Annotated in this window: 56 protein-coding genes and 1 tRNA gene (2 of these 57 cut by a window edge); 20 read left to right on the top strand and 37 right to left on the bottom strand. The window is 70.6% G+C overall.

Features of this window, described 5'->3' with window-relative positions; translation table 11 throughout:
* Positions 1–334 carry the end of a helix-turn-helix transcriptional regulator gene (locus HNR73_RS30720; protein ID WP_184791183.1) on the top strand. 482 nt of this gene lie to the left of the window's left edge, so only the last 334 of its 816 coding nucleotides appear in the window; its start codon lies off the left edge, out of view; it ends in the stop codon at positions 332–334.
* A 229-nt stretch (positions 335–563) separates the two neighbouring features.
* Here the strand turns inward: HNR73_RS30720 and HNR73_RS30725 are convergent, their stop codons facing one another.
* Together HNR73_RS30725 and HNR73_RS30730 are read right to left on the bottom strand one after the other, a co-directional pair.
* Positions 564–1,112, bottom strand: a complete 549-nt coding sequence (locus tag HNR73_RS30725) for a TetR/AcrR family transcriptional regulator (protein WP_184791184.1) — start codon at positions 1,110–1,112, stop codon at positions 564–566.
* A 140-nt stretch (positions 1,113–1,252) separates the two neighbouring features.
* A complete protein-coding gene (locus tag HNR73_RS30730) occupies positions 1,253–2,320 on the bottom strand; it encodes a serine hydrolase domain-containing protein (protein WP_184791185.1) in 1,068 nt (355 codons plus the stop codon).
* 109 nt (positions 2,321–2,429) lie between these two features.
* Here HNR73_RS30730 and HNR73_RS30735 point away from each other — a divergent pair, with 109 nt between their 5' ends.
* From HNR73_RS30735 to HNR73_RS30745, 3 genes are all read left to right on the top strand, one after another.
* A complete protein-coding gene (locus HNR73_RS30735; RefSeq protein ID WP_184791186.1) occupies positions 2,430–2,825 on the top strand; it encodes a helix-turn-helix domain-containing protein in 396 nt (131 codons plus the stop codon).
* A 60-nt stretch (positions 2,826–2,885) separates the two neighbouring features.
* Positions 2,886–3,296: a VOC family protein gene (locus HNR73_RS30740; protein WP_184791187.1), complete on the top strand. Its 411-nt coding sequence runs from the start codon at positions 2,886–2,888 to the stop codon at positions 3,294–3,296.
* Positions 3,297–3,390: 94 nt separating this feature from the next.
* Positions 3,391–3,972 (top strand): HEAT repeat domain-containing protein, encoded by a 582-nt coding sequence (locus HNR73_RS30745; RefSeq protein WP_184791188.1) that lies wholly within the window; start codon positions 3,391–3,393, stop codon positions 3,970–3,972.
* Between the two features lie 155 nt (positions 3,973–4,127).
* Here the strand turns inward: HNR73_RS30745 and HNR73_RS30750 are convergent, their stop codons facing one another.
* The 4 genes from HNR73_RS30750 to HNR73_RS30765 form a co-directional block, all read right to left on the bottom strand.
* Positions 4,128–5,276 (bottom strand): acyl-CoA dehydrogenase family protein, encoded by a 1,149-nt coding sequence (locus tag HNR73_RS30750; protein WP_184791189.1) that lies wholly within the window; start codon positions 5,274–5,276, stop codon positions 4,128–4,130.
* 14 nt (positions 5,277–5,290) lie between these two features.
* Positions 5,291–6,835 (bottom strand): acyl-CoA carboxylase subunit beta, encoded by a 1,545-nt coding sequence (locus HNR73_RS30755; RefSeq protein WP_184791190.1) that lies wholly within the window; start codon positions 6,833–6,835, stop codon positions 5,291–5,293.
* A gap of 140 nt (positions 6,836–6,975) precedes the next feature.
* The gene (locus HNR73_RS30760; protein ID WP_184791191.1) at positions 6,976–7,410 is read right to left on the bottom strand and encodes a chaplin family protein; all 435 of its coding nucleotides are present in this window, start codon (positions 7,408–7,410) and stop codon (positions 6,976–6,978) included.
* Between the two features lie 311 nt (positions 7,411–7,721).
* Entirely contained in the window at positions 7,722–8,510 is a 789-nt protein-coding gene (locus HNR73_RS30765) for a hypothetical protein (RefSeq protein ID WP_184791192.1), read from the bottom strand.
* A gap of 71 nt (positions 8,511–8,581) precedes the next feature.
* On the opposite strand from HNR73_RS30765, the gene HNR73_RS30770 reads away from it, so the two are divergent.
* Together HNR73_RS30770 and HNR73_RS30775 are read left to right on the top strand one after the other, a co-directional pair.
* Entirely contained in the window at positions 8,582–9,412 is an 831-nt protein-coding gene (locus HNR73_RS30770; RefSeq protein WP_239121942.1) for a helix-turn-helix transcriptional regulator, read from the top strand.
* Positions 9,413–9,470: 58 nt separating this feature from the next.
* Complete coding sequence (locus tag HNR73_RS30775; protein WP_184791193.1) at positions 9,471–10,220, top strand: SDR family NAD(P)-dependent oxidoreductase; 750 nt, start codon at positions 9,471–9,473, stop codon at positions 10,218–10,220.
* Between the two features lie 68 nt (positions 10,221–10,288).
* On the opposite strand, the gene HNR73_RS30780 is transcribed toward HNR73_RS30775, so the two are convergent.
* The 7 genes from HNR73_RS30780 to HNR73_RS30810 form a co-directional block, all read right to left on the bottom strand.
* Positions 10,289–11,326, bottom strand: a complete 1,038-nt coding sequence (locus HNR73_RS30780; protein ID WP_184791194.1) for a chaplin family protein — start codon at positions 11,324–11,326, stop codon at positions 10,289–10,291.
* 126 nt (positions 11,327–11,452) lie between these two features.
* Positions 11,453–12,325, bottom strand: coding sequence for a chaplin family protein (locus HNR73_RS30785; protein ID WP_184791195.1), 873 nt, complete (start codon positions 12,323–12,325; stop codon positions 11,453–11,455).
* A 278-nt stretch (positions 12,326–12,603) separates the two neighbouring features.
* The gene (locus HNR73_RS30790) at positions 12,604–13,824 is read right to left on the bottom strand and encodes a hypothetical protein (protein WP_184791196.1); all 1,221 of its coding nucleotides are present in this window, start codon (positions 13,822–13,824) and stop codon (positions 12,604–12,606) included.
* Between the two features lie 137 nt (positions 13,825–13,961).
* Positions 13,962–14,873 (bottom strand): hydroxymethylglutaryl-CoA lyase, encoded by a 912-nt coding sequence (locus HNR73_RS30795; protein ID WP_184791197.1) that lies wholly within the window; start codon positions 14,871–14,873, stop codon positions 13,962–13,964.
* On the bottom strand, positions 14,870–16,201 hold the full coding sequence (locus HNR73_RS30800) for an acetyl-CoA carboxylase biotin carboxylase subunit (RefSeq protein ID WP_184791198.1): 1,332 nt from the start codon (positions 16,199–16,201) through the stop codon (positions 14,870–14,872). Before HNR73_RS30800 ends, HNR73_RS30795 begins: the two co-directional genes overlap by 4 nt.
* Positions 16,202–16,220: 19 nt before the next feature.
* Positions 16,221–16,832, bottom strand: coding sequence for a TetR/AcrR family transcriptional regulator (locus HNR73_RS30805; protein WP_184791199.1), 612 nt, complete (start codon positions 16,830–16,832; stop codon positions 16,221–16,223).
* Positions 16,833–16,923: 91 nt separating this feature from the next.
* Positions 16,924–19,062, bottom strand: coding sequence for an MMPL family transporter (locus HNR73_RS30810; RefSeq protein ID WP_184791200.1), 2,139 nt, complete (start codon positions 19,060–19,062; stop codon positions 16,924–16,926).
* A gap of 146 nt (positions 19,063–19,208) precedes the next feature.
* Between HNR73_RS30810 and HNR73_RS30815 the strand changes: the two genes are divergently transcribed.
* Positions 19,209–19,634, top strand: coding sequence for a nuclear transport factor 2 family protein (locus HNR73_RS30815; protein WP_184791201.1), 426 nt, complete (start codon positions 19,209–19,211; stop codon positions 19,632–19,634).
* 44 nt (positions 19,635–19,678) lie between these two features.
* Positions 19,679–20,308 carry a TetR/AcrR family transcriptional regulator gene (locus HNR73_RS30820; RefSeq protein ID WP_184791202.1) on the top strand — a complete coding sequence of 210 codons (630 nt, stop codon included), beginning with the start codon at positions 19,679–19,681 and terminating at the stop codon, positions 20,306–20,308.
* Positions 20,309–21,429: 1,121 nt separating this feature from the next.
* On the opposite strand, the gene HNR73_RS30825 is transcribed toward HNR73_RS30820, so the two are convergent.
* The 3 genes from HNR73_RS30825 to HNR73_RS30835 all read right to left on the bottom strand — a co-directional run bounded on the left by HNR73_RS30825 (position 21,430) and on the right by HNR73_RS30835 (position 24,270).
* Positions 21,430–21,699, bottom strand: coding sequence for a hypothetical protein (locus tag HNR73_RS30825; protein ID WP_184791203.1), 270 nt, complete (start codon positions 21,697–21,699; stop codon positions 21,430–21,432).
* A gap of 502 nt (positions 21,700–22,201) precedes the next feature.
* On the bottom strand, positions 22,202–23,365 hold the full coding sequence (locus HNR73_RS30830) for a serine hydrolase domain-containing protein (RefSeq protein WP_184791204.1): 1,164 nt from the start codon (positions 23,363–23,365) through the stop codon (positions 22,202–22,204).
* 92 nt (positions 23,366–23,457) lie between these two features.
* Complete coding sequence (locus tag HNR73_RS30835) at positions 23,458–24,270, bottom strand: helix-turn-helix domain-containing protein (protein ID WP_184791205.1); 813 nt, start codon at positions 24,268–24,270, stop codon at positions 23,458–23,460.
* A gap of 64 nt (positions 24,271–24,334) precedes the next feature.
* Between HNR73_RS30835 and HNR73_RS30840 the strand changes: the two genes are divergently transcribed.
* Positions 24,335–24,913 (top strand): TIGR03086 family metal-binding protein, encoded by a 579-nt coding sequence (locus HNR73_RS30840; RefSeq protein WP_184791206.1) that lies wholly within the window; start codon positions 24,335–24,337, stop codon positions 24,911–24,913.
* A 176-nt stretch (positions 24,914–25,089) separates the two neighbouring features.
* Here the strand turns inward: HNR73_RS30840 and HNR73_RS30845 are convergent, their stop codons facing one another.
* Both HNR73_RS30845 and HNR73_RS30850 read right to left on the bottom strand, forming a co-directional pair.
* Positions 25,090–25,548 (bottom strand): carboxymuconolactone decarboxylase family protein, encoded by a 459-nt coding sequence (locus HNR73_RS30845; RefSeq protein WP_239121944.1) that lies wholly within the window; start codon positions 25,546–25,548, stop codon positions 25,090–25,092.
* A 170-nt stretch (positions 25,549–25,718) separates the two neighbouring features.
* Entirely contained in the window at positions 25,719–26,597 is an 879-nt protein-coding gene (locus HNR73_RS30850) for a universal stress protein (RefSeq protein ID WP_184791207.1), read from the bottom strand.
* A gap of 133 nt (positions 26,598–26,730) precedes the next feature.
* Here HNR73_RS30850 and HNR73_RS30855 point away from each other — a divergent pair, with 133 nt between their 5' ends.
* Positions 26,731–28,773, top strand: coding sequence for a Kae1-like domain-containing protein (locus HNR73_RS30855; RefSeq protein ID WP_184791208.1), 2,043 nt, complete (start codon positions 26,731–26,733; stop codon positions 28,771–28,773).
* 394 nt (positions 28,774–29,167) lie between these two features.
* Here HNR73_RS30855 and HNR73_RS30860 read toward each other — a convergent pair whose 3' ends face one another.
* Positions 29,168–29,788, bottom strand: coding sequence for a hypothetical protein (locus HNR73_RS30860; RefSeq protein ID WP_184791209.1), 621 nt, complete (start codon positions 29,786–29,788; stop codon positions 29,168–29,170).
* A gap of 222 nt (positions 29,789–30,010) precedes the next feature.
* On the opposite strand from HNR73_RS30860, the gene HNR73_RS30865 reads away from it, so the two are divergent.
* Both HNR73_RS30865 and HNR73_RS30870 read left to right on the top strand, forming a co-directional pair.
* Positions 30,011–30,736: an SGNH/GDSL hydrolase family protein gene (locus HNR73_RS30865; protein ID WP_239121949.1), complete on the top strand. Its 726-nt coding sequence runs from the start codon at positions 30,011–30,013 to the stop codon at positions 30,734–30,736.
* 80 nt (positions 30,737–30,816) lie between these two features.
* Positions 30,817–31,503 (top strand): maleylpyruvate isomerase family mycothiol-dependent enzyme, encoded by a 687-nt coding sequence (locus tag HNR73_RS30870; protein WP_184791210.1) that lies wholly within the window; start codon positions 30,817–30,819, stop codon positions 31,501–31,503.
* Between the two features lie 4 nt (positions 31,504–31,507).
* Here the strand turns inward: HNR73_RS30870 and HNR73_RS30875 are convergent, their stop codons facing one another.
* From HNR73_RS30875 to HNR73_RS30885, 3 genes are all read right to left on the bottom strand, one after another.
* Positions 31,508–32,632: a serine hydrolase domain-containing protein gene (locus tag HNR73_RS30875; RefSeq protein ID WP_184791211.1), complete on the bottom strand. Its 1,125-nt coding sequence runs from the start codon at positions 32,630–32,632 to the stop codon at positions 31,508–31,510.
* A gap of 71 nt (positions 32,633–32,703) precedes the next feature.
* A complete protein-coding gene (locus tag HNR73_RS30880) occupies positions 32,704–33,729 on the bottom strand; it encodes a hypothetical protein (protein ID WP_184791212.1) in 1,026 nt (341 codons plus the stop codon).
* Positions 33,726–34,139: a MarR family winged helix-turn-helix transcriptional regulator gene (locus HNR73_RS30885; protein WP_184791213.1), complete on the bottom strand. Its 414-nt coding sequence runs from the start codon at positions 34,137–34,139 to the stop codon at positions 33,726–33,728. The genes HNR73_RS30880 and HNR73_RS30885 overlap by 4 nt, the downstream gene beginning before the upstream one ends.
* Positions 34,140–34,261: 122 nt before the next feature.
* Between HNR73_RS30885 and HNR73_RS30890 the strand changes: the two genes are divergently transcribed.
* A complete protein-coding gene (locus HNR73_RS30890) occupies positions 34,262–34,606 on the top strand; it encodes a DMT family transporter (RefSeq protein WP_184791214.1) in 345 nt (114 codons plus the stop codon).
* Positions 34,607–34,623: 17 nt separating this feature from the next.
* On the top strand, positions 34,624–34,938 hold the full coding sequence (locus tag HNR73_RS30895; RefSeq protein ID WP_184791215.1) for a DMT family transporter: 315 nt from the start codon (positions 34,624–34,626) through the stop codon (positions 34,936–34,938).
* 36 nt (positions 34,939–34,974) lie between these two features.
* On the opposite strand, the gene HNR73_RS30900 is transcribed toward HNR73_RS30895, so the two are convergent.
* Together HNR73_RS30900 and HNR73_RS30905 are read right to left on the bottom strand one after the other, a co-directional pair.
* Positions 34,975–36,693, bottom strand: coding sequence for a sensor histidine kinase (locus HNR73_RS30900; RefSeq protein WP_184791216.1), 1,719 nt, complete (start codon positions 36,691–36,693; stop codon positions 34,975–34,977).
* A 327-nt stretch (positions 36,694–37,020) separates the two neighbouring features.
* The gene (locus HNR73_RS30905) at positions 37,021–39,411 is read right to left on the bottom strand and encodes a phosphoketolase family protein (RefSeq protein ID WP_184791217.1); all 2,391 of its coding nucleotides are present in this window, start codon (positions 39,409–39,411) and stop codon (positions 37,021–37,023) included.
* Between the two features lie 154 nt (positions 39,412–39,565).
* On the opposite strand from HNR73_RS30905, the gene HNR73_RS40275 reads away from it, so the two are divergent.
* The gene (locus tag HNR73_RS40275) at positions 39,566–39,700 is read left to right on the top strand and encodes a hypothetical protein (RefSeq protein WP_260337526.1); all 135 of its coding nucleotides are present in this window, start codon (positions 39,566–39,568) and stop codon (positions 39,698–39,700) included.
* Here HNR73_RS40275 and HNR73_RS30910 read toward each other — a convergent pair.
* Positions 39,697–40,050, bottom strand: coding sequence for a VOC family protein (locus HNR73_RS30910; protein WP_184791218.1), 354 nt, complete (start codon positions 40,048–40,050; stop codon positions 39,697–39,699). The genes HNR73_RS40275 and HNR73_RS30910 overlap by 4 nt on opposite strands.
* Positions 40,051–40,163: 113 nt before the next feature.
* Here HNR73_RS30910 and HNR73_RS40985 point away from each other — a divergent pair, with 113 nt between their 5' ends.
* Positions 40,164–41,450 (top strand): DUF4253 domain-containing protein, encoded by a 1,287-nt coding sequence (locus HNR73_RS40985; RefSeq protein WP_184791219.1) that lies wholly within the window; start codon positions 40,164–40,166, stop codon positions 41,448–41,450.
* A 277-nt stretch (positions 41,451–41,727) separates the two neighbouring features.
* On the opposite strand, the gene HNR73_RS30920 is transcribed toward HNR73_RS40985, so the two are convergent.
* The gene (locus HNR73_RS30920; protein ID WP_184791220.1) at positions 41,728–42,786 is read right to left on the bottom strand and encodes a hypothetical protein; all 1,059 of its coding nucleotides are present in this window, start codon (positions 42,784–42,786) and stop codon (positions 41,728–41,730) included.
* A gap of 271 nt (positions 42,787–43,057) precedes the next feature.
* Between HNR73_RS30920 and HNR73_RS30925 the strand changes: the two genes are divergently transcribed.
* On the top strand, positions 43,058–44,368 hold the full coding sequence (locus HNR73_RS30925; protein WP_184791221.1) for a hypothetical protein: 1,311 nt from the start codon (positions 43,058–43,060) through the stop codon (positions 44,366–44,368).
* A gap of 806 nt (positions 44,369–45,174) precedes the next feature.
* Here the strand turns inward: HNR73_RS30925 and HNR73_RS30930 are convergent.
* The 8 genes from HNR73_RS30930 to HNR73_RS30965 form a co-directional block, all read right to left on the bottom strand.
* Positions 45,175–46,113 carry a glycoside hydrolase family 113 protein gene (locus tag HNR73_RS30930; RefSeq protein WP_184791222.1) on the bottom strand — a complete coding sequence of 313 codons (939 nt, stop codon included), beginning with the start codon at positions 46,111–46,113 and terminating at the stop codon, positions 45,175–45,177.
* Between the two features lie 22 nt (positions 46,114–46,135).
* Positions 46,136–46,999: a universal stress protein gene (locus tag HNR73_RS30935; protein WP_239121950.1), complete on the bottom strand. Its 864-nt coding sequence runs from the start codon at positions 46,997–46,999 to the stop codon at positions 46,136–46,138.
* A 76-nt stretch (positions 47,000–47,075) separates the two neighbouring features.
* Positions 47,076–47,720, bottom strand: coding sequence for a response regulator (locus tag HNR73_RS30940; RefSeq protein WP_184791223.1), 645 nt, complete (start codon positions 47,718–47,720; stop codon positions 47,076–47,078).
* Between the two features lie 7 nt (positions 47,721–47,727).
* The gene (locus HNR73_RS30945; protein ID WP_184791224.1) at positions 47,728–48,456 is read right to left on the bottom strand and encodes a hypothetical protein; all 729 of its coding nucleotides are present in this window, start codon (positions 48,454–48,456) and stop codon (positions 47,728–47,730) included.
* The gene (locus tag HNR73_RS30950) at positions 48,453–49,049 is read right to left on the bottom strand and encodes an RNA polymerase sigma factor (RefSeq protein ID WP_184791225.1); all 597 of its coding nucleotides are present in this window, start codon (positions 49,047–49,049) and stop codon (positions 48,453–48,455) included. Before HNR73_RS30950 ends, HNR73_RS30945 begins: the two co-directional genes overlap by 4 nt.
* A gap of 409 nt (positions 49,050–49,458) precedes the next feature.
* Complete coding sequence (locus HNR73_RS30955; protein WP_184791226.1) at positions 49,459–49,704, bottom strand: hypothetical protein; 246 nt, start codon at positions 49,702–49,704, stop codon at positions 49,459–49,461.
* 72 nt (positions 49,705–49,776) lie between these two features.
* The gene (locus tag HNR73_RS30960; RefSeq protein WP_184791227.1) at positions 49,777–50,997 is read right to left on the bottom strand and encodes a cytochrome P450; all 1,221 of its coding nucleotides are present in this window, start codon (positions 50,995–50,997) and stop codon (positions 49,777–49,779) included.
* A gap of 98 nt (positions 50,998–51,095) precedes the next feature.
* On the bottom strand, positions 51,096–51,962 hold the full coding sequence (locus HNR73_RS30965) for a LysR family transcriptional regulator (protein ID WP_184791228.1): 867 nt from the start codon (positions 51,960–51,962) through the stop codon (positions 51,096–51,098).
* A gap of 111 nt (positions 51,963–52,073) precedes the next feature.
* Here HNR73_RS30965 and HNR73_RS30970 point away from each other — a divergent pair, with 111 nt between their 5' ends.
* Entirely contained in the window at positions 52,074–52,709 is a 636-nt protein-coding gene (locus tag HNR73_RS30970; RefSeq protein WP_184791229.1) for a dihydrofolate reductase family protein, read from the top strand.
* Between the two features lie 49 nt (positions 52,710–52,758).
* On the opposite strand, the gene HNR73_RS30975 is transcribed toward HNR73_RS30970, so the two are convergent.
* Positions 52,759–53,160, bottom strand: coding sequence for a RidA family protein (locus HNR73_RS30975; protein ID WP_239121945.1), 402 nt, complete (start codon positions 53,158–53,160; stop codon positions 52,759–52,761).
* Positions 53,161–53,266: 106 nt separating this feature from the next.
* On the opposite strand from HNR73_RS30975, the gene HNR73_RS30980 reads away from it, so the two are divergent.
* Positions 53,267–54,295, top strand: coding sequence for a helix-turn-helix transcriptional regulator (locus HNR73_RS30980; protein WP_184791230.1), 1,029 nt, complete (start codon positions 53,267–53,269; stop codon positions 54,293–54,295).
* On the opposite strand, the gene HNR73_RS30985 is transcribed toward HNR73_RS30980, so the two are convergent.
* Together HNR73_RS30985 and HNR73_RS30990 are read right to left on the bottom strand one after the other, a co-directional pair.
* Positions 54,286–54,358, bottom strand: a tRNA-Ala gene (locus HNR73_RS30985). The genes HNR73_RS30980 and HNR73_RS30985 overlap by 10 nt on opposite strands.
* Before the next feature lie 16 nt (positions 54,359–54,374).
* Positions 54,375–54,506: a DLW-39 family protein gene (locus HNR73_RS30990; RefSeq protein ID WP_221331224.1), complete on the bottom strand. Its 132-nt coding sequence runs from the start codon at positions 54,504–54,506 to the stop codon at positions 54,375–54,377.
* A gap of 160 nt (positions 54,507–54,666) precedes the next feature.
* On the opposite strand from HNR73_RS30990, the gene HNR73_RS30995 reads away from it, so the two are divergent.
* Positions 54,667–54,692, top strand: the beginning of a protein-coding gene (locus HNR73_RS30995; protein ID WP_184791231.1) for a hypothetical protein. It continues 229 nt past the right edge of the window; 26 of the gene's 255 nt are visible here — the first part of the coding sequence; the start codon lies at positions 54,667–54,669; its stop codon lies off the right edge, out of view.

Raw genomic sequence — 54,692 nt, forward strand, 5'->3', positions numbered from 1 at the left:
CCGCGAACGTCTCGGCGACTGGGCGGCCTCCTGCGCCGACAACGTCGCGCACCTACGCTCCGTCGCCACCACCGACCCCGGCGCCGCCGACCTCGCCGAACTGGTCGGCGAGCTCACGGCGGCCTCGCCCGAGTTCACCGCGCTCTGGGCGCGTTACGACGTGCGCAAGTGGACGGGGAGGGCGAAGGTCTTCCACCACCCGGGGGCCGGGGAACTGTCGCTCACTTCGGAGACCCTGACGCTGCCCGAAGGCGGACGGCGGCTCGTGGTCTACCAGGCCGAGCCGGGATCACCTTCGGCCGCGGCGTTGGCGCGGCTGGCCGACGTGGGCTGACGGCGACACGGCTCAGCGTCGCGAGGGTTCGGGTCAAGTCGCGGTGCGGTCACTCAGGGCCGAGGCCCGGCGCTCCCCCAAGGTGAACGTCGACTCACCTTGTCGCGTGAGCTGACGCCCGTACTCGTCCCGGCGGCCGTGGGCGACGCGAGCGCCGTCGGGGCCGATCTCCAGCGGTGGGTCCGAGCGCACTTGGTGACGGGCGACGACCGCGAGGTCGTCGGCGGGGTCAGCCCGACGCGAGTGCGCGCAGGCCCGCGCTGATCCGTTCGGGTGTCGGCGCGCCGTCCGGGTCGATCATCCATTGCACGAGCAGTCCCGACAGCATCGTCATCACGACGGCTCCGAGCGACGCCCTGTCCTCGGCGTCGAGGCCCGTACCGAGTGCGCCGCCGAGTTCCGTCCTGGCGATCTGTTGGTCTTCGGCGATGCGGGCGCGCAGTTCGGGTGAGTGCAGGGCGGCGGCGAGCGCCTCGATGTTGGCGGCCCAGAGCTCGCGTTCGGTGACGAAGGATCCCGTCAGCCTCGACCACAGGAAGTCCAGGCGCGGTTCGAGGTCGTCGCCGACGGCGATGCTGCGCACGATCTCGTCGACGGCGTCGGCGACCGACTCGACCATCGCCTGGTGGAGGAGGGCCTCGCGGGTGCGGAAGTGGTAGTTGATCGCCGCGAGGTTCGTCCCGGAGACGGCCACGATGTGGCGCACGGTCGTCTTGGCGTAGCCGCGTTCGGCCAGGCATTTCTTGGCCGCGACGAGAAGATCATCTCGGGTTCCCATCGGTCGAGGCTAGCGCATGGTGAACGCTTGTTCGTGACGAGCGACTGTGACGACCGTTCCATACACGCGTTTGAGAACGTCCGGACGCAGCACACGCACGTGCCACTAGGCCTGCCCGTCGGCCGACTCCCCGGCCCGTGTCAGGCGGCCAGCGCCCGGTCCATGAGCAGGTAGAGCGCGCCCGAGACGTCACGGCCGCCGGTGCTCGCGTAGGCCGAGACCTGCCGCCGTCCGTCGACGCTGCTGAAGGTCACGCCCTGGAATCCCGGCCCGCCGCCGCCGTGCCCGATCACGCGCCCGTAGGGCAGGTCGGCGATCTCGATGCCCAGCCCGTAGCCGGTTCCCCGCGCGTCGAACATCCGCGTCGTGTCCACGAGCCGTCCGGCGACCAGCGCCCCCATGAAGGTGTTGAGGTCGGCGGTAGTCGAGATGAGTTCGCCGGCGGCGCCCTGCATCGTCGGGTTCATCTCGGTGACGTCGACGGGCGTGCCGTCGGCGGCGAGCGCGTAGACGTGCGCGTGCGGGCCGGGCACCCGGGTCGCCGTCCCCGGAAGGAAGGTGTCGCGCAGCCCGAGGGGGCGCAGGATCCGGCGCTCGATCTCACGGGCGTGGCCACGCCGGGCGGCACGCTCGATGATCATGCCGAGGAGGATGTAGCCGGTGTTGGAGTAGGCCTGACCTTCACCGGGCGGGAACGTCGGCGGCCGCGTGACGCCGAGGACGACCAGTTCGCGGGGCGTGTAGGTCCGGAACCTGTTACGCAGGAAGGTCTCGGTGTCCGGGAGGACGACGGCGGTGTAGTCGGCGAGGCCGCCGGTGTGGCGCAGCAGGTGCTCGACGGTGATGTCGCGGCCGCCGGGGACCAGGCCGGGCAGCCACTTCTCGACGGTGTCGTCGAGGCGGAGCCGTCCCTCGTCGGCGAGTTGCAGGACGACGACGGCCACGAAGGGCTTGATGACGCTCCCGGCGCGGAAGCGTCCGTGCGCGGGCGCGGGACGGTGCCCGTCGATGGTGACCGTGCCCGCCGCGGCACGTCGCGCGGCGGCGCCCGAGCGCGTCTCGGCCAGCGCGGAGACCGCGCCCGCCGCGACGACGGCGGCGAGGTCCCGGTCGAGCACCGGCGGTGCCGCCTTCGCGTCCTTCCCGGTCGCCAGAAGCGTGGTGGCTCCGGCGATCCCGCCGAGCAGTGCCCTGCGTGCGACGCCCATGCGTGTACCCCTTCGGTGCGGTGTCAAGGAAATGGTCGCCGCCGACGGGACCGGTCGCATCGGACCGCGGGAGTAGGGGAAGCCCGGAGGAATCCCCTAAGGTCGGGGGGTGAGCCGCACCGAGGAGGACGTCAACCGCCGCATGCTGCGCGCACGCGACGCGATGGACCGTGCCTACGCCGAAGCTCTCGACGTCCCCGCGCTCGCGCGCATCGCGCACGTGTCGGAGGCGCATTTCAACCGGACCTTCCGCGCGACCTTCGGCGAGACCCCGCACCGCTACCTCCAGCGCCGCCGGGTCGAGCGGGCGATGTTCCTGTTGCGGCAGACCGAGAAGAGCGTCACCGACATCTGCTTCGAGGTCGGCTTCGCCAGTCTCGGCACCTTCAGCCGCACCTTCACCGCGATCGTCGGCCGCTCCCCGCGCGCCTACCGCAACCACATCCCACCGACCGTCTACGTCCCGACCTGCTTCACCAAGGCCTGGGGACGGCCGAGCGCCTGACCGGCGAAGACAGCGGTTTTGGATAAGTTTCGCGGGCCCGGTCTCGGTAACGTCGTCAGCATGTTCAACAACATCACGCACTCGCAGATCTTCGTCCTCGACCAGCAAGAGGCCCTCGACTTCTACGTCGGCAAGCTCGGCCTCGAAGTCACCGCCGACGTCGACATGGGCTTCATGCGCTGGCTCACCGTCGGCATCCCCGGCGACACCGACCGCCAGATCCTGCTGGAGACGCCCGGCCCGCCGCGGATGTCGGAGGAGACCGCCGAGCAGGTCCGCTCGCTGATCACCAAGGGCGCCATGGGCGGCAGCCTCATCTTCACCACCGACGACTGCCGCAAGACCTACGAGACGCTCAAGGAGAAGGGCGTCGAGTTCACCGACGAGCCCACCGAGCAGCCCTACGGCATCGACTGTGGCCTGCGGGATCCGTTCGGCAACAGCATCCGCTTCACGCAGCTGAGGAAGTAGCCGTGATCGCCCGGGCGCCACGGCGCCCGGGCGGCGTTCGATCGTGACGATAGCCTTCGCGGGAACCCTTGCCAGGTAAAGGAAGGAACGCGAAGTGACCGCAGGACCGGCGAGCCGCCGGCTGGTGCTCAAAACCCACACCGGTGTCATCGAACTCCAGCGCAGCGCCGAGGAACTGGGCTTCGACTCACTGGGCATGCTCGACCGGGACCCGGTACGCCGCACCTACACCGAACTGGCCTGGGAAGCCCGCGACGGCGTCACCGTCCACTACGTCGAGGACGAGTTCGCCGACGAGCGCTTCGTCGTGGCGCGCGGTGGGACGTCCGACGCACGCGAGGACGTTCTCGACCGCTTCGCCGAGGTCGTCGACGTGTGGTCCCTCGACGACCTGATGTACGAGGTCTCGGCCGCGCGCTACGCCTCAGGCCGTGCCCGCGCGGTGATGCGCCTCGGCGTGGGATCGCCGCTGACGGCCGTCGACAGTGTCGTCGTCCGGATCACCCACGCGGCAACGGATCCCGATCCACGCGTGCGCAAGGCCGCCGTGTGGGCGATGGCCTACGCCGACTGGCCCGAGTACGGCGACGCGCTCGTCTACGCCGCCGCCGACCACGACCTGGGCATCGCCCGCGCGGCCACGACGGTCCTGGACCGGCTGGGCGAGGCGGCGTAGACGGTCCACTGTGGCCGGAGCGCTTGGGCGGTCCCGGTGATGCGGCGTAGCGCGAGGCGACCCGAAAGCGGTGCTCGTCCAGGATCGAACCCACCGCCTTGCACCGGCGACGAAGCGGCCCCGCACCTTGAAGTGCGGGGCCGCTTCCGTTGCGTCTAGAACCCCAGATCCCGCGCGATGATCATCCGCTGGACCTCGCTCGTACCCTCGCCGATCTCCAGGATCTTCGAGTCGCGCCACATGCGCGCCACCGGGTACTCGTTCATGAACCCGTAGCCGCCGTGGATCTGCGTGGCCGCGCGGGCGTTGTCGACCGCGCCCTCCGAGGCGTGCAGTTTCGCGATCGCGGCCTGCCGCTTGAAGGGCTCACCGGCCAGCATCCGCGCGGCGGCGTCGTAGTAGGCCAGCCGCGAGGTGTGCGCCCGGGTCTCCATGTCGGCGATCATGAACTGGATCGCCTGGTTGTCACCGATCGGGCGGCCGAAGGCCTCACGCTGGTGGGCGTACTTGATCGACTCGTCGACGCAGCCCTGCGCCAGACCGACCGACAGCGCGGCGATCGCGATGCGCCCCTCGTCGAGGATCCGCAGGAACTGCGCGTACCCGCGCCCGCGCTCACCGACCAGATTGGACAGTGGGACACGCACGTCGTCGAAGAACAGCTCGCGGGTGTCCGAGGCGAGCCAGCCGACCTTCGAGTACTCGTCGGCGACGGTGAAGCCCGGCGTCCCGCGCGGCACGATGATCGAGGAGATCTCCGGGCCGCCCTTGTCGGTCGTTCCGGTGACCGCGGTGACCGTGACGAAGTCGGTGATGTCGGTGCCGGCGTTGGTGATGAAGCACTTCGAGCCGTTGATGACCCACTCGTCACCGTCCACGACGGCCTTCGTGCGGGTGGCGCCGGCGTCCGAGCCGCCACCGGGCTCGGTCAGCCCGAAGGCCGCGAGGGCCTCACCGCGGCACAGCCTCGGCAGCCACTTCTCCTTCTGCTCCTCGGTACCGAAGCGGTAGATCGGCATCGCCCCCAGCGACACGGCCGCCTCAAGCGTGATCGCGACCGACGAGTCGACGCGCGCCAGCTCTTCGAGGGCGAGGCACAGCGCGAAGTAGTCGCCGCCCATGCCGCCGTACTTCTCGTCGAACGGCAACCCGAACAGGCCCATCTGCCCCATCTGGCGCACCAGCTCGTAGGGGAACCTCCGCTGCTCGTAGAACTCGCCGATGACCGGCGCGACCTTGTCGGTGGCGAAGGCCCGTACGGTCTCCCGCAGCGCGGAATACTCTTCGGACAGTCCAAAGTGCATGGCCGTACTCCTTCTTAGACAGGGGTGATGCCGTGGCGACGGCGCGAGAAGGTGCGGTCCTTGGTCGCGGCGGCGGCGTAACGGGCGATCAGCTCGTCGCGCAGCCGTTCCGGGTCGATGATCGTGTCGACGACCAGCTCGGCGGCCAGATGGGTGATGTCGATGTCTTCCTCGTAGGCGGCGCGCTGCTCGGCGACGAACCGCGCGCGCTCGTCGGCGTCCTCGATCGCGGCGATCTTCTTGGCGTACACGGCGTTCACGGCGGCGTCGGCGCCCATGACGGCGATCTTCGCCGTCGGCAGCGCGATCGTCGCGTCGGGCGCGAAACCGGGCCCGGCCATGGCGTACAGCCCAGCGCCGTAGGCCTTGCGGACCACGACGCACATCTTCGGCACCGTCGCCTCGGAGATCGCGCTGATCATCTTGGCACCGTGGCGGATGATGCCCTGCTTCTCCACGGCCGTGCCGACCATGAAGCCGGGCACGTCGGCGAGGAACAGCAACGGCACGTTGAACGCGTCGCACAACTGCACGAAACGCGCGGCCTTGTCGGCGGAGTCGACGAACAGCACGCCGCCCTTGAACAGCGAGTTGTTCGCCACGATCCCGACCGGCTGCCCGTTGAGCCGCGCGAACCCGGTGGTGAGCTCCTTGGCCCAGCGCGCCTGGATCTCGAAGAAGCTGCCCTCGTCGACGATTCCCTTGACCAGCTTGCGGATGTCGAAGGCCTGCCGCTCGTTCGGCGGGACCACCGTCGCCAGGTCGGCCGCCTCCGGCTCGCGGGCCTCGACGACCGGCGGTTGTCCACTGTGGTTGGACGGCAGGTAGGAGAGGTACTCGCGGACGACCTGGAGCGCGTCGGCCTCGGTCTTGCACAGGAAGTGCCCGACGCCCGACTCGGTCGTGTGCATCTTGGCACCGCCCATGGCCTCCAGGGTCGTCTTCTCCCCGGTGACCATCTCCACCATGCGGTCCGAGCCGAGGTACATCGAGGCGTTGCCCTCGACCATCGCGACGACGTCGCAGAAGGCCGGGATGTAGGCGCCGCCGGCCGCGCTCGGCCCGAACAGCGCGCACACCTGCGGGATGGAACCCGACGCGCGAACCTGGTTGTAGAAGATCTTGCCCGCGCCACGGCGGCCCGGGAACAGCTCGACCTGGTCGGTGATCCGCGCGCCCGCCGAGTCGACGAGGTAGACCATCGGCACCTGCGTCTCGTAGGCGCGCTCGGTGATCCGGATCAGTTTCTCGACCGTCCGCGCGCCCCACGACCCGGCCTTCACCGTCGAGTCGTTGGCGGCGACGCACACCCGCCGACCGTCCACAGTGGCCGTTCCGGTGACCACGCCGTCGGCGGGCAGGTTCGGTTCACCGCCGGGACCCGTCGACAGGGCGTTGGCGAACAGCCCGTCCTCGACGAAGGAACCCTCGTCGACCAGCAGCGCGATGCGCTCGCGGGCGAACAGTTTGCCCTTCGCGCGGTTGGCCGCGTGGTACTTCTCGGCCCCACCGGACCGGATCTGCTTGGAGAGCTCGTCGAGGTTGTGCTCGTGGTTCATACCTGCCGCCTCGCTGCGCCGGACGTCCCTTAACGAACGTTAGGGTATCCGGGATCGTGGGGGCTTGCACAGGCGGTCGGCACGCAAAGACGGGAGCGACCTCGCGGTCGCTCCCGTCGTCGAGCGTATGGAGCGGCGGCCTAGCGGCCGTTGTTCGCGGTGGCGTCGCCGTGGCAGCCGGCGTTGGCCAGGCCGAGGATGGCGATCGAGTTCCCGCACACGGTGACCGGGACCTGCACGTCGGTGTCGACCTGGTTGCCGTTCAGCAGACCGTAGTTGTCACCCGTGGTGAGGTTGTGACCGTGACCGTGGCCGTTGCCCGCGTGGCTCGGCTTCGTGGTCGCCGTGGAGTTGCCCTTGCAGCCGGAGTTGGCGACACCGAGAATGGCGATCGAGTTCCCGCAGAGGCTGATCGGCGCCTGGATTCCGGTGATGACCTGGTTGCCGTTTCCGGCACCGTAGTTTCCACCGGTAGTCGCGTTTCCACCGGCCTGCGCGGTACCACCCGCGAGAAGAACCAGACCGGCGGCGATCATGCCGACTCGTACGCCGTTGCGCGCGAGGCTTGAGTTCATGGAGACTTCCTGCCTTTCGGTTGAATCGTCACTTCGTCGTCGTCTTGCCTGCCTGGGTGGCCAGGACTTTCGCACCACCAATGTGCCCGTGAGGAATGCCTCACGTGGTGCCACCGTATGGGGAAACGAGCGGACACGGGGCGAGGAAACGGATTTCAGCTAAGTTCCTCATCTTCTCTGCGCTTTCCGGTGATGCGTTTTTCCCGTGCACATAGACGTGCACCAATGAATCGGACCGAAGATGAGAAGGAACGACGAGGTGAAAGGCGGTCAGATATCGACAGACGCTGTTTTATGACGGTCACGGCCCGTCACAACGGCAGCTCGAAATTCTGTGCCCGCGCGTCGACGTCCAGCCCGGCCAGTTCCAGCGCGCGGCGGATCACGGCGTCGTCGCCGTCCTCGAACTCGAAGACCGTCAGGGCCGAGATCCGCGGGTACTCATCGCGCAGGTACTCGATCAGCGCGGCGATCAGTCCCGACAGGGTCTCGGCGCCCAGGCCGCCGTCCTCGATGGCCTCACCGGCGTTGACGTAGGCGCGCGTGCCACCCAGATCGAGGTGGATGCGCGCGGGCCCGGCCTCGACGCCGCCGTCGGGCATCGGCCGCGCCTCGACCTGCGGGACGACGAAGGGCCGCGTCCAGGTCGCGGTCTCCGCGCGCCAGATCCGGCCGATCTCCTCGACCGTCCGCGCCCCCAGCGCCCGCGCGGCGGCGCCCGCGGGCCCCGTGTCCTGCCCGGCCCACCGGAGCGTGCCGAAGCCGCCTTCACGGGCCTTGTCGGCGGCCGTGCGGAAGATGGCCTCGTAGGCGGCGACCTCGTCGTCGTCCGGAGGCAGGTCGTCGTAGGCCTCGGCCTGGAGCTGCCGCGTCAGCCGGGACGCGAGGAGAGTCTCCACCCAGGCCCCGTCCTCGGCGGGGTAGACGGTGGCCCAGGCCAGGAGCTCGCCGTCCCGGCGGGCGGAGGCCGTGCCGATCGGGTCGGGCTGCCCCGGCTGCTCGATCTTCTCCGGCTCGGGGTGCCCGGCCCCGGCGTACACCTCGGCGGCGAGGGCGAGATCGGCGTCGGGGGCGGGGTTCCACTCGGTCTCGATGCTCATGGCCCCATCCTGGCCGACCGCGGTGGTCCGGGTCACAGGTTCGGCCGATCCCCACTGGTTAACGTGAAGGGGTGACCACCCGCGAAGATCTGCGCGACTTCCTGCGCACCCGCCGCGCCCGTCTCACGCCCGCCGACGTCGGCATGCCGCCGGGGACGCGACGGCGGACGCCTGGGCTGCGACGGGAAGAGGTCGCGGTCCTCGCGGGAGTCGGCGTGTCCTGGTACACGTGGCTGGAGCAGGGGCGCGACATCACGGCGTCGGCGCAGGTCCTCGACGCGATCGCCCGGGCGCTGCGCCTCGACGAGGCCGAGCGCCGGCACCTGCATCTGCTCTCGGGCCTGTCGGAGCCGCTGCCGACGGCAGGTCCCGCGCGGCCCGTGCCCGACGAGCTGCGCCGGATCCTCGACGGCTGGCTGCCGCGGCCGGCGTACGTCATCGACCGCTATTGGAACTTCCTCGCCCTCAACAAGGCCGCCGAGATCGTCTTCGGCTTCGGTGAGACCGACCACAACTGCCTGGTCAGCTTCTTCACCAACGTCCGCTACCAGGCCGCGATCCAGCACTGGCGGGACGTGTCGGTGGACATGGCCGCGATGTTCCGCGCGGAGTCGGCGCACCACCCCGGCGACGGGCACTTCGCCGAGATCGCCGCCGACCTCGCCACCATCAGCGAGGATTTCGCCGAGGTCTGGGCGCGCCACGACGTCCTCGAACCCGGTCCGGGCCTCAAGGCGGTCATGCACCCTGCCGTCGGCGACCTCGTCTTCGAGAACGTGCCGCTGCCCCTGCCGGGCCGGCCGGGCGAGCGGCTCGTGCTGCACAACCCGAAGCCGGAGAGCGGGACCGCCGAGAAGCTGGAGACGCTGATGGCGGGCGCGGCGGCCTTAGCCGGGTGGTGACGGACCCCGGATAAAGGGCGTCAGTTTCGGTGGCGCCCACCGTCGCAGGCTTGGCCGCATGAACCGATTCGCGGGCAAGATCGCACTCATCACCGGCGGCACGAGCGGCATGGGGCTGGCCACGGCCCGGCGCTTCCTCGACGAGGGCGCGTCGGTCGTCATCACCGGACGGTCCCGGGCGGGGCTCGACAAGGCGGTCGCCGAGCTGGGCGCCGAGCGGGTGACCGCCGTCGTCGCCGACACGTCCGACCTCGACGACATCGACCGGCTCATGTCGGTGATCACCGAGGAGCACGGCCGGATCGACGTGCTGTTCGCCAACGCCGGTGTCGGCGGCTTCGCGAACTTCGCCGAGGTCACGCCGGAGTTCTTCGACGAGGTCGTCGGCGTGAACTTCAAAGGGCTCTTCTTCACCGTGCAGAAGGCCGTGGCGCTCATGGGCACCGGGAGCTCGATCGTCCTGAACTCGTCGTGGACGATCAACCGGGGCATGTCGATCGCGACGGTGTACTCGGCGACGAAGGCGGCCGTGCACAACCTGGCGCGGACGCTGTCGGCCGACCTCGGTCCGCGCGGGATCCGCGTCAACTCGATCAGCCCCGGCTACATCGCCACCCGCATGGCCGCCGAGGCCATGGACGACGAGACGCGCGCGGCGGCCGCCGCCGAGACCGTCTCGGGCCGACTCGGGACGAGCGAGGAGATCGCGGGGACGGTGGCGTTCCTGGCGAGCGCCGACGCGGCCTACGTGAACGGGCAGGACCTGATCGTCGACGGCGGGTTGGTGGGGGCGATTCCGGTGGGGTGACGGGGGACCCCACGATCCCGGCGCCCTCGCGGGCGCCGGGATCCGGTGGTGGTGGTGCGGATGTTGGTCTAACTCACGGCCGTGGCGCCGCCGAGGCTGGCGGCGCCGGCCGTGCTGCCCAGTCCGATCACGAGGCCCTCGACATTCGACGGACCCTGGAGCGGGACGAGCAGTTCGTCGCCTTCGCCGAGGAGGTGATTCCCTTCGGAGACCAGGCTGGGGAGGACGTCGGCCCGCTCAGACGAAGCGGCCGACTGGTGCACGGATCCCGCGGCCGACTTCTCGCCGGATCCACCGAGCAGAGGCAGGTTCGCGGCGGGCGCGACCTGTGGCAGGGCATTGGCGCGGGGCGCCGTGCCCATGGTGTGGAAGTCGCCGTCTCCTTCGCAGTCGGCGCTGGCGTCGCCCAGTGCGGCGACGGCGTTGCCGCAGACGTTGACCGGCACCTGTACCGGTACGGCGAACTGGTCGCCGTTGCCGACACCGTGGTTGTCGCCGGTGCTCATTCCGACGGTCGCGCCCCTCGTGGCCGTGGCCGAACCCGCGCAGCTCGCGTGGGCGTTGCCGAGGCCGGAGACGGCGATGCCGCAGACGTTCACCGGTACCTGAATCGGGGCGAGCAACTGGGTCCCGTTGAGGATGCCCTCGTTGTCGCGAGTGTCCATTGTGGGCGTCACGGTCTCGGCGCCGGTGCCGAGGACGGCGTCGGCCGAGCCGGCGCAGGCGGCGTGCGCGGTTCCGAAGGCCGTCGCGGCGATGCCGCAGGCGTTCACCGGAACCTGTGCGGGCGCCTGGATCTGCAGTCCGTTGACGATCCCCGCGTTGTCGTTCGAGTGCATGTCGGCGATGCCGCCGGGCCCGATCAGGGCCCGCGCTCCGCCGTCGGGAGAGCATTCGGCGGTGGCCTCGCCACCGACGTTGAGGTGATCTCCGCAGAGATCCAGCGGCGCCTGCAGCGGCAGGAGGACCTGTCCGCCGTCGACGCCCGTGCTGTTCTCACTCGTGACCAGCTCGGCGGCCTGGGCGCCGCTCCCGAGGAACAGGAGCAGTCCGGCCGCGAGCGCGCCGGCCCGGGTGACCGTGCGGGCCCATGTCTTCTTGTTCATGGACGCCACGTCCTTTCATTCGGCGTATTGCGAAGTGGTGTATCGGGTGGAGACGGAGCTCTCGCCTCCACCCGATCGGGTTTCACTTCGGTTCGTCCGACCCCGTTGCGTGGTTGGGGTGCTGGACTAGCCGAGCAGGCCGGTCAGCGAGTCGAGCCCGGCGCCGGAGGCGGCGGTGCGCGTCGCGGGAGCCGAGGTGCTGGCCTTGGTGGCGGCCGGGTCGTGGTCCGAGCCGGACTGCGCCGACGCGTTGCCCTTGCAGCCGGCGGCGGTCGCGCCGAGCACGGCCACCGAGTTGCCGCACGCGGTGATGGGCGCCTGGACGCCCGCGCCGACCTGGTTGCCGTTCAGCAGACCGAAGTTGTCGCTGGTGTACATGTTCGGCGTCAGCGAGGGCTTGGAGACCGCGTGCACCGATCCGTCGCAGCCCGCGTCGGCGGTGCCGCCCACGGCCGCGGCGTTGCCGCAGACCGAGATCGGGGCCTGGACGATGCCGGCGACCTGGTTGCCGTTGCCCGCGCCGTAGTTGCCGTAGGTGATCAGGTCGTAGGTGCGACCCGCCTCGACGGGAGCCGACTCGGTCACGGTGCGCTTGCCGAGGTTGGCGTCCGCGCGGCCGGAGCAGCCGGCGGTGCTGGCGCCCAGCAGGCTGGCGGCGTTGCCGCAGCCGGTGATCGGGGCCTGGACGGTCGCCGCGGCCTGGTTGCCGTTCAGCAGGCCGTAGTTGTCCGAGGTCCACAGGTTGTTGAGGGCGTCGGCGGTGATGTCGGCGGAGGTGTCCCCGTCGCACCACGCGGACGAGGTGCCCCCGGCGGCGGCGGCGTTGCCGCAGATGGTGATCGGCGCCTGCGCGGCGGCGACGGCCTGGTTGCCGTTGCCCGCGCCGTAGTTACCGGTGGTGCCGAGGTCGGCGGCCGAAGCGGCGCCACCCGTCAGCAGGAGGAAACCGGCGGCGAGGATCCCGGTGCGGACGACCTTGCGAGCGAGACTCTTCTTCATGAGAACTACGTGCCTTCCTATAACGGAATTGTTCTGGACCTGCCCGTTCCTGGCGTGAACGAGCCTTTCTGGCGACTTGCAGCGCGCATTGATAACGGCGAGTTCCAATGGCGACTGGTATTTCCGACTAAGCCTGCTGCTGCCTTTTGTTGGCGAAGCCGAGCGTGCGCATACAAGCACGGGTGGCTTTGGCATTCCGCAATGGGAGACGACGCGGTCGCGCTCTTGGCGAACCTTGCGTGGCAGATTGTCGACCCGCGCTTCCCGGCGGGTCAGGACTAATCGGGAGAGACGACCGGGTCGCTGATCCGCTCAGAAGGCAGACCGGCGTTGGCCGTGGCCGGCGCGACGCGAGACACCCGCGGGTCGCCGGCCGTGAGGTTCTGATGCGCGGTGGCCGAGCCACCGTCGTGCAGGGTGACTCCGGCACCGCCGGAAAGTGCACCACCGGTGATGTGCCCCAGGTCAGGGCCCATCGGGTACTGCGACGGGAGAGGAGCGAACGGGGCGGCGTGCCCCGTGACGCTGCTCGAGATGACCGCCGCGTCGTGAGACGAGATACTGCGTTCCACTCCGGGCCGGTACTCGGCGGAGTACCCGGCCGCGTGGAGAAGAGCCTGCGCAGGGGTGACACGTGGCCTGTTCGCCGCGCCTGAATCCGGACCGATGAGCGTGCCATCGAGCCGCGACACGAAGGTCCCCAAAGCGTTCCCGGGTAGTGCCGGGACGATCGGTGCGACCTGCGCGAGTGACGCGCTCATGGGGCTGACGACCATGGCGACTGGCGCCGTCACCTCATGAAGCACACCGGCCACTGGCTGTGTGACGGCGCCCATGCCACCGGAGTTGACCGTCTCTGCGAGAGGGTCGACGACCGGGCGGGCGACACTCGCCAATGGCTCGCTGACCGGTCGCACCAGACCCAGATACGGGTCCAGTGGCGCGGCCGGTGCGGCGACGACACGGCGTAGCCCGAACGGCTCCACCGTGTCCCCCACGAGCTCGAGCGGCGCGTCACTCGTCTGGACGGCGCCTTCGGTGCTGGTGGGGCTGGTCCGGTCGATCGACCGGGTGTCTCGGGAGGACTTCCCTTTCTCTTCCGTGCCACGAGCGACGGTGTCCGTAGGGACTCGCGTCCCTCCGTGCTCGCTTCCGCCGTTGCGGACTGAACTCGGCGACGACCCCGCACCCGTCCCGGAGGCACCTTCGACAGGCGCGACATCCAAGAGCGGCGAGGCGTACTGGTCCAGCTGGTTCGACTGGGTCGGATTTGCGGCCTGCACCGACTTTGCGGCCTCGCCGAGCGAGGATGTCGTCATTGGTGCGAGGTCGTAAGCGGACGAGTCGTCCAGAACGGCGGCGTGGGCGGACGCGGCACCGAGGCACCAGGCCGCACCCGCCAGGCCCGCGACCACCAGACCGCGCAGCATGCCGCGCGCGGGGAACCGACGGAGCAGCCCGGTGGCGCGACGAACGTCGCGACCCCTTCGGCTGGTCACCGCCACAATGGTTCCCTTCGTGGTCTACGGGCTGGGTCCGATGGAGGTTAATCCATCGGCACTCAGTGTAATCAACGAAGGGGTCGCGGATAGGTCACGCCCCGCCGCGACAATTTCTTGGAAAAATTGTCCTCACGCTATTCGGGGAGTCGCGGGCCCGCACGGAGCACGCCGCTGGGCAGTTCCCGTCCGACAATGTCCTGAGCCAGTTTCGCGGCTTCGAGCAATGCGTGGAGATTGACGCCCGTCGCTATTCCCATGTCTTCGAGCATGTGCACGACTTCCTCACTGGCGACGTTCCCCGTCGCGCCCGGCGCGTAGGGGCACCCGCCGAGGCCGCCGACGCTGGCGTCGAACTCGGTGACGCCGTAGTCGAGCGCCGTGAGGATGTTGGCCAGGGCGGTACCGCGCGTGTTGTGGAAGTGCAGAAGGAGAGGTACGTCGGCGTGCACGCTCCGGACCCGGTCGAGCAGCTCGGCGACGCGGCGGGGCGTGCCCATGCCGGTGGTGTCACCGAAGGAGACGCGGTCGGCTCCGTCGGCGACCACCCGGTCGACGATCGCGGCCACGCGCGCGGGATCGACGTCGCCCTCGTAGGGGCAGCCGAAGCTCGTCGAGATGATCACCTCGGCCGAGGCGTTCTCCTTGTGCAGCAGGGAGATCAGCCCGGTGATGTCGTCGAGGGACTCCTCGGTGGAGCGGTTGACGTTCTTCTGGTTGTGCGTGTTCGACGCCGACACGACGACCTCGACCTCGGTGAAACCCGCCTCCAGCGCGCGATGCGCGCCCTTGGTGTTGGGCACCAGCGCCGAATAGCGCACGTCGGGGTTCTTCTTCGCCCGTGCCCACACCTCGGCGGCGTCGGCCATCTGCGGGATCGCGCGCGGGTGCACGAAACTCACGGCCTCGATGCGCCCGACACCGGTCTGCGACAACGCGTCCAGCAGGCGCACCTTGTCGTCGGTGGAGACCGGGTCCTCGTTCTGCAGGCCGTCGCGCGGCCCGACCTCGCGCAACGAGACCTCACTGGGCAGTGCGGAGAAGTTCATCGCATCCTCCCGACGATGCCGGTGTCGTAGGTCCCGCCGGTGAACTCCTCGTTGTCGAGCAGTTCCAGGAAGAACGGCAGGTTCTGCTTCGGGCCCGCGATCGCGAACTCCGACAGGGCCGCGCGCGCCCGCTCGATCGCGGTCGCGCGGTCGGGACCGCTGACGATCAGCTTCGCCATCAGCGAGTCGTAGAAGCGCGGCACCGTATTGCCCCGCGCGTAACCGGAGTCGACGCGCACACCCCTGCCCTGCGGCTCGGTCCACTCCGTGATCACGCCCGGCCCGGGCAGGAAACGCTTGGGATCCTCGGCGTTGACCCGGAACTCGATCGCGTGCCCGGCCGGCGCCGGATCGTTGATCTTCGGATCCTCGCCCGCCGCGACCTTCAGCTGCGCGGCCACCAGGTCGACGCCGTACACGGTCTCGGTGATCGGGTGCTCCACCTGCAGGCGCGTGTTCATCTCCAGGAAGAAGAAGTCACGGGTGTCGGCGTCCAGCAGGAACTCCACGGTGCCCGCGTTCTGGTACGACACCGCCTCGCCGGCGCGGCGGGCCGCGTCGAGGAAACGCGCCCGCAGCTCCGGATCCAGCGCCGGGCTCGGCGTCTCCTCGACCAGCTTCTGGTTACGCCGCTGCACCGAGCACTCGCGCTCACCGAGGGTGAGGACGCGGCCGTCGGCGAGGCCGAGGATCTGCACCTCGATGTGGCGCACGCGCGGGTAGAAGCGCTCGATGAGCACGTCGCCGGAACCGAAGAGGCGTTCGGCGACGCCCTGGATCTGGGCGAGAACCTTCGGCAGGGCCTCGGCGTCGTCGGCGACGGCCATGCCCATGCCGCCGCCGCCCGCGGCGGCCTTGACCATGACGGGGTAACCGATCTCGGCGGCGCGGGCCGTGGCGGCCTCGGCGTCGGCGACGGGTTCACCCGTGCCGGGCGCGACGGGGACGCCGGCGGCGGCCATGATGTTGCGCGCGTTGATCTTGTCGCCCATCGCGGCGATGGCGTCCGGACCGGGACCGACCCAGATGAGCCCGGCCGCGGTGACCGCGCGCGCGAAGTCGGGGTTCTCCGAGCCGAAGCCGTAACCGGGGTGGATCGCGGCCGCACCGGTCTGCTCGGCCGCGGTCAGGATCGCGTCGACGTTGCGATACGAGAGGGCCGGATCCGCCGGTCCGATGTGGACGGACTCGTCGGCCTCCTTGACGTAGGGCAAGTCCGCGTCGGCCTCGGAGTGGACCGCGACGGTGCGGATTCCGAGCTTGTTGGCGGTCTTGATGATCCGGCGGGCGATCTCGCCCCGGTTGGCGATGAGCAGCGACTCGAACACGCCCCCACCTTAACGGTCGTTAGGTCGTCCCCGCCAGTGCTCCCAGGGTCGCCTCGCGGAGCAGGCGTGCGATGTCGGCGCGGCCGGAGTGGTCCCCGGCGCCACGCTGGGTGAAGTAGGGCGTGGAGTTCATCAGGCCGAAGGCCGCGTGAGCCAGCACACGCGCCTGTTCCTGGCTCAGCTCGGAGCGCAGCGCGACCAGGACGGTCACCCACTCCTCGACGTACTGGCGCTGAAGCATGCGGATCTCGCGGCGCGACTCGTCGGGAAGCCGGTCGAGTTCGTGCACGTGGAGGGCGATGACGGCCGGATTCGACAGGGCGAACTCGACGTGGAACTCGACCAGCGCGTGCAGGGCCGCGCGCGGGTCGTCGGGGTTGGCCTCGACGCGCTTGCGGCCCCCGTTGAGCAGGCGCTGGCTGACCGGGCGCAGGGCGGCCACGAGCATGGCCTCCTTGCCCTTGAAGTGGTGGTAGAGGGCGGGGCCGGTGACGTCGACGGCGCGGCCGATGTCGTCCATGGAGACGCCGTGGTAGCCGCGGGTGGCGAACATGCGGACGGCGACTTCCAGGATCTCGTCGCGCCGGGTCCGCACGGGGGCGGCTCCGGTGTCGGTGGGAGTGCTGCTCATTCGGACGAGATTAGCCCTGTCCGGATTGCGGACTGAACGGTCGTTCACCTAGTGGGACGTGCGCCGCCGGGAAAGGCGGCGCACGTCACGCTCAGTCGCGCAGGCCTACGCGTGCGTGCAGGCGGCGCAGCGGGCCGGGTGCCCACCAGTTCGCGCGGCCCGTCAGGCGCATCGCGGCCGGCATGAGCACGCCCCGGATGAGGGTGGCGTCGACGAGAACGGCCAGGGCCATGCCGACGCCGAGCATCTGCAGGAAGACGACGTCGCCGGTGGCGTAGACGGCGAAGGTCAGCGCGAGGATCGCCGCGGCCATGGTGACCAGGGGCGCGCTGCGCTGGATGCCGCGGGCGACGGCGGCGGTGTTGTCGCCGGTGCGGTCCCACTCCTCCTTGATGCGGGACAGGAGGAAGACCTCGTAGTCCATCGATAGGCCGTAGGCGACGCAGAACATCAGGATCGGGATGGACGGTTCGAAGGAACCCTGCGGTGTGAAGCCGATGGCCTCGGCGAGGTTGCCGTCCTGGAAGACCCAGACGAGCGCGCCGAACATGACCGACAGGGACAGCAGGTTCAGCACCGTCGCCTTCACGGGGATGAGGACGCTGCCGGTCATCAGGAAGAGGATGAGGAAGGTCGCGATGAGGATCAGCAGCAGCACCAGGGGAAGCCGGTCGAGCATGGCGTCGCGGAAGTCGGTGAGTTCGGCCGGGTAACCGCCGACGAGGACCGCGAAGGGCGCGGCGACCGCGCGAACCTCGGCGACCAGGCCGGTGCCGTCGCGGTCGAGGCGTTCGGCGGTCGGGACGACCGACAGCCAGGTCGCTGCACCCTTCGCGCGTGCGGGATCGCCGTCGGCGACACGGTTCCCGGCGACGAAGCGCCCGGCGGCGGAGTCGACCTGTGCGACGCCGTCGACGGTGGAGAGGGCGATGGCGTAGGCGGCGACGTCGGCGCCCGGCCCGGCGGTCGTGGTGACGATCTGGAGGGCGTCGGTCTCCTCGGCGGGGTAGGCGGCGTTCATCTGCTCGGTGACGACGCGGGCGGGCGCGTCGGCGGGCAGCGCGCGCTCATCGGGCAGGCCGAAGCGCACACCGAGGAAGGGTGAGGCGAGCAGGAGCACGACGACCAGGGCGAGCCCGCCGGTGAGCACCGGCCGGCGCATGACGGCGGTGACGAGGCGGTGCCAGCGTCCGTCCTCAGTGGACCTCTTGGGCGTGCGCGTGACCCGGTGTCCCCACAGTCGCAGCGCGGCCGGCAGGACGACGACGGCGCCGAGTGCGGCGGTGACGGGGACGAAGATCCCGGCGTAGGCGAAGGACTGGAGGAAGGGGAAGGGGAAGAGCAGCAGGACCGAGAGGCTGACGGCGACGGTTCCCGCGCTGAACAGGACCGTCCGGCCGGCCTTCGCGCGGGCGGCGGAGACGGCGTCCTCAATGGACTTTCCGGCGGCGGTCTCCTCACGGAAGCGGGTGATGACGAACAGGCAGTAGTCGACGGCGAGGCCAATGCCCATGACGAGGGTCAGGTTCGCCGCGAAGGTGGAGACCTCGGCGAAGTTCGCGACGATCCGCAGCAGGGCCAATGTGGACAGTACGGAGAGCAGACCGATACCGATGGTGAGCAGGGCCGCGACCGTCCGGCGGTAGAGCAGGAGCAGGAGGAGCAGCAGGCCCGGGAGGACGATCGCCTCGGCGAGCAGGAAGTCGCCGCGGGCGAGCTCGGCGGCTTCGCGGAAGAGCTGGTCGGCTCCTCCGACGGCGACGGTCAGTGCGGGGCCGTCGCGGTCGAAGGCCTCGGTGAGGCCGGGGAGGATCCCGGCGCGGACCTCGGTGGCGTCGCCGGGGACGTGGGCGAGGACGAGGGCGGTGGTGCCGTCGTCGCCGCGGAGGGTCGGCGAGCCGTCGGTCCAGTAGGAGCGCGCTTCGGCGACGCCGGGGTGGGCGGCCAGTTCGGCGGTGAGGGCGGTGCCGGCCGCGGCGGAGGCCACACTGTCCACATCGGAGTCGGTGGCGGTGACGAACAGGACGACGTTGGCCGCGCCGGTGCCGAATTCGGCGAGCAGGGCGTCGGCGGCCAGGCCCGCTTCGGCGCCGGGCGACTCGAAGCGGGAGAGGGTGAAGACGTTGAGGGCGCCGGCGCCGTAGACGGCCGAGGCGAGCAGGACCAGGAGGGTGGCGATGAGCACCGCCCGGGGGCGCTTGCGTTGCGCGGCGGGACTTTCGGCGGACATGTCACTCCCGATAGAATGCGAGCTTGGACTCGCATGAGGAAAATGCGAGTGATCGCTCGTATTTTTGGCGAGGGTGACTGAGACGACGCTGAGACCGCACGTCCGCTGACGGAGGATGGCAGGGAAGCGGGGTTAGGTTTGGCGCCATGGACAAGATCAACGACACCCGCGCGGTCCTGACCGCGTTCCTCACCGACCTCGGCGCCGAGGACTTCGACGCCGTCGGCGGGCACTTCGCCGAGACCGTCGACTGGAAGGTGAACTGGCCCGAGCGCGAGCACCCGGCCACACCGTGGATCCGCGCGCGGTCGACGCCCGCTGACGCCGCCGACAACTTCCGCGTCATCGCCGCCCACCACATCCGCGACAAGGCGGGCTTCGAACTCGACCGGATCCTCGTCGACGGCGACGACGCCGTCGTCCTCGGTGTGACCCGGCAGACCTCCCGCGCGACCGGGAAGTCCTTCGCGGCGATGGTCGCCGTCCACATGACCGTGACCGACGGCAAGATCAGCCGGTATCACGTCTACGAGGACTCCCTCGCGGTCGCCGAGGCCCACGGCGTGAGCTGAGGACGGCTACGATCCGGGCACGGCGAAGGCTGGACGGGAGCACGATGAACCGGGAACGGCGCCAGGACAACCGCAAGCGGCAGGCCCGCGGCGAGCTGCGGATCGCCCAGATCCTGGACGCCGCCGCCGAGTGCTTCGGCGAGGTCGGCTTCGCCTCCACGAGCACGAACGCGATCGCGGCGACGGCCGGCATCTCGCCGGGGTCGCTGTACCAGTTCTTCGCCAACAAGGACGACATCGCCCGGGCGCTGGCCAAGCGCTACATCAGGCTCCTCGAAGCCGCCCACGGCGAGGCCTTCGCCGACGAGGTGGCGAAACTGCCACTGAGCGACATGCTCGACCGGATCGTCGACCCGATCGTCGCCTTCAACCTCGCCCATCCCGGATTCCAGGCCCTGCTCGCCGATCCGGGCGTGCCGAGCCAGGTGTCCGAGGCCAAGAAGCCGCTGCACGCGGTGATGCTGACGCGGATCGACGCGATCTTCGGGGTTCGTGCGCCGGAGCTCGCACCGGACAAGCGGAGGCGAGGGGCGGAAGTGGCGGTGGGGATCTTCGCGGCCCTGCTGCGGATGGTGCTCGCGGCGGGACCGGCGGAACGGCCCGCACTGGTGGCCGAGCTGAAGCGGGCGGTGGGAGGGTACTTGGGGCCGCTGGTGGGGGAAGGGGCGGTTTGAGGGGGGTGCGGTTTGAGGGGTGGGGGCTGTCGCCGGGTGCTGCTGCTGGGTGCTGTCGCCGGGAATCGCTTGGGGTGGTGGCGTACCGCTCCTGCGGAGGACGCGCCTCACGCCGGAGTGTGATGCGGATCGGCGGAACGGCGGAACGTGCGACCACGCCGGGCGCGAACGCATGGCCGGAAGTGGAACGACGATGACGGCGGCCTGACACGCGGCCGAACGGCCTCGGCGATGCGCGGGCTCGGTTGCCGCGGCTCGCTTCGGGTGCGGCGGCAGGGTTCGGCTTCGGTTGCCGCGGCTCGCTTCGGGTGCGGCGGCAGGCTTCGGGTGCGGCGGCAGGCTTCGGGTGCGGCTTCGGCTTCGGGTGCGGCGGCAGGCTTCGGCTTCGGGTGCGGCTTCGGCTTCAGCTTCGGCTTCAGCTTCAGCTTCAGCTTCGGCTTCGGGTGCGGCGGCAGGCTTCGGCTTCAGCTTCGGCTTCGGGTGCGGCTTCGGCGGCATGGTGGTGCCGCACCTGACGTGGCGTCCACTCTTGCAGGCAGCGAGGTGAGGTCGCCCCCAACCGCGGGTGGGACTCCGCGGTCGTGCACGCCGACGTGTGCTCGTCCGAGCGCTTCACGCGCGCGGTTGTGCGACGAAGGGCCGGGTCCGTCGCGTTGGAGACGGCGGCGCTGGAGCGGAGTGTCCGGGCGATCCGGCCGGGGTCCCGCATGCGAGACGTTCTCGCAGCACCGCACCGCGTCTGTACCTCGACGGCGGCTCGTCGGCGACATGGCCGGGGCATCGCACCCGAGGGCTCGGCATAGGACCACTGGACGCGGGCGTCGCCACGGCGGGGTGTCCGGGCGATCCGGCTGGAACTGACACGCGGGGCGCCCGGGCCGGATCGACCCCGCCGACAGCGCGAGTCGGCGGTTGAAGCGCGACGTCGTCGTCAGGGCCGTGCTGCTGGGACATGGCATCCAGGCGTCCGGGCGATTCGGCCGGGACCCGCGTAGGGCGTGCGAGGTACCTCGGCTTTGGCGTCACGCGCGAGTCGCCGACTCGCGCGTCGTGTCGTGGAAGCCCGCCGGAACACCGGAATGTGGCTCACCATCGGCGCGGTGGCGAGGTCTCCGGGCGATCTAGAGCCAGCAGGTGGGGCCAGCGGGTGGAGCGCTCGCGCCGAAGTGAACCTCGTTGTCAGTGTTGAGCAGGACCGCCACCGCCACCGCCACCGCCACCGCCACCGCCACCGCCACCGCCACCGCCACCGCCACCGCCACCGCCACCGCCACCGCCACCGCCACCGCCACCGAGAGGATGGCGAAGAGTGAGCGCGGTTGCCAGCTGCCGACGCCGGGGCCACGAGGCCACAGGCCCGCAAGCCATAGGCGTTGCGGCGGCAAGGTCACGAAGCCATGGCCAGCGGGCCACGAGGTCGCAGGGCCGCGAGCCATGCGCGGTGGAGCGGCAAGGTCACAAGGCGGTAGCGCGAAGCGGCGGGCGGCGGGCTGGCGAGCGGGCCAGCGGGCGGCGAGCCTCGGGGGCGCAGGCCCGCAAGCCATAGGCGTTGCGGCGGCATGGTCACGAAGCCGTGGCCAATGAGCCTCGGGGGCAGGCCCGCAAGCCGCAGGCGGCACGGTGGCAAGGCCACGAGGCGGTGAGCAGCAAACCGTGAGCAGCAGGCAGGGAGCGGCGGGCGGCAAGGCGCTGAGGGCGCTGGCCGCAAGCCATAGGCGGCACGGCGGCACGGCGGCACGGCGGCACGGCGGCACGGCGGCACGGCGGCACGGCGGCACGGCGGCACGGCGGCACGGCGGACGCCTGGCGCCCGGCGTCTCGCCAGGCGCCAGGTGCCAGGCGAGACGCCGTCACCCCCACCCCCGCCGCCGCCCCTACCCGCCCCTCCCAGCCCTACCCGCAGAACACGCGGTCGATGATCCGCTCGCTGTACTCCCGCATCGCCGCGATGTCCTCCATCGAGTCCCCGTGCGCGCCGGTGAACACCAGCGACACGCTCTTCGTCCCGTCCTCGGTGACGCCGCCGCGGCTGATCACGCCGATGGTGTTGCCGCCGTGGTCCCAGTAGGTGCCGCCGCAGGTGAGCCGGTTCTCGTACACGCCGAGCCCGTAGCCCGCGGCGATGCCGCCGTCGGCTTCGACGGTCGTCTTCATCTCCTCCAGTTGCCCGGGGGGCAGCAGTTCACCGGCGAAGAGTGCCCGGAAGAAGCGCCCGAGGTCGGCGGTCGTGCTGACCATGGCTCCGGCGGCGTCGCTGCGGGTCGGGTTGTAGAAGCTCGTGTCGGTCGGCGGGGTGCCGAGGTCCCACTGCTGGTAGGCGCGGGCGTAGGGCGCCGGCATGAACGGGTCGTCACCCGGCACGGTGGTGTGCCGCAGCCGCAGCGGCTCGACGATCCGTCTGTCGACCTCCTCGGCCCAGGAGCGGCCGGTCGTCCGCTCGATGATCATCCCGGCGAGGACGTAGCCGGTGTTGCTGTAGCGGAAGTCCGTGCCCGGCGGGAAGTGCGGCGGGTGCGCGACGGCCATGGCGACCAGCTCGGCGGGCTCGTAGTGGTCGAAACGATGCCGACGGAAACCGTCGTCGCCTTCCTCGATACCGCTGCCCGGGACGTCGACGGAGTAGTCGTACAGGCCGCTGGTGTGCTGGAGGAGGTCGCGGACGGTGATCGCCGATCCGTCATTGCCGTTGCCCGCGACCACCCCGGGTAGGTGCCGCTCAACGGTGTCGTCGAGCCCGAGGCGGCCCTCGGCGACCAGCTGGAGCACGACCGTCGCCACGAAGGTCTTGGTGTTGCTGGCGATCCGGAAGTGCCCGTTCGCCGGCACGGGCCGCTCGGTGCGCACGTCGGCCACACCGCTCGTCGCGGTCCACACCGTCCCGTCGGCGAGCACGACGCGGCCCTGGACGCCGATCACGCCGAGTTCGTTGAGGTGGTCGAGGTCGGCGCGGAACTCGGCGCGCGTGTAGCCGGCGGAGGCACCGGCGGGCGGTGGGGCGGCGACGGTGCCGGCCAACGCGGCCATCGCGGTGAGGGTGGTCAACAGGATCTTGGTCATGGTCCGATGGTGTCGAAAATGGACGGTTCGCGCATCGGACCAGGATCGGACTTGTGTTCTGATACCAGGGTCGGAGGTGGGCCGGTTTCGGCTCAGCCCCGGGTCGTAGACGCGCGGACGAACGCGGCCGGGGAGACCCCCAGCGTCGCCCGGAAGTCCCGCACGAGGTGCGCCTGGTCGCTGTACCCGAGCTCGGCGGCGAGCCGTGCCCAGTCGGTGCCCGGCCCGGCGAGTTCCACGGCCTCGTGCACGCGGTAACGCATGATCGCCCACTTCGGGCTCACACCGAGGTACTCCGCGAACAGCCGTTGCAGTCCCCGCACCGACGTGCCCGCGACGGCCGCGACCTCGTCGACCCGGCGCAACCCGCGGTCGAGTCGCACCCGGTCGACCAGTTCACCGACGCGCACGGCGACCGGGTCGACCGACGCCGGCGCCAGGCCCAGCAGGAACGCGTCGAAGGCGGCGACACGGTCGCGCTCGTCGTCGGGCCCGAGGACCCGCGCGACGGCCTCCGACGTGCCGGGGAAGACCTCGCCGAGCGGCACCTCGCGGTCGGTCAGTTCCGCCTGGTGCCCGCCGTGGAAGGCCCGGAACAGGCCCGCCCGGAACTTCGCCCCGCACACCCGGCCGACGCCTTCGAGCTTGATGGCGAACAGGTCCATGCCGATCCCGGACACCACGCAGAAGTCGCCGCGCCCCTCCATGCGCTGGAACACGACGTTCACCGACGGGTGCGGAACCACGCGCGACTCGTAGGGCTCGTCGAGGTCCCAGTCGATGAACCAATAGTTCTCGACGTACGGCCGCAGCGCCCGGGCCGCCTCGAAACGGCGGAAGCGGACACGCGCCATCAGCTCGCCGGGATCGACGATGCCTCGGGTGTCTTTGCGCGGACCAGCCATTACGGCCCAGCCTATGTCGCGTTTTTTCAAAGCGCTCCGACCCCGCCGACCTAGCCTGGAACGTATGAGCGAAGAGATCAGCGCACATCTCAAGTCGGCCGCCGCGGCCGCGCGGCCCGTCGTCGACGGCGTCACCGAGGGGCACTTCGGCGACCCGACGCCCTGCGCCGAGTACGACGTGAAACAGCTGCTCAACCACCTGTTCCAGGTGGTCACGAACTTCCAGGCGCTCGCCACTCGCGCGAGCGCGGACTTCTCCTCGACGCCCGACCGCCTCACCGGCGACTGGCGCGCCGAGTTCGGCGCCGAGACCGAGCGGCTCGTGGCGGCGTGGTCGGCGCCGGACGCCCTGGAAGGCGTGTCGGCGGGGATGGGCCTGCCGCAGGTGGTCGTGGCGCGGATGGCGCTGCTCGACCTGACGCTGCACGCCTGGGACCTGTCGCGCGCGACCGGTCAGGACTTCACGCCCGCCGAGGGAGTGCTGGACGAGCTGTTCGCGCTCGTCGAGACGATGGGGCCGACCGCGCGCGAGCGGGGCGTGTTCGGCGAGCCCTTCGAGGTCCCGGAGGGCGCCTCCGACTTCGCGCGTCTCCTCGGCGCGGCGGGCCGCGATCCAGGCTGGAACCGTCGCCCGATCGAGTGACTCGGCGCGACACGCCGCAGTCATGATCATCTATACCGAGCAAGTCCGATATGTTCCCCTACGCGTGCTTGCCGCGCATCGCGGGTCCCGCACTCGGGAAGCGGGACCCGCGCCTTTCTCCGTGCCATCGAGCGGCCGACGCGCGGCGGGGCCGAGCCCCGCCGCGCCGGGCGCGGTCAGAAGTACTTGCGGATGCGCGGTCGCGTCTTCGCGGTGACGCTGATCCGGTTGAAGGCGTTGATCAGCGAGATCGTCATGACGAGGTTGCCGAGCTGCTCGGTGTCGAAGTGCTTCTCCGCCTCTTCCCACACCGCGTCGGACACGCCGTCCTCGCCGAGGCGGGTGACGGCCTCGGTGAGGCCGAGAGCCGCGCGCTCCGGCTCGGTGAAGTAGGGCGACTCGCGCCAGACGTCGAGCTGGAAGATGCGCTCGGGCTCTTCGCCGATCGACAGGATCTCGCGGATGTGCACGTCGAGGCACACCGAGCACTGGTTGATCTGGGAGGCGCGGATCTTGACCAGCTCGCGGAGTTTGTGGTCGAGGGTGTCGATCTTGCGGAGGGTCTGCTCGACCTCCTCCAGGGCCTGGTAGGCCGCGCCCGCGGCCCGTGGCATCCGGATCCTCGGCTCGGTCATCTCCGGCCTCCTTCAGTCGTGTACAGGTGACAACGCCCCGGAACGCGCGGGCGTTCCGCAGGTCAGAATGACATGTGTCACGGGCGTTTGGGGGTGCGTGCCTTACCTGCCCCCCGCCGGCCACGAACAACCCCCGCGCCCTGTGGGCGCGGGGGTCGCCGAACTTCGAATCAGGGTGCCGGGACCATGGCCACCGGCGACCAGGAGTGGTGCAGTAGCGCCTGCGCCACCGACCCGCTGACGCCCTCCGGGGCGCGCTCGGGGCCTCGGGTGCCGACGACGGTCAGCCTCGCCTGCGACGACGAGTCCACAAGGGACTCCGCCGGGCGGGTCTCCTGCAGTGAGCTGGTGAGCCGCACGCGCGGGAACTCCCGCTGGAAGGGCTTGAGTTCCTCGGCCAGCCACAGGCCGAGCCGGTGCTCCTGCTCGGCGGGCGTGCCCATGCCGTGCTCGTCGGAGCGCCGCCAGCACGAGATCACCGACACCGGGATCTGTTGCGCGGTGGCGTATCGGCCGGCGAAGAGCAACGCGGCGCGGGACGCGGGTGAGCCGTCGAGGCCCACGACGATCGGCGCGTCGGGCGCCGGTTCGCGCGTGCCGGTACGGACCAGCACGACCGGGGAGGAGGGCCGCGCGGTGAGCGCGGTGCTCACCGAGCCCAGGAGCATGCGGCCGAGGAGACCGCGGCCGTGGCTGCCGACGACGAGCATCGACGAGTTCCCGGCCCGGTCGGAGAGGATGCGGTAGGGGTCGCCTTCGACGGCCTCGGTCTCGATCGACAGTTCGGCCGACTGCTTGTGCGCCAGCTGGGCCGCCTGTTCGACGAGCTGCCAGGCCCGTTCTTCGGTGTGGCGCCGTTCCTCGGTGGTGGTTCGGTACGCCCGTCCCTGCTGCTTCGAGGTGGGGGACGATGGGACGTACACATGGATGAGCAGCATCGGGCGCTTGGACGCGTCCGCCTCCTTGGCCGCCCACTGAAGGGCGGTGAGGCTCTCGGGAGCGTCGTCGATGCCGACGACGATCCGGGCCCTTTCGTCTGCCTTGACCATGAAGCCGAGTTTTCTCGTCCTATGTGGACTTCGATGGTGCCGAAGGTCCCGAGCGAAGGGTAGGGACGGCCCTAAGTCATCAGTGTTCCGGCGATCCACTCTAGGACTTGGGAGCGTCTGGCGAGGAGTGATCATGGTCGGCTCAGGTGCCGGGGCACACCGCCTTCGTGCGGACATCGAGATCAGCGGTGTGCCACAGGGAGTTGGTTTCCATCCGTATGTCTATCGCCTCGCGCGGGCGTGCCGCGTCGACGGCGACGTGTCCAATGTGGACGGCAATGTGCTGATCCGCGCTTCGGGCACGCGCTCGGCGGTCGAGGAATTCCTGTTCCGGCTGTCGCGGCAGTCGCCGGCCACGCCGGTCAGCATCCGCAGCCGCCTCGTCGACGGCGAACTCCCCCAAGGGTTCACCATCGGCCTCGACCACGGCGGGCGCCGCGAGGTCAGCGACGACCGCGCGGTCTGCGAGGCCTGCCTCGCCGACCTGTGGGACCCCTACGACCGCCGCTTCGGTTACCCCTTCACCAACTGCGCCGACTGCGGCCCGCGCGCCAGCATCCTCACCGGCGTGGACTGGGACCGGCGCAACACGACCATGGAAAGCTTCCGGCTCTGCTCCGGCTGTGCCGCCGAGCACGCCGACCCTTCGGGGCGCCGCTACCACGCCGAACCCGTCGGCTGCCCCAAATGCGGGCCGCGGCTGACCTGGACGGCGCGTGCGTCCACTGTGGAGAAAGCCGCGCCGGCACTCGACGGTGCGGTCGCCGCCCTCGACGACGGCGGCGTGGTCGCGGTCAAGTCGGTCGGCGGCTACCGCCTCTTCGCCGACGCCGCCGACATCGGCGCGCTGGCCCGCCTGCGCGACTTCGACCCACGGCCGCCCGCGCTGCTCATGCCCGACGTCGACACCGCCGACGCGCTCATCGGCATCACCGACGGCGAACGCGCGCTCCTGCAGGGCACCGACGCGCCGATCGTGCTCGTCTCGACCGTCCACAGTGCCGTCGGCGACGTGATCGCGCCCGGTGTGGGAGAAGTCGGCGTCCAGCTCCCCCACACGCCGCTGCTGCACCTGATCGCCGCCGCCCTCGACCGGCCGCTGGCCTTCATCACCGGGCCCCGCCCCATCACCGACGACGACGAGGCGGCCAGCGTCCTCGGACTCGTCGCCGACGGAATCCTCGCCCACGACCAGCGCATCGCCATGGCCGTCGACGACGCCGTGGTGCGCGCCGACCCCGGCGGCGTCACGCGCCTCCAGCGCGCCGGACGCGGCCACCGCCCGCGCGTCAACGGCCAGCGCCCCACCGGAACCGAGCCCGTCCAGCGCCACCACGCACAGGTCGTCGCCACGGCCGCCGAACACGACGTCCCCGGCCCCTTCCTCGGCGTCGCCTACGACGCCCTCGGACCCGGCGGTGACGGAACCTACTGGGGCGGCGAGGTTCTGCTCGCCGGTTACACCGACTTCATGCGCGTCGGCCGCTTCGCCCACGCGCCCCTCCCCGGCGGCGAGGCCGCCCTCGACCACCCCGCGCGCCTCGCCCTCGGCTACCTCTTCGGCCTGGAAAGCCTTGGCGGACAGGCCATCGACCCCGAGCTCACCGCTCCCCTCCTCGCCCGCTTCGAACCCTCGCTCATCGCCGAGGTCCGTCGCAGCGTCGACGGATCCTCACGCGCCTCCAGCGCCGGGATGCTCTGCGAGGCCATGGCCGCCGTCCTCGGCGTCCACGACGTCAACTCCTACCGCGGCGAGGGATCGCGACTGCTCGCCGGGACCGTCGGCCCCGACGACGGCGACGCCCCCGCGCTGCCCTGGCGACTCGTCCGCCGCGACGGGCTGTGGGTCTACGATCCCGCGCCGACCATCACCGGCGCGCTCACCGCGCTCGCCGAAAGGGTTCCCGTCGGGCGAATCGCCGCGGCCTTCGAGTCGACGCTCATCGAGGTCACCCTCGCCATGATCGCCGATGTCGCCCGCCGCACCATGATCCAGGCCGTCTGCCTCGGCGGCAGCGTCTTCGGCCACCGCAGGCTCGCCCTGCGCATGCTGGACGCCTTGACGGAACAGGGTTTCGGGGCCTTTCTCAACAGCGCGACCGCGCCCGGTCAGGACACCGTCGACTACGGACGCGATGCCGTGGCCGACGCCCGCGACCGGCGCGAAAGACGCTGACCCGACCCGAAAACGGACCGCCCCGTTGCCGGGGCGGTCCGTCGCGGTACGGGGAAGTACCCGTGAACACGATGATGGCCGGTCGACGCTGGGAGTGTCGTCGACCGGCCGATGCCTTCCGGTGATGCGGGCTGACCACCACCGTGGCGGGACCATCGGCCGCCAGAACCCCGGGGAACTCGCGGTTTGCACCGGTGACCACGCGTACGTGTAGCTCGGCTCCGCAGATACCTCGCCGCCGCACCTGACCCTTGCTCGCTGGTCACCTACTGCTCCGGTGCCGCTGTCGACATCCGAAGCCCCGGCCCTCGGCCGTTGGTCCCCTACAGCATCGCTCGGAGTGACGGTCCGCCGACAGGTCCCTAGGGCATGGAAGCCCGGGACCTTCGGCCCGTTACCGCGGGTCGCCGAACTTCGGCGGCTCGAAGGGCGGCGGGTCGAACTTCGGCGGTTCCATCTGCCCGAAGGGGTTGTCCTGCGGGTGCTGGACCTGCCGCGGCACGGGCGCCGCGTCGCCGCCTTCGGGGCGCTTGCGGAAGTAGTCGGAGGCGTTGCGGCCGACCAGCGACAGCGCGGCCGTGGCGTAGGCGGCGGTGTTGATCAGCGCCAGGACCGCGTAGAAGGTCAGCAGTCCCTCGGACTTCGTGACCGTCGAAATACCCGGCATGGCGACGATCCCGAGCAGCCCGCAGGCCACGACTCCGGCCAGACCGGTCCATTTCGCCGGCTTCAGCGCCCATCCGGCACCACGCCACACGAAGAACCCCATGAGCCCCAGCCACACCACGGTCACCAGACCGAAGATCAGCGGCGGCATGGAGGTCAGGTCGTCCACCGGGTTGAGCAGCCAGTTGCCCGACGCGCTCTCGCCGGCGGAGGTGTACATCCCGGTGATGACGAGGTTGAGCACGGCCGTCACACCGAAGGACACCGCCGCGACCGTGATCCGGGTCGGCCGAGGAGGTTTGCCGAGAAAATGGGTCACCGAGGCCTCTTCGGGCCAGCTCTCGTGCATCGCCGTCCTCTCGATCGGGGGTGAGGTGTCCCCCACATCATCGTTGATGGGGCGCGCGCCACCAAATCACGATTTGGTTCGATCATGGCGATGGGCCGGAGCGGGTGCAACACTGGGCAACCTACCGGCGAGTTGGGAATCGGCGCGAGGAGGCGGCGGGTGTCGGGCGCGAGGGACGTGTGGTCGAGTTTCGTGGCGATCGGTGACAGCTTCACCGAGGGCATGGACGATGCGCGCCCCGACGGTACTTATCGAGGCTGGGCCGACCTTGTCGCCGAACGCCTCGCCGAGGTCACGCCGGGTTTCCGTTACGCGAACCTCGCCGTGCGGGGGCGCCTCTTCGACGCCGTCGTCGACGAGCAGGTGCCGATGGCGCTGCGCTCGGCGCCGGAGCTGGTCACGTTCGCGGCGGGCGGCAACGACGCCCTGCGACGCGGCTTCAACCCGGTGACGCTGGCGACGCGGCTGCACGAGGTCGTGCGGATGCTGTCGGCGATCGGGTCGACGGTCGTGCTGTTCACCGCCGCCGACGTCAGCCAGGTGCTGCCGGCCCGGCGGTTCATCGCACAGCGGGTGCGCTCCCTCAACGACGCCACCCACCGGGTCGCCGTCCGGCACGACGCGATCCTCATCGACCTCTTCCACGACGAGGGTTTCCACGACCGTCGCATGTGGAGCATCGACCGGCTGCATCTGTCCGCCGCCGGGCACCGGCGGGTCGCCTCGCACGTGCTGACCGCCTTGAAGGTCGACCCGGATCCGCTGTGGGACGCGCCTTTGGACCCCGCGCCACGCGCCGGCTGGGTCGCGTCGAGGAAGTCCGACGTCGCGTGGGCGAGGACGCACCTGGCGCCGTGGGTGAAACGGCGGCTGACCGGCAAGTCCTCGGGGGACACGATCGTCCCGAAGAGACCCGACCTGCGCCCCTGGAGCGACGATGTTTCTTAAAGCGGTCGGCTGCCTGACCCTGATGCTCCTCGCGGCGTGGATGCTCGGGATGTGGATCCGCAGGCAGCGGCGGGACTGAGGTGGACCGCGAGGCGCACCTGGCGCACCTGGTCGCCGAACACGAGACCTTCCGGTCCTGCCTCGACGGCGATCTCGCCGCCCCCGTGAGCACCTGCGGAGACTGGGATCTGCGTGCGCTCGCCGAGCACATGGGGCACGGGAACCGCTGGGCCGCCACCGCCGTGACCGAAGGCCGTGGCGATCATCCGGACTCGCCCGTTCCGGCCGGCCGTGCCGCTTTCCTGTCCTGGTACGACGACTCGTCCGACATGCTCGTCTCCGCACTCTCGACCGACCCGGCGGCCCCGGCGTGGTCCTTCCACGGCAACGGATCGGTCGGCTTCTGGCGGCGCCGACGCGCCCTTGAGGTCCTGGTCCATCGCCGGGACGCCGAGCTCGCGCTCGGCCGGATCTCTCCGATCGACCCGGCGCTGGCCGCCGACGGCGTGGCCGAGGTCTTCGAGGTCATGGCGCCGCGTCAGATCGCGCGCGGCCGTGCCGTGGCGCCGACGGCGGCCGTGCGGCTGGACGCGACCGACGTCGACGGGAGCTGGACCTACGGCCCGGGCGAGCCGGTGGCGCGGTTGTCGGGGCGCGCCGAGGATCTGCTGCTTCTGCTGTGGGGCAGGGTTTCCCGCGACGGTGTCGCCTGGAACGGCGATCGTGTCGCGGGTGAGCGGATCCTCGACGGGCCGCTGGTGCCCTGAGGCCTCAGCCCGCCGCCTCCACCACCGCGCGCAGGATCTCGCCGTTCTCCGGCGATCCGCCGCCACCGCCGGCACTGAAACGGTTGCGCAGGTAGCTGTACCCGACGCCGCTGCGCGGGTCGGCCAGCGAGTAGGACCCGGTCGCGCCGGAATGCCCGAAGGCGTCGGGCCCGACGGCGGTGTATCGCGCGGCGACCGCCTCGAAGCCGAGACCGAAGTGGTCGGGCTGGCCGGTGACCAGATCTGTTCCGGTCATGGAGATCCCGGCGAACTCCGCGATGGTCTCGGGGCGGAGCAGCCGTTCGCGACCGTCCACTTCGGACAGTGTGGCGGCGTACATCCTGGCCAGACCGCGGGCGTTGCCGACACCGCCGCTGGAGGTCGGGCCGCCCGCGTGCACGAGCCGGCTGTTGCCGTAGTCGACGAGGCTCGTCGGTTCGGGATGGTTGAGGTTGAAGGCGATCCCGGTCAGGCTCTGCGGATCCGGGCCCGCGGGCGGCGTCTCGCGCATCTCCTCGACGGGCACGAAACGCGCTTCGAGCTCCGACGGCAGGCCGAGGTGGTAGTCGAGGCCGTAGGGGACGCGGATCCGCTCCTCGTACCACTCCTGGATCGTGCGGCCCGTGACGCGGCGGATCACCTCGCCGGTGAGCGCCCCGATGACGTAGGCGTGGTAGCCGAAGCCCGTTCCCGGTTCCCAGTAGGGCTTCTGGCCCGCCAGACGGGCGGCGAGCGCGCGGTCGTCGGCGAGTTCGGCGACGGTGAAGCCGCCGTCGACGCCGATCAGCCCGGCGCGGTGGGCGATGAGTTCGCGGAAGGTGACGCGGCCCTTGCCTTCGGCGGCGAATTCGGGCCAGTGGCCGGCGACGGTCGCGTCGAGGTCGATGGCGCCGTCCTGGACGAGCAGGGCGGCGACGAGGTGGGCGGCGCCTTTGGCGGATGAGTAGTTGATGAAGAGGGAGTCGCCGTCGACGCCGGGGCCGGACCAGAGGTCGACGACGGGTTTCCCCTCGGCGTAGACCGCGAGCTGGGCGCCGAGGTCCTCTTCGGCGGTGACGGCGGTGGTGAACGCGTCGCGGACCTTCTCGTATCCGGCGGCTACGGTGCCGTGGACTTCGGTGGTGGTCATGGCGGCTCCTCGGCTCGGGACGGACACCGGTGGCCAACCTGGGGCCCCGGCCGGGGATTCCGGACTGTTCCTCAGGTCACGTCGCGGATGATCTTCTCCGACATCTCGGCCACTTCCGGCAGGTACGCCTGTGTGCGTGCGATCCGGGCGGCCAGTGCGGGCCCGTCGGGGACGCCCAGATCCTCGGCGAGGGCCTCGAAGGCGGGGAGGCGCCGGAGGTGATGTTCCGGGGCGTCGGCGGCGAGGATCTGGTGGCAGCGCGCGAAAGTGGCCGCGATCCAGAACACGGCCTCGCGGTGGTCGCCGCGGGCGACGAGTTCGCGGGAGGCGTCGATCGCGATGGGGCGGGCGGCGGCGCTGATGTCGCTGCTGAACGGGAAGGGTGTGCGGGAGACCGACGCGGCCGCGTCGAAGGTGACCGCGAGCGCGTCGACGTGCTCGGCGACCCGGGCGGCGGTCAGGGAGTCGGCGCCGAGCTGGGCGAGGAGTTCCTCGTAGCGGTCGCGCATCCCGTGCGCGGCCAGGGTTTCCCGCGCGGCGAGGTAGCGCAGCCGTACCGTCGGGTTGCGCAGGGCGGCGACGAGCAGGACGTGGCAGGTCACGCCCGTCGGGAACATCCACGGCATGAGCCGGTCGGCCAGTGGGGCGCCGACGTCGACCGCTCCGATTCCCCGGGCCACGGCTGTCGCGGCGGAGTCGCGGCGGGCGCGCACCGATTCCGGCGACGCGAAACGGGCCGCGACGAGGTCGCGCAACCGCGTCAGCCGTCCCGAGGGGTCGGCGAGGATCCCGTCGCGGCTGAAGGCGTGCGCGAGGTGGTACGAGGCCAGGACCGTTGCCGCGTCGGCGAAGTCGGCCGACGGCAGCCACGTCACCTCCAGCAGGACACCGTCGTGGGTGAACTTCCCGAGCTTGTGCTCGGGGAGGTCACCGTCGACCACGACCATGACGTCCACATCGGACCCGGTGCCAAGCGAAGCGCCGGCGTCGAGATAGGCCGCCGAACCGCTGAGGTAGGCGCCGGCGAACCCGTCGATCGTCCCGGCGTTGGCCGCGAGCCAGTCGCTCGCGGCCGCGCGTGCGTCCTCGATCCTCATCCGCGCAGCCTACGCATGACCTTTCCGAGCGCCTCGTCCTCGGTGAGTTCGCCGAGGGCTTCGGTGAGGGTGGTGTCGTAGGTGGTGCGGGCCTCGGCGTGGCGCCGGCGGCCGTCGTCGGTGAGGACGGTGTAGACGCCGCGGCGGTCGTCGGCGCACACGTCGCGGTAGGTGAATCCGGCGTCGTGCAGGCGGTTGACCAGTCGGGTCACCGAGCTCTGGTTGAGGCCGAGGGCGTCGGCGAGTTCCTGCATGCGCCGTTCGCCCTTGGGTGCGGGGGCGAGTTCGGCGAGGGCGCGGTACTCGGAAAGGCCGAGGCCGTGGCCGCGCTGGAGGGCGGTGGAGAGGCGTTGTTCGACGCGGGCGTGGACGGCGACCACGTCGCGCCAGAGTGCGGTGTCGTCGGTCATACGGGCCTCCCGGCTGCGGAAACGGCGGAAGCGCGGCCCCGCCTTGACACCAGGATACATGTACATACATACTCACTCCCGCAGTACGAAGTTGTATGTACATGTAATGAATGGAGGCCGTCGTGGCCTGGATCTACCTCCTCATCGCCGCCGTCTTCGAGGTCGTGTTCGCGCTCGGCACCAACGCCACCAACGGTTTCACCGAACTGTGGCCGTCGGTGCTGACGATCGTGGCGGCCTCGGGCGGCATCTTCTTCCTGAGCCTGGCACTGAAGACCCTCGACGTCGGCGTCGGCTACACCGTCTGGACCGGCATCGGCTCGGTCGGCACGGTCGTTTTCGGGACCGTCCTGTTCGACGAGCACATGAACGGCTGGAAGGCGCTGGCCTTCCTGCTCATCATCGGCGGAGTGCTCGGCCTGAAGCTCGCCGACAAGTTCACCACGACCACGGCCGCGCAGGCCTGAGCACCAAGGAGCCCGTCATGGCCTGGATCTACCTCTCCATCGCGATCGTCTTCGAGATCGCCTTCGCCCTGGGAACCAACGCCACCAAGGGGTTCACGCGCCTGTGGCCCTCGGTGTTCACCATCGTGTCGGCCGCGGCCGGCGTGTTCACCCTCAGCCTCGCCTTGAAGACCCTCGACGTCGGCGTCGGCTACACGATCTGGACCGGTATCGGCTCGGTCGGCACGGTTCTGCTGGGAGCCTTGATCTACAAGGAGCGGATCACCGTCGCGAAGGTGGTCTCGTTCCTGTCCATCGTGGGCGGCGTGGTCGTGCTGCGACTGGCCGCGTGAAGCCTCGCGCCCGGCCGGAGAACGGCCGGGCGCCCGTCACAGCAGGGGAACCCGCCAGATCAGTCGGCAGCCAGAGGGCTCGACGTTCTCCGTGGTGAACACACCACCGAGTCTGCGGGCGCGCTCGGCAAGGTTGAGCAAACCACCGCGCGGCATGTTCTCGCCGAGCCCGCAGCCGTCGTCGGCGACGATCAGCTCGACCGACTCACCGTCGGCGACCACGGTCACATCCACAGTGGAGGCTCCGGCGTGGCGGGCGATGTTCGACAGCGCCTCACGCAGGGCCGCCAGCAACTCGGGCCGCACGACCGGCGGCACGGCGCTGTCCACCGGGCCCGACAAGGTGACCGACGGCCGGAAGCCGAGACTGTCGCAGGCGGCCTCGACGGCGGTGTGCACGCCGAGCCGTAGATCCCCGACACTGCCACCGTGCAGGGCGTAGATGCTGGCGCGGATGTCGCGGATGGTCGCGTCGATGTTGTCCACGGCGGCGTTGATGCGGTCGACGACCACCGGCCGCGAGGTCATGTGCACGACGTTCTGCAGGTGCAGCCCGGTCGCGAAGAGCCGCTGGATCACCACGTCGTGCAGGTCGCGGGCGATCCGGTCGCGGTCTTCGAGGACCGCCAGCTGCGCCCGGTCGCGTTGCGCGCGACTGCGGTCCAGCGCCAGGGCGGCCTGTCCCGCGAAGGACTCCAGCAACCCGATCTCGGCCGAGGAGTAGTTCACCGACACCGAGCGGTCCGTCCCGACGACGAGCGCCCCGTACGCGGTCTCACTGGTGGCCAGGGGGACCAGCAGCGCCCGGCCGGTGCCGACCGGGTTGGGCCACGCCGCCGAGATCCCCAGATCCTCGACCTGCGTGGGCTTCCGGCCGACGATGACCGCGCCGAGCGCGTCGTCGGTCAGCGGCACCCGGTCGCCCGCGACCGGCAGATCCCCTTCGGCGGTCAGCGCGACCTCGACGACGACTTCGCTCATGTCGCCCGGGTCGCGCACCAGGACCATGGCCAGGGCGGCGTTCGAGGTCTCCATCGCGCGCTGCGCGACGAGCCGCAGCGCGTCCTCCTGGTCGATCGAGCCGATCACCGCGTCGGTGATCTCGGCGGCCGCCTCCAGCCAGCGCAGCCGCCGGCGGCTGACGTCGTAGAGGCGCGCGTTCTCGATCGCGATGCCCGCCGCCGAGGCCAAGGCGACCACGACCCGCTCATCGTCCTCGCTGAACTCCTCCGCGCTCAGCTTTTCGGTGAGGTACAAAGTCCCGAAGTCGCGTTCGCGGATGCTCACCGGCACGCCGAGGAAGGTCCGCATCGGCGGATGGTGGTCCGGGAAACCGAAGGACTTGGGGTGCGCGCGGAGTTCGGCCAGCCGCAGCGGCTGCGGTTCGTCGATGAGCAGACCGAGGATCCCGCGTCCACAAGGGAGCGCACCGATCTGCTCCCGCTTCTCCTTGCTGACGCCGTGAGTGTGGAAGGCGACCAGCTTCCGGTCATGGCCGACGACCCCGAGCGCGCCGTACTTCGCGTCGACGAGTTTGCAGGCCGCGGTCACTATCCGGTCGAGGACGGCGGGAAGCTCCAGGTCACTGCCGATACTGACCACGGCGTCCAGCAGGCCGCCGAGGCGCTCGCGCCCGATCGTGATGTCCCGGACGCGAGTGAGGAGCTCTTCGAGGAGAGCGTCGAGCTGGACCTGTCCCAGTGGAGGAAAGTCGAGACCTGGCCAGCGCGAAGGGATCGGTGTGTGCTCGGCCACGCTTCGATGTTACGGAGAATGAGGGCCCCATGCCAGTGGCGTGATGATCACCAGGCGTGGTCGATGACGGACCCGGGCGTCCACTCAAGACATTCGGCCCGGCTGTTCAGGACGAATGGACCTCCCCGCTGCACTGTTATCGAGGGATTCTTTGAGTCAGGAAGTGTTCATCAGAACCACCTCCGAAGACTCTGCCCACTACGCCCGTCATCGGCCGATGGCGGTCCGTGCCCGCGATCTTGCGGGGAGCGGAGGTGTGGTCCCTCTACCGTGCCGGGGTAGAGGGGCCACACCGCGTTGCAGGGTCTTTTCGCCGCGCGGCCCCTTTCAGGCCGGCTCGCCGGGCCAGACCCACTCGCTGATCTCCGGAGCGTCCTCCCCGAACTCGCGCGTGTACTCCCGTGCCCGCTGCCGCGCGTCGAACATCCGCTGCCGCAGCGCGGCCTCCTTCACCGCCAGACCCGGGACCCGGTCGATGACGTCCATGACGAGGTGGAAACGATCGAGGTCGTTGAGCATCACCATGTCGAAGGGCGTGGTCGTGGTGCCCTCCTCCTTGTAACCGCGCACGTGGATGTTGTCGTGGTTGGTGCGCCGGTAGGTCAGGCGGTGGATCAGCCACGGATAACCGTGATAGGCGAAGATGACCGTCTTGCCGGTGGTGAACAGCGCGTCGAACTCCCTTGAGGACAGTCCGTGCGGATGCTCCTTCTCGTCCTGGAGGCGCATGAGGTCGACGACGTTGACGACCCGGACCTTGAGCTCCGGCAGGTGTTCCCGCAACAGTGCGACCGCCGCGAGCGTTTCGAGGGTGGGGACGTCGCCGGCGCAGGCCATGACCACGTCGGGCTCACCGTCGTCGTTGGAGGCGAACTCCCAGATCCCGATCCCGCGACGGCAGTGCGCGTCCGCCTCGGCCGGCGACAGCCACACCGGCTGCGGCTGCTTCCCCGCCACGACCACGTTCACATAGTGCCTGCTGGCCAGACAGTGGTTCATCGTCGACAGCAGCGTGTTGACATCCGGCGGCAGGTAGACGCGGATGACCTCGGCCTTCTTGTTCACGACGTGGTCGATGAAACCGGGATCCTGATGGCTGAAACCGTTGTGGTCCTGGCGCCAGACATGGCTCGACAGCAGGTAGTTCAGCGACGCGATCGGCCGCCGCCACGGAATGTCCCTTGTGGTCTTGAGCCACTTGGCGTGCTGGTTGAACATCGAGTCGACGATGTGGATGAAGGCCTCGTAGGACGTGAACAGGCCGTGCCTGCCGGTGAGGAGGTATCCCTCCAGCCAGCCCTGGCACAGGTGCTCCGACAACACCTCCATGACACGGCCGTCAGGCGCGAGGTGGTCGTCGCCGGGCTCGATGTCGGCAACGAACGCCCGGTCGGTGACCTCGAAGACCGCGTCGAGCCGGTTCGAGGCGACCTCGTCGGGACCGAACAGGCGGAACCTGTCGGCGTTGGCGCGCATGACCTCCCGCAGCCACCTGCCGAGGACGCGCGTGGACTCGGCGTTCACCGACCCGGGTGCCGGGCAGTCCACGCCGAACGGCCGGTAATCGGGCAGCGACAAGGGTTTGAGCAGCTCACCACCGTTGGCGTGCGGGTTGGCGCTCATCCGCCGCTCCCCCGCGGGCGCGGCCAGGATGATCGTCTCAACCGGGGCGCCGTCGCCGTCGAACAGCTCCTCGGGCCGGTACGAACGCAACCAGGTCTCCAGCTGCGCCAGGTGGGCGGGGTTGGTCCGCACCCCCGACAGCGGGACCTGGTGCGCCCGATACGTTCCCTCGACCTGCACACCATCCACTTTCGACGGTCCCGTCCAGCCTTTCGGCGTCCGCAGCACGATCATCGGCCAGCGCGGCCGGGTCACCCGCGAGGACGTGCGCGCGTGGTGCTGGATCACGTTGATGTGGTCCAGACACAGATCCAGCACCGACGCCAGCCGCCGGTGCACCCGCGCGTGATCGTCGTCGGGATCGGCGTGCACCAGATGCGGTTCGTAGCCGTAGCCCCGCATCAGGCTGAGCAGATCCTGCTCCGGGATCCGCGCCAGCAGCGTCGGATTGGCGATCTTGTAGCCGTTGAGATGCAGGACCGGCAGCACCGCTCCATCACGCGCCGGGTTGAGCAGCGTGTTCGACAACCAGCTCGCCGCGAGGGGACCGGTCTCGGCCTCACCGTCACCGATGACGCACAGCGCGAGGAGGTCGGGATTGTCGTACACGGCACCGTAGGCGTGCGCGAGGGAGTAGCCGAGCTCGCCGCCCTCGTGGATGGATCCGGGGACCTCCGGCGCGACATGGCTCGGGATCCCGCCCGGGAAACTGAACTGCCGGAACAGTTTGCGCATGCCGCCCAGGTCGCGGGTGATCGACGGATACCGCTCGGTATAGGTCCCTTCGAGCCACGTGTTCGCCACGAGGGCCGGGCCGCCGTGCCCGGGACCGGCGATGTAGATGGCGTTGAGATCGCGGACACGGATCGTGCGGTTGAGGTGCGCGTAGAGCAGATTCAGTCCCGGCGAGGTGCCCCAGTGGCCGAGCAGGCGGGGCTTGATGTGCTCCGGCCGCAGCGGTTCGCGCAGGAGCGGGTTGTCGAGGAGGTAGATCTGCCCGACCGTCAGGTAGTTCGCCGCGCGCCAGAGCGTCTCGACGCGGGCGAGCTCGTCGGGGGCGAGGGCGGCCTGGGCGATGGTCTCGGTGCTCGTCATGCCGTCACTGTGGCCCGGATCGGGCCGCGCGCGTGGCGATATCGGGCAATCGACGCGGTGAACGTATCGCCGATATTAGGTGATCTTGGGTTCTTTCGGATAGTTTGTCGCTGTTCGCGGATTCCCGAGCTCCGCGGGCTGAGGGGGATTCGTCATGGCCTGGAAGCGTCTGCTCCGGCTGGCCGCGCTCGCGCTCGTCGGCGGACTGGTCCTGGGGATGGTGACGGGGGTGCTGACCGCGAAGGCGGCCGAGGTGCCGGGAGGGCAGTGCGTGTCGGGCCGGTGCTAGCTCTTGTCGATGACGCAGAAGCGGTTGCCCTCGGTGTCGGCGAGGACGGTGAAGTCGGCGTCGGCGGGATAGAGGTCCCAGTCGGCGCGGACGGCGCCGAGGGCCAGGAGGCGCTCGATGTCGGCCTCGGGCTCGGCCGAGTAGAGGTCGAGGTGGATGCGCGGGTGTTCCTGGACCGGCGTGCCGGACAGGCCGACGGCGATGGCGGTTCCGTGGCCGGTCGCGGGGACGAGGACGGCCCAGTCCTCGGCGATGACGTCGCGGGGGACGAGGTTCAGCGCGGCGCACCAGAACGCGGCGGCGCGCGGGACGTCGGTGACGCCCAGGACGACGGTTCCGACCGTGAGCATGTCCCTGAGTCTCGCAGAAACCTGAGAAGCTTTATGGCTCAACGGGGATCTCGATGTCCATATGCGAGCCCCATGTTGCGTGTTGTCGTACCAAGCGGGCAAGATTCGACATTGTGGGACTCCTTCAGCGGCTCTTCGGGCGTCCGGCGGACGAACCGGCCGACGGCGCGGACGCCGTCGCCGACACGACCGACGCGCCCGAAGCGAGCCCAGACGAATCCACGGACCGGCCCGCGCCGGACGGTGGTGTGCTCGGTGACGCCGCGCCGCTGCCCGAGGTGCCGGAGGTGCCCGTCACGGCCTCACCCGATCCTTCACCCGAGCCCGGCGAGGTGCCCGAACCCGTCGCCGAGGCTCCGCACGACACTTCCGCCGACGACTCCCCCGGCGACACCGCCGAACCCGAGACCGAACCGGAGCAGCCGGTGCTCTTCGTGACCGCGACCTCGACCGACACCGACGAGGCGCCCCTGGCGACGGTCCTGCCGTTCCGCGGCGGCGCCGTTGCCGAGGAGCCGCCGTCGGCGCCCGAGGCCGCAGAGGAGCGCGAGGAGCAGCCGAAAACGCCGGAGTTCCCCGACCTGTTCACGCCCTCGCGGCCCCGTCGGGAACTGCTGACGCTCGACCCGCCGGCGGCTCCCGAGCCGGAGCCCGCCGAGGAGGCGGTCGTCGAGGACCTGCCGATCGACGCCTCCGGGTCGCCGCGGGCGGCACTGCGGTCGGCGGGTGTCGCCGTGCCGCACATGCAGCTGGTGACGACGCGCGGGTCGGCGCGGCTGTGGGCCTTCCCCGTCGCCGAGCAGGAGGCCCTCGGCTGGTGGCTGGAGATCCGGCGCGTGCACGACCGCACCGGCTGGCTGCCGGTGCTCCTCGGGCCCGCCGACGGCTGGCTCGACGACGCCGAGAGCGTCCTGCACGAAGGCGACGACGAGCTCGGGCGGCTGTCCGAAGTGGACGTCGAGGAGCTGTTGCGCGTCAAGGCCGCCGAGGCCGGTGAGCCGCCCCGTGGCGTCGCGACGCTGCCGACGCGCGGCGACTCGACCTTCACGGTCGCCAAGGCCCCGGGCCTGCTGGGGCTCGTACAGGCCGACCACGGCTGGCAGATCCCGGCCCTGCTGCCCTGGGCGGGGTCGACGAACTGGGAGATCTTCGGCGCCGAGCACGCCGCCGTCCTGCGCCGCTGGGACGAGCGCGTCGACGTCGAGGTCGTCGCGATGTCGTGGGACGTGCTGGAGCTCTACGTCGCCGAGCCGCCCGCCGAGACGGCCGATGCCGTCGAACTGGCGCAGGAGGTGTACGCGTACTGCCCGGACCTGCTGGCGGCCGGTGTGCCGACGCTGGACGACCTGGCGGTGCACATGGTGAAGAGCAAGGCGTGGTACTTCAGGTGGAACGACTGACCTTCGCGACGGGTCTCGGATTCGTGGTGGGGGTTTGTGGCGGGGGTTTGTGGAGTGCGCGCCTGACGTGGGGCCGGACCGCCGGTGGGTGGCGGGCGCTCGTGGGTGGCGAACGCCGGTGAGTGCCACATGCCGATCGGTGGCGGGCGCTCGTGGATGGCGGGCGCTCGTCGGTGGCGAGCGCCGCTGAGTCGCGACGCCCATGGATGCCGATCGGTGCCGAACGCCGGTGAGCGCCAAACGCCCATCGGCGGCGGATGGCCGTCGGCGCCCTCGTCTAGAGCTCCCAGATCCGCGGCGGCCGCGCCTTCGCGCCCTCCGAGCACCAGCCGACGCCACGCGCGCCGGTGAGCCAGCGCCCGCCGCCGAGAGGCAGCGGGAGGCCTTCGAGCGGCTTCGGGTACCTGATCGTGCGCAGATGCATCGACGGCAGATCGACGAGCCAGTGGTGGTTCCGTCCGGCGAGTTCGTCGTTCTCGTCGGTGACCGCCAACGCGCTGTCGGCGTTGAGGAAGACCGCGTGGCACTGCCAGCGCGTCGGGCCGTCGCCGGCTCCCGACGGGCGCCGGAGCGCGGGCGGCTCGACCGTGCCGAGCACCTCGCCGTCGGCGAGGTCGTGCACGGCGAGCGAGTCGCGGTCATCGGTGTTGGTGAGGTATCTGGCCTCGTCGACGTCGAGGAGCAGGCGCTCGGTGTAGTCCGGCTCGACCGTCAGGACCGAGCCGTCGAAGGCGCCCCACAGGAGCGGCGGTCCGGAGCGTTCGGCGACGGAGAGGACCATCCGGCCGGGCGCGGGATGCCGTAGCTGCTGCGATCCGTACGACCGGGTCCCGGTGTCGGCGCGGGCGGAGACCTCGCCGGTGGCGGCGTCGAGGACGAGCCATTCCTCATGCTCGACGTCGGTGAGAGCGAGCGCCCACACGAAGCGGCCGTCGGCGCTGAAGGCGGCCGAGCCGGCACCGTTGTGGCCGTGGTCGCGGTCGCCTTCGTACTCGGCGGCATCGAGGTGACGCTTCCCGCAGCCGCGTACCCAGCAGGCGTGCCGGTGCTCCCAGCGCGTCCGGCTGGCGGCGTCGACGGCTCGGACCGCGTGCTGCCCGGGGAAGACGGCGAGGTCGAGTGTCGGCGACACCGCGGCGATCCCACGCCACGGCACGGAGAACCGCACCGGCTCGGAGGTTCCGGCGATGAGCGCGTCGACGTCGTGGACGGCGAGGACCGTCGAGGTCTGCGTGGTGAGACGGCGGGCGCCGTCGATGTCGACGGCCGTCGCGACCCAGGCCCACTCGGTGAAGGCGGGGAGGGTGGCGACTCGGCGCGGCGTGACGAACTCCATGCCGGGGAAGCCTAGGCGTGAAAACGCGCCGCCGAGGCGACGCTCAAGGTCGGCTCAAGTTCGCCTTCGGATCGAGCCGCCGGGCACGCCCGTTCCACGTGAAACACCCCGCTCACACCGTTTCACGTGAAACACCGCATCGCTTCCGCATCGCCAGCGCATACGCCCGCCCCATCCCCGCTCTCGCTCTGCCAAGATCGGCCGTCGGCGATCGGGCGCACCGGCGCGCCCCCACGTCGCCGATCCCCTCATTTGCCCTGGAGGCAACCACATGCCCACCGCAGACTCCGGTCGCGACGGCCGCCTCAGCCGTCGTTCACTCGCGCTAGGCGCACTCGGCGCGGCCGGTGCCGCGACCACCGCGACGGTCGTCGCCTCGACGCCCGCCGTCGCCGCCGAGACCCTCGCCGGCGAGACCTGGGAGGTCGTGACCGAAGGGTTCAACGACGCCGCCGTCGCCGCGGCGATGGCGCGGGTCCTCGCGACGCGCAGCGGCAACGCCGTTCGCGCGAAGTTGATCCTCCCGCCGGGGAACTACGCGCTCACCAAACCACTGCTGGCCCACGACGCGAACTTCCCGACGAACTCGCTCGAAGGCCTGTCCATCCAGGGGATGGGCATCCGCAGCACCACCATCAACTGGAACGACACCGGCACCGCACCCTTCATCACCGCTTCGCGGCCGCGCCTGCGCTTCCTGCACATGAGCGGCTTCACGGCCGCGTCGACAAACGCGGCCAACGAGTTCGCCTACCTGGTGTCGGACACCAGCGGCGGTTACAACCAGGGCTGGCTGATCCAGGACGTCGAGTTCAACGGGTCCTGGCTGCGCGTCTTCGGTCTCGACGGCGGCGCCACCGCCAACCTGAACTCCGAGTTCGTCCTCGAACGCGTCTTCACCACGACGAACTCGGTCTTCGCCGACGCGTTCTTCCGCTGCGGCGGCGTCCGTCTCGGCGACCACAACCAGCAGAACCAGTTCCTGAACTACTGGATCAAGGACTGCTGCCTGACCCTGTCGAAGGGGACGGTGTTCACCTTCCCGCGCGGCGGCAGCATCCGCGTGCAGAACGGTTCGTGGAGCGCGGCCAACGCCACCGACGGCCCGATCACCTGGTTCCACATGCCGGCCGCCAACAGCAACAACCACGCGGCCATGCAGCTGACGGTCCGCGACGTGAAGTTCGAGCCGAAGGCGGCCAACCACAAGATCATCGACTGCGCCTGGAGCGGTGGTTCGGTGCTCTTCGACAACTGCAACGACCACGGTTCCATCCAGAACACCGCCAGCAAGGGCTACAACCTGCACCGCTATGTCGGCGCCAACCCGTGGGGCTTCGGCGGCTGCATGCCGAGCGTGCGGTACCAGCAGTGCCAGCTGACGGGGTTCCACCAGTACGAGGGCGCGGCCGTCAAACGCGGTGGTGTCGTCTACGACGGTTCGTACTTCTACCGCGGCGACAACGGCAACATGGCCAACGCCACGACCGGCACCGACGCCGCCCTCCGCTGGACGAGCGGCGCCCCGCGCTACCGCTTCCGCGAGTGCTACAACGTGGTCGACGAAACGAACTGGGCGTAAGTCGCAGCGGCGACACGGAAGGGGCGCGGCCCGTTTCACGTGAAACGGGCGGCATTGGAGTGTTTCACACGGAACGGCCGTCTAGGCGGTGTTTCACGTGAAACATGCGGCTCGGTGGTGTTTCACGTGAAACATCACGCCTGACGGGCCGACTTCGAGCTCGCGACGGCGACTCCGGCGAGGCGTCCGGACGGACCGAGCCGCCGCCCGCACCTCGCGTTCGGCACGGCGACGTACTCGCGCGCGGCTCTCCGAGCACGACGGCGGCCGGTCCCGATGGCATCGGCCGCCTCGGCGTCCACGCCTGCATCAGCGCGCAGGACCGAGAACCCGTCCGGCCGCTCCGGCCCGGCATCCGGTCTGCTCGAAGGGCCCGAAGACCAGCAGGACCGCGTAAGCACGACTCGCTCCCAGCCGGGTCCGTCCGAGCGTGAACGGTCCGACGCTTGGCCCGAACGCTGCTCGGCAGGGCCCGGCTCGATGGACTCGACGTCGAAGACCACCCCGTACGCTCGCCTCTTGCTTGGTCAACGGCCTGGCGACTCCCGCGACAGGCCGGGGTCGCGCTCGGCGTGCGCGTCGAACTCCTCGTGGACGCGGCACAGCTCGCGGGTCGGTCGAACCGGCGAACCCGGCCAGCCGGTTCAGGCGGGGTGGAAGCACGAAGAGGCCGGACTGGCCGGTCGCGGTCCCGAGCGGGCCACGAGCGGCGAGCGCCGATGCGAGCCCGTTCGTCACGACCGAAAGCAAGGCCGTCCCCGCCAAGAGCAAGGCCGTCCCCGCCGAAAGCGAGACCGTCGCGCCCGCTACCTGCCGTACCGCTCGGCCATCGCGGCGAAGAGCGCCTTGCGCTCCCATTCGCTCTCCTCGGTCAGCATCCGGACGACGCCGTACGAGCCGAGGTCGGCCTCCCCGACCCGGCCGAACCCGGCGAAGGTGAACCACAGGGCGGTGTCGACGCCTTGTGCCTCGAAGACGTCGAGGAGTTCGGTGAAGTAGCGGACCTGCTCGCCCTCGTCGGCGACGGCGTCGGCCGGCGCCTGCCACGCCATGCCTCCGCGCGCACCGGCACCGGTGTAGGCGCAGGTGCCGTACTCCAGCACGGCGACGGGTTTCCCGTTCCGCCCCAGCGCGGCGATCTCCTCGGTGAAGGTCGCCTCGTTGTAGGCGGCGCGGTAGGCGTCGGCGCCGACGTAGTCGAAGGGCGTCCAGTCGATGAACTCCCAGGGCGCGGCGGCGTAGGTGACCGGCCCGGCGAAGTGCTCGCGGACCTTCGCGGCGACCCCGGCGACGTAGCCGTTGAGGCTCGTGATGATCGGGCCGAGGCCGTTCCACCACGCCTGGTCGGCGGTGGCGATGGTGTGCAGGCGCTCGCCGTAGGTGTCGCCGGGGATGAAGCCCGGCGCGAAGGCGCTGAACTCGCACCCGGCGACGAGGCGCACCGAAGCGCCGCCCGCGCGCAGTGTCTCGGCGCGGGCGGCGCAGTCGGCGAACAGGTCGAGCATCTCGTCGCGGGGCACGTCGACGGGGAACGGCGCGAACCAGATCTCCAGGCCGTGCTCGGCGGCGCGTTCGGCGGCGAAGCTCAGGCGGCCGGGGTCGCGACCGGAGATCCGCACGGCGTCGCAGTGCAGCTCTTCGGCGATGACCCGCAGGTCCCGCGCGACCACCTCGGGGGTGAAGCTGGCGCGGCTGCCGTCGCCGGGCAGGAAACCGGTGTCGTAGTTGATTCCTCGTGCGCGCATCCGTTGAGTTTCCCCGACGCGGTCACTCCTTCTCGTCGGCCTCGGCCCGGGCGACGGCGACGGGGCATTCGGCGTGGTGGATCAGCGCGTGGCTGACCGAACCGAACAGCAGTCCCCGGAAACCACCGCGACCGCGGCCGCCGACGGCGACCATCGAGGCCGTGCGCGACGCGTCGACGAGCGCCTCGGCGGGCTCCGCGCGCACGATCTCGGCGCTCACCGGGACCTGCTTCCCGCCGGTGTCGACCTCCAGCAGGGCCGTGTCGAGCAGTCGCTCGGCGGCGGCCAGCGCGTCGGCGCCCTCCTCGGGCGGGAAACCCTCGGGAAGCGCGTGGACGACCCGCACCGACGCGTTGCGCAGTGCGGCCTCGGCGACGGCGAAGCGCAGCGCCAGCCGGCCTTCCGGGGACCCGTCGACACCGACGACGATCGGGCCGCCCGGATCCTCACGCGGCACGTCGGGCCGCACGACCAGCACCGGGCACGTCGCGTGCGCGGTGACCTGCACGGCCGTCGAGCCGACGAGCAGGCCGGTGAAGCCACCGTGCCCGCGGTTTCCCACGACGATCAGGTCGGCGTCCTCGCCCTCGGTCAACAGGGCCTGCGCCGGGCTCGCGATCTCCATGTGCGTCGAGATCTCGATCTCCGGCGCGGCGAAGCGCGCCTTCTCCTCGGCGGCGCCCAAGATGACCTTCGCGGCCTCGCGCAGGTCCTCCCGGGGGACGCCCATCGCGGCCAGGTCCATCGGCGTGTCCACCATCGACCAGATCACCGCGTGCACGATCCGCAGGGGGATGCCCCTCAGCAGGGCCTCGTGCGCCGCGCACTCGATCGCGCGGGTCGAGGATTCCGAGCCGTCCGCACCAACGACAACCCGTCCGACCATGTTGATCACGCCCTTTCCACGTCCAATGTTTCACGTGAAACGGCGACTTGTCCCCGAAGTCGGTCCGCCGGGGACCTCAGCCCGACCGGCGTTCGCCGAGAAGCTTGGTGGCCAGGACCGCCGCCTGTGTGCGGCGTTCCAGGTCGAGCTTCGACAGCAGACTCGACACATAGTTCTTGACGGTCTTCTCCGCCAGGTACATGCGTTCGGCGATCTGCCGGTTGGTCAGACCCTCGGCGATGAGCTCGAAGATGCGCCGTTCCTGTTCAGTTAGGACGCGCAGCTCGGCCGGCTCCTCGGGACCCTTCCGGATCCTTTCGAGCACCCGCGAGGTGACCACGGGGTCGAGCATGGACCGTCCGCTGGCGACGATCCGTACGGCGTGGACCAGGTCCGTGCCGCGCACCTGCTTGAGTACATACCCAGCCGCGCCCGCCATAATCGCGGCGAAGAGGGCCTCGTCGTCCTCGTAGGACGTCAGGATCAGCGCCTGCACCGTCGGGTCGGCGGCGCGGACGTCGCGGCACACGTCGATGCCGCTGCCGTCGGGAAGTCTCGCGTCGAGGATCGCCACATCCGGGCGCAGGGCGGGGATCCGGCGGCGGGCCTCGTCGGCGAGCCCGGACTCGCCGACCACCTCGATGTCCTCTTCACGCTGCAGGAGCTCGCAGAGACCGCGGCGGACGACTTCGTGGTCATCGAGGAGGAAGACCCTAATCATGGTGCATTCATACCTTGTGCGACACGGCTTCGAGGAGGACCGAAGTCCGCTCGGCGGAGGGCTTTCGGCCCTTGTCGGTGGGGTCCGCACCCGGTACGCCGGGCTTGGCCGGGTCCTTGCCCTCGTTGTCTTCGTGGCCTTCGTCGCCTTCGTTTCCCTCGTCGTCGCCGTTCTCGTCGTCCTCCTCGGGCACCCCGAGGAGGTCTCGGCAGAAGTCGTCGACGCGTTTGTGCCCGCCGGCGTGGTCGGCGAGTGCCGGGAAACCCGGGTCGCGGTGGGCCTTGGGCCGGTCGGCGAGGAACAGGCGGCACAGCCGGCCGAAACCGGCGGCGGGTGAGTCCGACGTCGTCGGTGGCGGGTCAGCCGGCGGCTCGGCCGGGTTCGTGGGCGGTTCCTCGGTGACGAGGGGGACGGGGGCGTCGTCGTCGGCCTGGCGTTCGCCGGCGGCGGTCGTGCCGGTCTGCAGGGCGGCCTCGGGCGGTTCGGGGATGCGGCTGGACTTGGCGGCGAGGGCGACGCCGCCGAGCATGGCGAGCGCGACGACGGTCTTGACGACGGCGACGCGCGCGATGAGGCGTCGTGCGCGTGGCGCTGGGGGCACGGCCGGGCGGAGGGATCGGTAGACGCGGGCGGCCTCGTCCTCGCCGGTGAGCTCGTCGGGCCGCGCGGGCGCGGAGGCCGCCGCGAGGAGCGCACCGAGGCGCTCGTCGCCGAGGTCGGCGGGATGTCGGGTCATGTCGCGTCCCTCGGGGTGAGCGCCGGCGCGGGGGCCGTGGGGGCGGGGGCGGTGCCGTCGTCGGCGAGACGGTCGGCGAGGCGGCGGAGGCCGCGGTGGGCGGCGGTGCGGACCGCGCCGGGACGTTTCCCGAGGACGCGGCCGGCGGAGCGCGCGTCGAGGCCCATGACGACGCGGAGGAGGACGGCCTCGGCCTGGTCGGGTGGGAGGGACGCGATCATGGCGAGCGCGGCGTCGGTGGCGACGGCGTCGACGGCGAGGAGGGCGGTGTCGGCGGGTCCGACGAGTTCGGCGAGGCGGTCGTCGGAGACGGTGGGCCCAGGGGCGCGTTTGCGGCGGCGGACGTGGTCCATGGCGCGGTGGCGGCCGATGGTGGCGGCCCAGCCGCGGAAACCGTCGAAGTCGCCGCGGAAGCCGTCGAGGTCGCGGGCGATGTGCAGCCAGGTCTCGGAGGCGACGTCTTCGGCGTCGGCGCCGACGAGCGCCCGCAGATAGCGCAGCAGCCGGGGATGGACCTCCCGGTACAGGAGCCGGAAGGCCTGCTCGTCGCCGCGCTGTGCCGCCTCAAGGCAAGGGGACAGCTCGTCGGTCACCGCTCAAGGGTGCCTCAGAAGCGTTCACGCGCAACATCGGCCGACGGGTGTAACACCGGCGGGCCGTGGAGCGCTTCACCGGTGAACAGGCGACCGCGCGGGGCGGCATCGCCTGAGCGTTATGCGCCTTTTCCTGCTCTTTGTGGTTGAATTTCAAATTCCGCCGGGAAAAGTATTGACTGTCCGGAAATCCTGCGGGAGGCTCAAGAAGCCAGGCCGCCATCCTGGCGCCACGGTGACGAAAGATCTTCGGGCTAGCGACCTCTCGTCGCGCGTGGCACTTGCCGCCCGCCTGCTCCGCGACTCACGGCGTGGAGCGCGCCCGCGGGGGTTCCCCCGACCCCCGCGGGTCAACGGCCCACTCGAACCGCCCCGGTCCCCGCCGGGGCGGTTCACCTCGGGCGGGAAACTAGGTGACGGGCTCCAGCTCGATCCAGGCGTGGCCGGGGATCGAGGCCCGGACCCGGTCGGCGACCAGCATCGCCTCGGCGCGACCGTCGAAGGCGTGCGCGCGCCACTGTCGCGAGCGATGCTCGACGTACCAGTGGCCGCGGAGGCGGCCGACGACGACGCGGTGTTCGCCGTTCTCGGTCTGCCAGGCGCGCACGGGTTTCCTGGCCGGGTCGGCGCGCTGGAGTCTCTCGCCGTTGATCATCCGAGGATCTTCGCACATTCGTTCTAATCGATAGACGGGGCCGGGGCCCGCCCCGCGGCGAGCCCCGGCGCACTATTCGGCGGCCCAGGTCACCGGCAGTTCGTGCACTCCGTAGATGTTCATGTCCGACTTGACCCGCACCTCGGCGGCGGGAATCGCCAGCTCCAGCGTCGGGAAACGGCGCAGGAGCCCGTCGAAGCCGGCGCGCATCTCGATGCGCGCGAGCTGCTGGCCGAGGCACTGGTGCACGCCGTGCCCGAAGGAGACGTGGCCTCGGGCCTTGCGGTGGATGTCGAGGTCGTCGGGGTTCTCGAAACGCTCGGGGTCGCGGTTGGCCGCCAGGAGGGAAACCACGACCGTCGAGCCCTCCGGGATGGTCTCGCCACCCAGTTCGAGGTCCTCGGTGGCGTAGCGGTAGAAGATGTCGGCGATCGACAGGTACCGCATGAGCTCCTCGACGGCGCCCGGCATCAGCTCGGGGTCGGCGCGCAGTTCGGCGAGCTGCCCGGGGTGCTCCAGGAGCGCGAAGGTGCCCAGCGCCAGCATGTTCGCGGTCGTCTCGTGCCCGGCGAGCAGCAGCAGGAAACCGATACCGACGAGTTCCTCGATGGACAGATCCTCGTCGCGTGCGAGGTCGGAGAGGATGTCGTCGCCGGGTTCGGCGCGCTTGGCCGTCACCAGTTGACCGAGGTAGCCGGTGATCGCGCCGATGGCGCCCATCTTCTCTTCGAGGGTCTGGTCCTTGACCAGGAACTGCGCGGAGTTCCTTTGGAAGGTCTCCCGGTCGGCGTAGGGGACGCCGAGCAGTTCGCAGATCACCAGCGACGGGACCGGCAGCGCGAACTCCTCCACCAGGTCGACCGGCGGCCGCAGGCTCGCCAGGTGGTCGAGCTGCCGTTCGGTGACGGCGATGATCTGCTCTTCGAGGGACTTCATCCGCTTGACGGTGAACGCGCCGGTGAGTTTCCTGCGCAGCCGTGTGTGGTCGGGTGGGTCCATGCTGATGAAAAGGCCGGGAAACTGCGGCGACGGCTCGGTCGGTGCGGGCATGCCCGTCATCTCGAAGGGCACGTGGATGACGCCGATGTCCTGGCGGGAGCTGAAGCGGGTGTCGGCCATCATCTGGCGGACCGCCTCGTAGCCGGTGACGAGCCACCCCTCGTGCCCGTCGGGGAAGGTCAGGGGACTGACCGGGCGGGTGCGGCGGAGGCGGGTGACCGCGCTCGGCGGGTCGAAGGGACCGGCGTCGCGGTCCATGGGAAGGCCTTGCGGTGCGGGAACCGTGGTGTTCATCGGGTTTCCTTTCGCGGTGGTCGAGTCCACGTTCGCCGACCGGCCTGACATGGGCCTGACACGAGCGTGTCACCGTCGCCGGTACCTGCACCGGGCCGTCAGCCGACCCGCGCCGAGGCCAGGATCTCCAGCAGCGCCGTCGTCGCGGGCGGGTCCGGCGGCTCGCCGTAGGTCGCGGCATAGATCCGGCGCGGCTCCTCCGGGAGCGCGGTGGCGTGCACACCCGGCGCCCGGTGCGCTCGCAGCGCCAGGCCGTTGACGATCGCGACGCCGACCCCGGCGGCGACCAGCGACTGCGTGACGACCGTGTCGTCGCAGAAGTAGGCGACGCGCGGCACGAAACCGGCCCGCTCGCAGGCGCTCACCGTCGCGGCCAGGCAGCGCTCGCAACCGCCGACCCACGCGGAGTCGCGGTGGTCCTCCAGACGCTGATCGGGCCGGTCGGCGACCAGGTACAGGGGATCGTCGAGCAGGTGCACGAGCCGGACACCGTCCTCTTCCACGGGGTCGCCGGCGCCGCGGAAGATCAGCGCGACGTCGACGTGCCCGGAACGCAGCATCCGCAGCCCTTCGGCCGGATGCGCGTCGACGAGATTCAGCTCCACGCCCGGATGCCGCCGCGCCAGCTCCACGGCCGCCTTCGGCACCAGCGTGCTCAGGACGGTCTGGAACCCGGCGACCCGCACCCGCCCGGCGCGCAGGCCGACTCGCGCGGCGAGTTCGGTCGAGGCGGCGTTGAGCCTGCCAAGGATCTCGGTCGCCCGCAGCGCCAGGAGCTCGCCTTCGGGGGTGAGCCGGATGCCGCGCCCGACACGCTGGACGAGCTTGGCGCCGGTCGCGGTCTCCAGCCGTCCGAGGTGATGGCTGACCGAGGGCTGGGAGTAGTGGAGCTCCTTCGCGGCCCGGGTCACCGATCCGTGGCGGGCGACCGATTCCAGCACCCGGAGGTGGGTCAGGTTCAGCATTCATCAATTTTATGTATGGGACTTACGCGGACTTGGCATTAGACGTCATGGATCCGAAGGGCCATCATCTTTTCCAGAAGGTCCATGAGCGGAAGAAAAGGAACAATCGTCATGTCACTGACCCGTGTCCACAACTTCGCCGTCTCCCTCGACGGCTTCGGCACCGGCGACGTCCAGAGCCTCGCGGCGCCCTTCGGTCACGCCGGCGAGCGCCTGCACGAATGGATGTTCGGCACCCGGTGGTGGAAGGGCGCCGGCAGCGGCGGCGGTGTCGACGACGCCTTCGTCCGGCAGCACGACCCCGGGATCGGCGCCGAGATCATGGGCGCCGGGAAGTACGGCTTCCCGGGCTGGCACGAGGACCCGGAGTGGAAGGGCCACTGGGGACCCAACCCGCCGTTCCATACCCCGGTGTACGTGATGACGCACCACACGCGCCCGTCCATCGAGATGGAAGGCGGCACGACCTTCCACTTCATCGACGGGACGCCCGCCGAGATCCTCGAAGCCGCCCGCGCGGCCGCCGGTGGTGAGGACGTGCGCCTCGGCGGTGGCGCGACGACGATCCGCGACTTCGTCAAGGCCGGGCTCGTCGACTACATGCACATCGTGGTCGTGCCGATCATGCTCGGCCGCGGCGTGCGGCTGTGGGACGGGCTGGAGGGGATCGACGCCGACTACGCCATCGAGTCGATCTCCGCGCCGAGCGGCGTCACGCACGTGACGTTCACCCGCGCGAAGGACTGAACCCGCGAGGAGGAGCCGGACGCCATGCCTCGCGTCCGGCTCCGTGACGTCACGCGACGGCGGTGCCTTCGAGCTCGACCAGCTGACCGGGGATCGCCAAGCGCGTCACGCCGAGCATCGTCGTCGTCGGCGCCACCCCGGCGGCGCCCAACCGGGCCGCCAGCACGCCGTAGTGAGGGAACAACGCGTCCACGTCGGTGGTGTAGACGTTGAGCCGGATCAGGTTCGACAGGGACATGCCGGCCTCGCCGAGCACAGCCTCCAGGTTGTCGAGGCTCAGCGCCAGCTGCGCGGCCATGTCGCCGTCGTGCTCGGGCTTGCCCTCGGCGCTCATCGAGGTCTGCCCCGAGACGTAGAGGGTCCGGGTGTGCCCGGAGACGACCTCACCCTGGTTGAAGCCCATCTCCAGCGACCAGGTGACCGGGTTGACCGCGGTTCGTTCGATTGCCACGTCGGCTCCATTCGATTCATCGAGACGCACGCCTTCGACGCCGTCGTGATGAGCCTCGCAAGGAATCACGACACCCTGTGTCACGTATTCCGTTAAGGTTTCCGCGATGCGCGCCGACAGGCTTGTCTCCCTGGTCCTTCTGCTGCGGCAGCACGGCCGGATGTCCGCACCCGCCCTCGCCGAGGAGCTGGAGGTGTCCACCCGGACCGTGCTCCGCGACATCGAGGCGCTCTCGGCGGCGGGCGTCCCCGTCTACGCCGAACGCGGCCGACACGGCGGGTTCGCGCTGCTGCCCGGCTTCCGGACCGAACTCACCGGACTCAACCACGACGAGGCGCTCGCCCTGCTGACCGCCGGGTCGCAGCGCGGCGAACGGGCGTTCGGGCTCAGCTCGGCGCTGGCGTCGGCGATGCGGAAGGTCGTCGACGCGCTGCCGGAGAGCCACCGCGCCACCGTCGGCGACGCTGCCCAGCGCCTGCTCGTCGAGCCGGAATCGGACCTGCTCTCGCGCCGAACCGTCACCGAGGAGATCCCCGCGGCGACGATGGCCGAGCTGCGACGGGCCGTGCTCACCGGACACAAGCTGCGGATCCACTACGCCGCCACCGACCAGGAACCCCGCCGGCGGACGGTCGACCCCATCGGCCTGGTCACCGTGCGGGGACGCGGCTACCTGCTCGCGACACGGTCCGGGGAGGACCGCACGTACCGCCTGTCGCGGATCGAGGCCGCCGAAGCGCTCGCCGAACCGGCGGAACGCCCGGGTCGGGTCGACCTCGACCGGATCTGGCGGGACCGCACCGCCCGGTTCCTGGCCGACGGGCACATCACCGTGCTGGTCCGCGTCGACCCGGCCCGGCGCGAGGACCTGCTGGACGGCTCCCTGACCGTCCGCGCCGAGGAGCCCGTCGACGACGGGTGGCTGCGGCTGGAGGTGACGTACCAGGATCTGCGCCACGCGGTGTGGGCGCTGTGGCAACTGGGGATGGACGCGGAGGCGCTGGCGCCGCCGTCGCTGCGCGAGGCGCTGCGGGAGCGGGCGGCGAGGGTCGCCGAGCGGTACGGGGACAGCACGAAGGCCGGTCCCCGCCCTGTTCAGGAGCGGTTACCGGCCTTCGAGGTCAGTGGAGACTAGGGGACTCGAACCCCTGACCCCCTGCTTGCAAAGCAGGTGCTCTTCCAGCTGAGCTAAGTCCCCGGGGCGCCGGGGCGCGCTAGCGCACGTCCTCGGCGGGGGTGGTGGCCTCGTGCCAGAGCGCGCGCTCTTCACCGGCCGCCTTGACCTTCTTGACAACGATCGCGGCGACGGTCACAACGCCCGCCACCAGCAAAAGCTTCTTCCACATCGGCAATGTCCCCCTAAGGAATCCGTCCTGCCGTGAAACGCGCTCCAGCATACCTCCGCCCCACCCGCAACCCGCGTCGGCGTGCGCCTTGAGGTGGCGGTGGGCACCCGCGGCAACCGAAACGGGCCCACGGGCGTCTCGCGTGCGCGACGATCAAGTCATGAGCGTCGATACACGAGGCCCGGA

It is taken from the genome of Phytomonospora endophytica (assembly GCF_014202425.1).
GTDB lineage: Bacteria > Actinomycetota > Actinomycetes > Mycobacteriales > Micromonosporaceae > Phytomonospora > Phytomonospora endophytica.

Bases quoted from the DNA above. Each gene is read 5' to 3' on its own strand.
- HNR73_RS30730 (WP_184791185.1), bottom strand. From the start codon at position 2,320: ATGGGCGTCGCACGCAGGGCACTGCTCGGCGGGATCGCCGGAGCCACC.
- HNR73_RS30910 (WP_184791218.1), bottom strand. From the start codon at position 40,050: ATGCTCACGGTCGGAACCGTCGTCCTGGGCGTCACCGACGTCCCGCGC.
- HNR73_RS40275 (WP_260337526.1), top strand. From the start codon at position 39,566: ATGGCCTGGAAGCGTCTGCTCCGGCTGGCCGCGCTCGCGCTCGTCGGC.
- HNR73_RS30895 (WP_184791215.1), top strand. From the start codon at position 34,624: ATGGCCTGGATCTACCTCTCCATCGCGATCGTCTTCGAGATCGCCTTC.
- HNR73_RS30845 (WP_239121944.1), bottom strand. From the start codon at position 25,548: ATGACCGAGCCGAGGATCCGGATGCCACGGGCCGCGGGCGCGGCCTAC.
- HNR73_RS30775 (WP_184791193.1), top strand. From the start codon at position 9,471: ATGAACCGATTCGCGGGCAAGATCGCACTCATCACCGGCGGCACGAGC.
- HNR73_RS30750 (WP_184791189.1), bottom strand. From the start codon at position 5,276: ATGCACTTTGGACTGTCCGAAGAGTATTCCGCGCTGCGGGAGACCGTA.
- HNR73_RS30765 (WP_184791192.1), bottom strand. From the start codon at position 8,510: ATGAGCATCGAGACCGAGTGGAACCCCGCCCCCGACGCCGATCTCGCC.
- HNR73_RS30920 (WP_184791220.1), bottom strand. From the start codon at position 42,786: ATGGAGTTCGTCACGCCGCGCCGAGTCGCCACCCTCCCCGCCTTCACC.
- HNR73_RS30875 (WP_184791211.1), bottom strand. From the start codon at position 32,632: ATGACCACCACCGAAGTCCACGGCACCGTAGCCGCCGGATACGAGAAG.
- HNR73_RS30980 (WP_184791230.1), top strand. From the start codon at position 53,267: ATGCGCGCCGACAGGCTTGTCTCCCTGGTCCTTCTGCTGCGGCAGCAC.
- HNR73_RS30940 (WP_184791223.1), bottom strand. From the start codon at position 47,720: ATGATTAGGGTCTTCCTCCTCGATGACCACGAAGTCGTCCGCCGCGGT.
- HNR73_RS30755 (WP_184791190.1), bottom strand. From the start codon at position 6,835: ATGAACCACGAGCACAACCTCGACGAGCTCTCCAAGCAGATCCGGTCC.
- HNR73_RS30965 (WP_184791228.1), bottom strand. From the start codon at position 51,962: ATGCTGAACCTGACCCACCTCCGGGTGCTGGAATCGGTCGCCCGCCAC.
- HNR73_RS30820 (WP_184791202.1), top strand. From the start codon at position 19,679: ATGAACCGGGAACGGCGCCAGGACAACCGCAAGCGGCAGGCCCGCGGC.
- HNR73_RS30850 (WP_184791207.1), bottom strand. From the start codon at position 26,597: ATGGTCAAGGCAGACGAAAGGGCCCGGATCGTCGTCGGCATCGACGAC.
- HNR73_RS30795 (WP_184791197.1), bottom strand. From the start codon at position 14,873: ATGAACTTCTCCGCACTGCCCAGTGAGGTCTCGTTGCGCGAGGTCGGG.
- HNR73_RS30865 (WP_239121949.1), top strand. From the start codon at position 30,011: ATGGACGATGCGCGCCCCGACGGTACTTATCGAGGCTGGGCCGACCTT.
- HNR73_RS30905 (WP_184791217.1), bottom strand. From the start codon at position 39,411: ATGACGAGCACCGAGACCATCGCCCAGGCCGCCCTCGCCCCCGACGAG.
- HNR73_RS30835 (WP_184791205.1), bottom strand. From the start codon at position 24,270: ATGGCTGGTCCGCGCAAAGACACCCGAGGCATCGTCGATCCCGGCGAG.
- HNR73_RS30885 (WP_184791213.1), bottom strand. From the start codon at position 34,139: ATGACCGACGACACCGCACTCTGGCGCGACGTGGTCGCCGTCCACGCC.
- HNR73_RS30740 (WP_184791187.1), top strand. From the start codon at position 2,886: ATGTTCAACAACATCACGCACTCGCAGATCTTCGTCCTCGACCAGCAA.
- HNR73_RS30810 (WP_184791200.1), bottom strand. From the start codon at position 19,062: ATGTCCGCCGAAAGTCCCGCCGCGCAACGCAAGCGCCCCCGGGCGGTG.
- HNR73_RS30725 (WP_184791184.1), bottom strand. From the start codon at position 1,112: ATGGGAACCCGAGATGATCTTCTCGTCGCGGCCAAGAAATGCCTGGCC.
- HNR73_RS30930 (WP_184791222.1), bottom strand. From the start codon at position 46,113: ATGCGCGCACGAGGAATCAACTACGACACCGGTTTCCTGCCCGGCGAC.
- HNR73_RS30830 (WP_184791204.1), bottom strand. From the start codon at position 23,365: ATGACCAAGATCCTGTTGACCACCCTCACCGCGATGGCCGCGTTGGCC.
- HNR73_RS30945 (WP_184791224.1), bottom strand. From the start codon at position 48,456: ATGACCCGACATCCCGCCGACCTCGGCGACGAGCGCCTCGGTGCGCTC.
- HNR73_RS30925 (WP_184791221.1), top strand. From the start codon at position 43,058: ATGCCCACCGCAGACTCCGGTCGCGACGGCCGCCTCAGCCGTCGTTCA.
- HNR73_RS30955 (WP_184791226.1), bottom strand. From the start codon at position 49,704: ATGATCAACGGCGAGAGACTCCAGCGCGCCGACCCGGCCAGGAAACCC.
- HNR73_RS30860 (WP_184791209.1), bottom strand. From the start codon at position 29,788: ATGCACGAGAGCTGGCCCGAAGAGGCCTCGGTGACCCATTTTCTCGGC.
- HNR73_RS30990 (WP_221331224.1), bottom strand. From the start codon at position 54,506: ATGTGGAAGAAGCTTTTGCTGGTGGCGGGCGTTGTGACCGTCGCCGCG.
- HNR73_RS30880 (WP_184791212.1), bottom strand. From the start codon at position 33,729: ATGAGGATCGAGGACGCACGCGCGGCCGCGAGCGACTGGCTCGCGGCC.
- HNR73_RS30960 (WP_184791227.1), bottom strand. From the start codon at position 50,997: ATGAACACCACGGTTCCCGCACCGCAAGGCCTTCCCATGGACCGCGAC.
- HNR73_RS30805 (WP_184791199.1), bottom strand. From the start codon at position 16,832: ATGAGCAGCACTCCCACCGACACCGGAGCCGCCCCCGTGCGGACCCGG.
- HNR73_RS30855 (WP_184791208.1), top strand. From the start codon at position 26,731: ATGGTCGGCTCAGGTGCCGGGGCACACCGCCTTCGTGCGGACATCGAG.
- HNR73_RS30840 (WP_184791206.1), top strand. From the start codon at position 24,335: ATGAGCGAAGAGATCAGCGCACATCTCAAGTCGGCCGCCGCGGCCGCG.
- HNR73_RS30970 (WP_184791229.1), top strand. From the start codon at position 52,074: ATGTCACTGACCCGTGTCCACAACTTCGCCGTCTCCCTCGACGGCTTC.
- HNR73_RS30815 (WP_184791201.1), top strand. From the start codon at position 19,209: ATGGACAAGATCAACGACACCCGCGCGGTCCTGACCGCGTTCCTCACC.
- HNR73_RS30780 (WP_184791194.1), bottom strand. From the start codon at position 11,326: ATGAACAAGAAGACATGGGCCCGCACGGTCACCCGGGCCGGCGCGCTC.
- HNR73_RS30760 (WP_184791191.1), bottom strand. From the start codon at position 7,410: ATGAACTCAAGCCTCGCGCGCAACGGCGTACGAGTCGGCATGATCGCC.
- HNR73_RS30785 (WP_184791195.1), bottom strand. From the start codon at position 12,325: ATGAAGAAGAGTCTCGCTCGCAAGGTCGTCCGCACCGGGATCCTCGCC.
- HNR73_RS30935 (WP_239121950.1), bottom strand. From the start codon at position 46,999: ATGGTCGGACGGGTTGTCGTTGGTGCGGACGGCTCGGAATCCTCGACC.